General features: G+C 43.2%; 49 protein-coding genes and 1 tRNA gene (1 of these 50 cut by a window edge). 31 read left to right on the top strand and 19 right to left on the bottom strand.

Annotated features, from left to right (window positions below):
* The 10 genes from NH399_RS19640 to rnhB form a co-directional block, all read left to right on the top strand.
* Nucleotides 1-596, top strand: the 3' portion of a protein-coding gene (locus NH399_RS19640) for a phosphatidate cytidylyltransferase (protein ID WP_253042893.1). It extends 286 nt beyond the left edge of the window; only the last 596 of its 882 coding nucleotides appear in the window; its start codon lies off the left edge, out of view; it ends in the stop codon at nt 594-596.
* A 2-nt stretch (nt 597-598) separates the two neighbouring features.
* Nucleotides 599-1,780 carry a 1-deoxy-D-xylulose-5-phosphate reductoisomerase gene (gene ispC / locus NH399_RS19635; RefSeq protein WP_253042892.1) on the top strand — a complete coding sequence of 394 codons (1,182 nt, stop codon included), beginning with the start codon at nt 599-601 and terminating at the stop codon, nt 1,778-1,780.
* A gap of 10 nt (nt 1,781-1,790) precedes the next feature.
* Nucleotides 1,791-3,146 carry an RIP metalloprotease RseP gene (gene rseP / locus NH399_RS19630; protein ID WP_253042891.1) on the top strand — a complete coding sequence of 452 codons (1,356 nt, stop codon included), beginning with the start codon at nt 1,791-1,793 and terminating at the stop codon, nt 3,144-3,146.
* A 21-nt stretch (nt 3,147-3,167) separates the two neighbouring features.
* Nucleotides 3,168-5,657 (top strand): outer membrane protein assembly factor BamA, encoded by a 2,490-nt coding sequence (bamA, locus tag NH399_RS19625; protein WP_253042890.1) that lies wholly within the window; start codon nt 3,168-3,170, stop codon nt 5,655-5,657.
* Nucleotides 5,658-5,824: 167 nt separating this feature from the next.
* Nucleotides 5,825-6,337: an OmpH family outer membrane protein gene (locus NH399_RS19620; RefSeq protein ID WP_253042889.1), complete on the top strand. Its 513-nt coding sequence runs from the start codon at nt 5,825-5,827 to the stop codon at nt 6,335-6,337.
* Between the two features lie 17 nt (nt 6,338-6,354).
* Nucleotides 6,355-7,407 (top strand): UDP-3-O-(3-hydroxymyristoyl)glucosamine N-acyltransferase, encoded by a 1,053-nt coding sequence (gene lpxD / locus NH399_RS19615; protein ID WP_253042888.1) that lies wholly within the window; start codon nt 6,355-6,357, stop codon nt 7,405-7,407.
* Nucleotides 7,400-7,864 (top strand): 3-hydroxyacyl-ACP dehydratase FabZ, encoded by a 465-nt coding sequence (gene fabZ / locus NH399_RS19610; protein WP_253042887.1) that lies wholly within the window; start codon nt 7,400-7,402, stop codon nt 7,862-7,864. Before lpxD ends, fabZ begins: the two co-directional genes overlap by 8 nt.
* The gene (gene lpxA / locus NH399_RS19605) at nt 7,861-8,625 is read left to right on the top strand and encodes an acyl-ACP--UDP-N-acetylglucosamine O-acyltransferase (RefSeq protein WP_253042886.1); all 765 of its coding nucleotides are present in this window, start codon (nt 7,861-7,863) and stop codon (nt 8,623-8,625) included. Before fabZ ends, lpxA begins: the two co-directional genes overlap by 4 nt.
* A gap of 3 nt (nt 8,626-8,628) precedes the next feature.
* Entirely contained in the window at nt 8,629-9,777 is a 1,149-nt protein-coding gene (gene lpxB, locus NH399_RS19600; protein WP_253042885.1) for a lipid-A-disaccharide synthase, read from the top strand.
* A 24-nt stretch (nt 9,778-9,801) separates the two neighbouring features.
* Nucleotides 9,802-10,368, top strand: a complete 567-nt coding sequence (gene rnhB / locus NH399_RS19595; protein WP_253042884.1) for a ribonuclease HII — start codon at nt 9,802-9,804, stop codon at nt 10,366-10,368.
* Between the two features lie 6 nt (nt 10,369-10,374).
* Here rnhB and NH399_RS19590 read toward each other — a convergent pair whose 3' ends face one another.
* Nucleotides 10,375-10,581 carry a hypothetical protein gene (locus tag NH399_RS19590; protein WP_253042883.1) on the bottom strand — a complete coding sequence of 69 codons (207 nt, stop codon included), beginning with the start codon at nt 10,579-10,581 and terminating at the stop codon, nt 10,375-10,377.
* Between the two features lie 133 nt (nt 10,582-10,714).
* Between NH399_RS19590 and NH399_RS19585 the strand changes: the two genes are divergently transcribed.
* From NH399_RS19585 to dnaE, 3 genes are all read left to right on the top strand, one after another.
* Complete coding sequence (locus NH399_RS19585; RefSeq protein ID WP_256489704.1) at nt 10,715-10,930, top strand: DUF1653 domain-containing protein; 216 nt, start codon at nt 10,715-10,717, stop codon at nt 10,928-10,930.
* A gap of 69 nt (nt 10,931-10,999) precedes the next feature.
* Entirely contained in the window at nt 11,000-11,860 is an 861-nt protein-coding gene (locus NH399_RS19580) for a CPBP family intramembrane glutamic endopeptidase (RefSeq protein WP_253042882.1), read from the top strand.
* Between the two features lie 589 nt (nt 11,861-12,449).
* Nucleotides 12,450-15,926 (top strand): DNA polymerase III subunit alpha, encoded by a 3,477-nt coding sequence (dnaE, locus tag NH399_RS19575; RefSeq protein ID WP_253042881.1) that lies wholly within the window; start codon nt 12,450-12,452, stop codon nt 15,924-15,926.
* 379 nt (nt 15,927-16,305) lie between these two features.
* Here dnaE and NH399_RS19570 read toward each other — a convergent pair whose 3' ends face one another.
* From NH399_RS19570 to NH399_RS19555, 4 genes are all read right to left on the bottom strand, one after another.
* Entirely contained in the window at nt 16,306-17,370 is a 1,065-nt protein-coding gene (locus NH399_RS19570; RefSeq protein WP_253042880.1) for a trans-acting enoyl reductase family protein, read from the bottom strand.
* Between the two features lie 227 nt (nt 17,371-17,597).
* Nucleotides 17,598-18,434: an alpha/beta hydrolase gene (locus NH399_RS19565; protein WP_253042879.1), complete on the bottom strand. Its 837-nt coding sequence runs from the start codon at nt 18,432-18,434 to the stop codon at nt 17,598-17,600.
* A gap of 75 nt (nt 18,435-18,509) precedes the next feature.
* Entirely contained in the window at nt 18,510-19,085 is a 576-nt protein-coding gene (locus NH399_RS19560; RefSeq protein WP_253042878.1) for a TetR/AcrR family transcriptional regulator, read from the bottom strand.
* Nucleotides 19,086-19,229: 144 nt separating this feature from the next.
* Nucleotides 19,230-19,841: a GNAT family N-acetyltransferase gene (locus NH399_RS19555; protein ID WP_253042877.1), complete on the bottom strand. Its 612-nt coding sequence runs from the start codon at nt 19,839-19,841 to the stop codon at nt 19,230-19,232.
* 543 nt (nt 19,842-20,384) lie between these two features.
* Between NH399_RS19555 and NH399_RS19550 the strand changes: the two genes are divergently transcribed.
* From NH399_RS19550 to NH399_RS19530, 5 genes are all read left to right on the top strand, one after another.
* Nucleotides 20,385-20,750 (top strand): DUF6249 domain-containing protein, encoded by a 366-nt coding sequence (locus NH399_RS19550; protein WP_253042876.1) that lies wholly within the window; start codon nt 20,385-20,387, stop codon nt 20,748-20,750.
* 10 nt (nt 20,751-20,760) lie between these two features.
* Nucleotides 20,761-21,291: an RNA polymerase sigma factor gene (locus NH399_RS19545; RefSeq protein ID WP_253042875.1), complete on the top strand. Its 531-nt coding sequence runs from the start codon at nt 20,761-20,763 to the stop codon at nt 21,289-21,291.
* Nucleotides 21,288-21,611 carry a hypothetical protein gene (locus NH399_RS19540; protein WP_253042874.1) on the top strand — a complete coding sequence of 108 codons (324 nt, stop codon included), beginning with the start codon at nt 21,288-21,290 and terminating at the stop codon, nt 21,609-21,611. Before NH399_RS19545 ends, NH399_RS19540 begins: the two co-directional genes overlap by 4 nt.
* Nucleotides 21,612-21,957: 346 nt before the next feature.
* The gene (locus tag NH399_RS19535; protein WP_253042873.1) at nt 21,958-22,686 is read left to right on the top strand and encodes a glutathione peroxidase; all 729 of its coding nucleotides are present in this window, start codon (nt 21,958-21,960) and stop codon (nt 22,684-22,686) included.
* A gap of 185 nt (nt 22,687-22,871) precedes the next feature.
* Nucleotides 22,872-25,316 carry a P-loop NTPase fold protein gene (locus tag NH399_RS19530; RefSeq protein WP_253042872.1) on the top strand — a complete coding sequence of 815 codons (2,445 nt, stop codon included), beginning with the start codon at nt 22,872-22,874 and terminating at the stop codon, nt 25,314-25,316.
* Between the two features lie 137 nt (nt 25,317-25,453).
* Here the strand turns inward: NH399_RS19530 and NH399_RS19525 are convergent, their stop codons facing one another.
* The 3 genes from NH399_RS19525 to NH399_RS19515 all read right to left on the bottom strand — a co-directional run bounded on the left by NH399_RS19525 (nt 25,454) and on the right by NH399_RS19515 (nt 27,551).
* Nucleotides 25,454-26,362, bottom strand: a complete 909-nt coding sequence (locus NH399_RS19525; protein ID WP_253042871.1) for a methyltransferase domain-containing protein — start codon at nt 26,360-26,362, stop codon at nt 25,454-25,456.
* A 174-nt stretch (nt 26,363-26,536) separates the two neighbouring features.
* Nucleotides 26,537-26,905 (bottom strand): hypothetical protein, encoded by a 369-nt coding sequence (locus tag NH399_RS19520; RefSeq protein WP_253042870.1) that lies wholly within the window; start codon nt 26,903-26,905, stop codon nt 26,537-26,539.
* Nucleotides 26,906-27,029: 124 nt separating this feature from the next.
* Nucleotides 27,030-27,551 (bottom strand): GbsR/MarR family transcriptional regulator, encoded by a 522-nt coding sequence (locus NH399_RS19515; protein WP_253042869.1) that lies wholly within the window; start codon nt 27,549-27,551, stop codon nt 27,030-27,032.
* Nucleotides 27,552-27,888: 337 nt separating this feature from the next.
* Between NH399_RS19515 and NH399_RS19510 the strand changes: the two genes are divergently transcribed.
* Nucleotides 27,889-28,461: a hypothetical protein gene (locus NH399_RS19510; RefSeq protein WP_253042868.1), complete on the top strand. Its 573-nt coding sequence runs from the start codon at nt 27,889-27,891 to the stop codon at nt 28,459-28,461.
* A 17-nt stretch (nt 28,462-28,478) separates the two neighbouring features.
* On the opposite strand, the gene NH399_RS26010 is transcribed toward NH399_RS19510, so the two are convergent.
* Nucleotides 28,479-28,664: a zinc ribbon domain-containing protein gene (locus NH399_RS26010; RefSeq protein ID WP_371876103.1), complete on the bottom strand. Its 186-nt coding sequence runs from the start codon at nt 28,662-28,664 to the stop codon at nt 28,479-28,481.
* Nucleotides 28,665-28,900: 236 nt separating this feature from the next.
* Between NH399_RS26010 and NH399_RS19505 the strand changes: the two genes are divergently transcribed.
* The 3 genes from NH399_RS19505 to NH399_RS19495 all read left to right on the top strand — a co-directional run bounded on the left by NH399_RS19505 (nt 28,901) and on the right by NH399_RS19495 (nt 31,286).
* Nucleotides 28,901-29,749, top strand: a complete 849-nt coding sequence (locus NH399_RS19505; RefSeq protein WP_253042867.1) for a hypothetical protein — start codon at nt 28,901-28,903, stop codon at nt 29,747-29,749.
* A gap of 35 nt (nt 29,750-29,784) precedes the next feature.
* Nucleotides 29,785-30,882 carry a CARDB domain-containing protein gene (locus NH399_RS19500; protein ID WP_253042866.1) on the top strand — a complete coding sequence of 366 codons (1,098 nt, stop codon included), beginning with the start codon at nt 29,785-29,787 and terminating at the stop codon, nt 30,880-30,882.
* A 188-nt stretch (nt 30,883-31,070) separates the two neighbouring features.
* Nucleotides 31,071-31,286: a hypothetical protein gene (locus NH399_RS19495; RefSeq protein WP_253042865.1), complete on the top strand. Its 216-nt coding sequence runs from the start codon at nt 31,071-31,073 to the stop codon at nt 31,284-31,286.
* 40 nt (nt 31,287-31,326) lie between these two features.
* Here NH399_RS19495 and cysG read toward each other — a convergent pair whose 3' ends face one another.
* Both cysG and NH399_RS19485 read right to left on the bottom strand, forming a co-directional pair.
* The gene (gene cysG, locus NH399_RS19490; protein ID WP_253042864.1) at nt 31,327-32,739 is read right to left on the bottom strand and encodes a siroheme synthase CysG; all 1,413 of its coding nucleotides are present in this window, start codon (nt 32,737-32,739) and stop codon (nt 31,327-31,329) included.
* A gap of 238 nt (nt 32,740-32,977) precedes the next feature.
* A complete protein-coding gene (locus NH399_RS19485; RefSeq protein ID WP_253042863.1) occupies nt 32,978-36,175 on the bottom strand; it encodes a choice-of-anchor I family protein in 3,198 nt (1,065 codons plus the stop codon).
* Between the two features lie 273 nt (nt 36,176-36,448).
* Between NH399_RS19485 and NH399_RS19480 the strand changes: the two genes are divergently transcribed.
* The 3 genes from NH399_RS19480 to NH399_RS19470 are packed head-to-tail and all read left to right on the top strand — an operon-like array spanning nt 36,449 to nt 40,697.
* Complete coding sequence (locus NH399_RS19480; RefSeq protein ID WP_253042862.1) at nt 36,449-37,099, top strand: hypothetical protein; 651 nt, start codon at nt 36,449-36,451, stop codon at nt 37,097-37,099.
* 2 nt (nt 37,100-37,101) lie between these two features.
* Nucleotides 37,102-39,459: an EAL domain-containing protein gene (locus NH399_RS19475; protein ID WP_253042861.1), complete on the top strand. Its 2,358-nt coding sequence runs from the start codon at nt 37,102-37,104 to the stop codon at nt 39,457-39,459.
* The gene (locus tag NH399_RS19470; protein ID WP_253042860.1) at nt 39,459-40,697 is read left to right on the top strand and encodes a hypothetical protein; all 1,239 of its coding nucleotides are present in this window, start codon (nt 39,459-39,461) and stop codon (nt 40,695-40,697) included. The genes NH399_RS19475 and NH399_RS19470 overlap by 1 nt, the downstream gene beginning before the upstream one ends.
* On the opposite strand, the gene NH399_RS19465 is transcribed toward NH399_RS19470, so the two are convergent.
* Genes NH399_RS19465 through NH399_RS19450 form a run of 4 tightly spaced genes read right to left on the bottom strand, consistent with a single transcriptional unit; the run spans nt 40,694 to nt 42,948 of the window.
* Complete coding sequence (locus NH399_RS19465) at nt 40,694-41,035, bottom strand: hypothetical protein (RefSeq protein ID WP_253042859.1); 342 nt, start codon at nt 41,033-41,035, stop codon at nt 40,694-40,696. The two genes, NH399_RS19470 and NH399_RS19465, sit on opposite strands and share 4 nt — an antisense overlap.
* Before the next feature lie 7 nt (nt 41,036-41,042).
* Nucleotides 41,043-41,417: a hypothetical protein gene (locus NH399_RS19460; RefSeq protein ID WP_253042858.1), complete on the bottom strand. Its 375-nt coding sequence runs from the start codon at nt 41,415-41,417 to the stop codon at nt 41,043-41,045.
* The gene (locus NH399_RS19455; protein ID WP_253042857.1) at nt 41,414-42,364 is read right to left on the bottom strand and encodes a patatin-like phospholipase family protein; all 951 of its coding nucleotides are present in this window, start codon (nt 42,362-42,364) and stop codon (nt 41,414-41,416) included. Before NH399_RS19455 ends, NH399_RS19460 begins: the two co-directional genes overlap by 4 nt.
* Nucleotides 42,365-42,387: 23 nt before the next feature.
* On the bottom strand, nt 42,388-42,948 hold the full coding sequence (locus tag NH399_RS19450) for a YSC84-related protein (RefSeq protein WP_253042856.1): 561 nt from the start codon (nt 42,946-42,948) through the stop codon (nt 42,388-42,390).
* Between the two features lie 513 nt (nt 42,949-43,461).
* Between NH399_RS19450 and NH399_RS19445 the strand changes: the two genes are divergently transcribed.
* Entirely contained in the window at nt 43,462-44,769 is a 1,308-nt protein-coding gene (locus tag NH399_RS19445; protein ID WP_253042855.1) for a DUF2157 domain-containing protein, read from the top strand.
* A complete protein-coding gene (locus tag NH399_RS19440) occupies nt 44,766-45,290 on the top strand; it encodes a GDYXXLXY domain-containing protein (protein WP_253042854.1) in 525 nt (174 codons plus the stop codon). The genes NH399_RS19445 and NH399_RS19440 overlap by 4 nt, the downstream gene beginning before the upstream one ends.
* 97 nt (nt 45,291-45,387) lie before the next feature.
* Here the strand turns inward: NH399_RS19440 and NH399_RS19435 are convergent, their stop codons facing one another.
* The 3 genes from NH399_RS19435 to NH399_RS19425 all read right to left on the bottom strand — a co-directional run bounded on the left by NH399_RS19435 (nt 45,388) and on the right by NH399_RS19425 (nt 47,438).
* Nucleotides 45,388-46,263, bottom strand: coding sequence for a hypothetical protein (locus tag NH399_RS19435; RefSeq protein WP_253042853.1), 876 nt, complete (start codon nt 46,261-46,263; stop codon nt 45,388-45,390).
* 28 nt (nt 46,264-46,291) lie between these two features.
* Complete coding sequence (locus NH399_RS19430) at nt 46,292-46,999, bottom strand: hypothetical protein (RefSeq protein WP_253042852.1); 708 nt, start codon at nt 46,997-46,999, stop codon at nt 46,292-46,294.
* Between the two features lie 352 nt (nt 47,000-47,351).
* A tRNA-Leu gene (locus tag NH399_RS19425) sits at nt 47,352-47,438 on the bottom strand.
* A 112-nt stretch (nt 47,439-47,550) separates the two neighbouring features.
* Here NH399_RS19425 and rnr point away from each other — a divergent pair.
* The 4 genes from rnr to NH399_RS19405 all read left to right on the top strand — a co-directional run bounded on the left by rnr (nt 47,551) and on the right by NH399_RS19405 (nt 54,226).
* Entirely contained in the window at nt 47,551-49,983 is a 2,433-nt protein-coding gene (gene rnr, locus NH399_RS19420; RefSeq protein ID WP_253042851.1) for a ribonuclease R, read from the top strand.
* On the top strand, nt 49,983-50,729 hold the full coding sequence (gene rlmB, locus NH399_RS19415; RefSeq protein WP_253042850.1) for a 23S rRNA (guanosine(2251)-2'-O)-methyltransferase RlmB: 747 nt from the start codon (nt 49,983-49,985) through the stop codon (nt 50,727-50,729). Before rnr ends, rlmB begins: the two co-directional genes overlap by 1 nt.
* A gap of 437 nt (nt 50,730-51,166) precedes the next feature.
* Nucleotides 51,167-51,631 carry a CesT family type III secretion system chaperone gene (locus tag NH399_RS19410; protein WP_253042849.1) on the top strand — a complete coding sequence of 155 codons (465 nt, stop codon included), beginning with the start codon at nt 51,167-51,169 and terminating at the stop codon, nt 51,629-51,631.
* A gap of 30 nt (nt 51,632-51,661) precedes the next feature.
* Entirely contained in the window at nt 51,662-54,226 is a 2,565-nt protein-coding gene (locus NH399_RS19405; RefSeq protein WP_253042848.1) for a hypothetical protein, read from the top strand.
* Between the two features lie 165 nt (nt 54,227-54,391).
* On the opposite strand, the gene NH399_RS19400 is transcribed toward NH399_RS19405, so the two are convergent.
* A complete protein-coding gene (locus NH399_RS19400; RefSeq protein WP_253042847.1) occupies nt 54,392-57,445 on the bottom strand; it encodes a TonB-dependent receptor in 3,054 nt (1,017 codons plus the stop codon).
* Between the last annotated feature and the right edge of the window lie 226 nt (nt 57,446-57,671).

The raw sequence follows: 57,671 nt of genomic DNA, 5'->3' as shown, positions 1-57,671 counted from the left end.
CGATATGGTCTGGTGTCGTCATCTGGGCGCTGGCTATTTTAATGGTATTGACTTACCCAAAGACCAACGGTGTTTGGAACAAGGGCCCATGGGTTCGCTTGCTGTTAGGAACGGTCATATTAATCGCTTTCTGGGTATCGATGATCAGTATTCGTAACACCGACTATCTGCTTGATCCTATCCGTGGTAGTTGGTTCCTGTTACTTATGTTTGGCATTATCTGGGCTGCTGATGTTGGCGCTTATGCTGCGGGCAAAACGTTGGGCAAGCACAAGTTAGCCCCCTCAGTCAGTCCAGGCAAAACCTGGGAAGGGGCTTTAGGTGGAGCCGTTGCCAGTATTATCGTTGCTTTGGTGGGCGCTCAGCTATTAGAAGTATCTGTCGATGATTGGTTACTCTTTAGTCTGGCCATCGTGGGTATTGTGGCGATTTCTGTCTTTGGTGATTTGTTCGAAAGCGCGCTCAAGCGCGAGCAATCCATGAAAGACAGTAGCCAGCTCTTGCCTGGACATGGTGGGTTGCTTGACCGAATGGACAGTACTCTTGCCGTTGCTCCTTTCTTCCTTATTTTGACGAAATCACTGGGCTGGAACTGATCATGCAAAAAGTGACAGTACTGGGTGCTACGGGATCGATTGGTGTTAACACCTTGGATGTTATTAAACGCCATCCTGATGATTTCCAGGTGTACGCACTGACAGCCCACAGTAATATCAGTCTTTTGCTACAGCAAGCTGAAGAATTCAAGCCTGCTTATGTCGTGGTATCCGGTGATCATGATTCTTCAGAGGTTGAGGCCAAGCTTGCTCAAGTAAGCAGTGATACCCGTTTGCTAAGTGGACTAGAAGGTCTCGTAGAGGTGGCTAAGGCGTCAGAGGTTGACGTTGTTATGGCTGCCATTGTGGGCGCTGCAGGTTTGTTACCCACCTTAGCTGCGGCAGAAAGCGGCAAAAAAGTCTTGTTAGCCAACAAAGAATCTTTAGTCGTTGCTGGCAAACTGATGATGCAAGCGGTACGTGATTCGGGTGCTACGTTATTGCCCATCGATAGTGAGCATAACGCGATATTTCAGTGTTTGCCCGAATCCTATGCTGAGCAAGGGTTTTCGGCCTCAGGGATTCAAAAGATTCTTCTAACTGGTTCCGGTGGACCTTTCCGTACCACCCCGATAGAAGAACTCGATTCTATGACACCTGAGCAAGCCTGCGCACATCCCAATTGGTCGATGGGGCGTAAGATTTCAGTTGATTCTGCCACCATGATGAATAAGGGCCTGGAAGTCATTGAGGCTTGTCATCTGTTCGATATTGATACTGATCAAATAGAAGTCGTATTACACCCTCAAAGTATTATTCATTCCATGGTATCTTATGCGGATGGTTCTGTGCTTGCGCAAATGGGTCAGCCAGATATGCGGACACCCATTGCTCATGCTCTATCCTGGCCGCAAAGAATTGAATCCGGTGTGGAACCTTTGGATTTTTTAGCGGTCAGTCAATTAAGCTTTTCTGCGCCGGACTTCGCTCGATATCCCTGTTTAAAACTGGCTTTTGATGCCTATCGGCAGGGTGGAGCTATGCCTACCGTTCTGAATGCAGCGAATGAGGTTGCAGTGGCTGCTTTCTTAGATGAAGAGATTTCATTTATGCAAATTGCGGTCATTAATGAGCGAACAATGGTAGCGATGGAAGGGGCCGATGCAGATTCGATTAATGGCCTGATTGAGATTGATCAAAAGGCTCGCAGCCTGGCGCTCAAAGCGATACACGATAAGGTGTGAGTAAAGATTTATGTTGGATTCTTTGTTATTTATTGCAGCGTTTATTGCCACCATTGGAGTGTTAGTCACATTCCATGAGTGGGGGCATTTTTATGCTGCAAGAAAACTGGGAGTCAAAGTTCTACGGTTTTCGGTAGGTTTTGGTAAGCCAATCTGGAAGTACCAGGCGAAAGATGGTGTCGAGTATGTTGTTGCTGCGATTCCATTGGGCGGATACGTTAAAATGCTTGACCACAAAGAAGTCGAGGTGGATGAGCAGGAGTTAGAGTATTCTTTCTCGAATAAGGCATTGTGGAAGCGTTCTGTAATCCTTTTGGCCGGACCTCTGGCTAACTTCGTGCTGGCTATCTTCTTGTTTATGCTCATGTTTATGAATGGTGTGGTCGAAACTCGTGCCGTACTTGGGCCTGTTGCTCAGGATGGTATTGCAGGTCAGGCTGGCTTAACTAAAGGCATGCAGGTGATGGCGATTGATGGACAGTCAACGCTTAGCTGGCAAGATATTAACTTCGCGCTGATTCAAAGAATTGGTGACAGAGCACCGATAGTGTTTGATGTTAAGTTACCTGATTCTGATACAACTAAGACCATTAGCTTACCTACAACAGGATGGGTTATTGATGACAAACGACCCGATTTATTGGGGTCCCTTGGTCTGAGTGAACCAACCATTATTTCTAATGAGATTGGCGCTGTGAGCGAAAACAGTGCTGCACAATCGGCAGGTCTGCGCAAAGGCGATATCGTCTTAGAGTTGGATAAACGGCCTGTCGCAGAGTGGATTGACATCACCCATTTTATGAAGCGTTATCAGTCGGGCGTAGTCGCCGTTACTTTTGAGCGCCAAGGCTCAATACAAACGGTAGAATTACAGCCTATTAAGTCTGGCAAGCGCTTTTTAATTGGCATTGGACCTGCCACAAACCTCACCATCGAAGAGTACACCGAGCGTTATCGTATTGATCGTGATTACGGTTTTATCGATTCGATGGAACATGGCTGGAACAAAATGGTCTATATGACGGTATTCACGGCGGGAATGCTGAAAAAGATTGTCACTGGCGAAGTATCCTTCAAGTCAGTTGGCGGTGTTATTTCCATTTTCCAAGGGGCTGGTCAGTCAGCAAAAGCCGGATTAAGTACGTTTTTGTACTTTCTGGGCATGCTTAGTGTGAATTTAGGTTTTATTAACCTGTTACCGATCCCCGTCTTAGATGGTGGACATTTAATGATGAATGCGGCTGAAGCAATCAAAGGTCAGCCACTTTCAGAAGCCTTTCGAGCTTGGGCCAGTTGGTTTGGCGCTGCCCTTGTACTCGGTATCATGACATTGGCAATTTTTAACGATATTGCTCGTTTTTTGTAGTAGTGGAGCTTTACTTTCTCTATGCGATTACAACAATTAATAATAGCTACAACTTTGTTTGTGGGTTTAGGTAGTGCACAGGCTTCCTTTAAAGCCTTTAAAGTTGAAGACATTAAAGTCAACGGTTTACAAAGAACGGAACTCGGGACGTTTTTTACTTACTTGCCATTGCAGGTTGGAGAAACCATCGATGAGGCTCGTTTGCCTGATGTGATTCGTGCGTTATATCGCTCTGGTACATTTGATTATGTATCAGTATCGCGAGAAAACGACGTGTTGATCTTTGAGGTAGAAGAGCGCCCGATTATTGCCGATATTGTTATCGACGGAAACTCGCAGCTAAAAACTGAAGACCTATTATCCGGTATGCAAGGCGCAGGCTTTGCAAAAGGAGAGGTTTACGAAGCGGCTGCGTTAGAAGCGATTTCCAGCGAAATTGAGTCGCAGTATTTTTCTCACGGTAAATATGGCGTCAAGGTAAAGAGTCGTGCCGTTAATATGTCTCGTAATCGTGTTCAAGTTCGTTTAGATATTAACGAAGGTGATGCGGCGACCATTCAAGAAATTAACATTGTTGGTAACAAGATTTTTGAAGACGACGCATTGCTTGATCAGTTTGAATTATCGACAGGCGGATTCTTTAGTTTCTTTTCTAGTGACGATCAGTACGCAGCCGAAAAACTGTCTGGTGATTTAGAGAAGCTGCGCAACTACTATCTGGATCGTGGCTATCTTAAGTTTCAAATTGTATCGACTCAGGTCGCTATTTCTCCTGACCGTAAAGGTATGTTTATTACCATTAATGTGTCAGAAGGCGAAAAATACAAAGTCAGCAGTGTGAAGTTTTCTGGTGAGCTTATTGTTAAAGAGTCTAGCCTAAGAGCGATGTTGCCATTGGGCAAAGGTGATACTTATTCTGGTGCTGCTATCAGCTTTGCCGAAGAGCGAATTGCTGAATTATTAGGGTATCATGGGTACGCTTTTGCACAGGTTGCAAGTATTCCCGAAATTGATGAAGAAAACAAAGAAGTTGCTTTAACTATTTTTATTAATCCTAAGCAGCGAACCTATGTACGCCGAGTGAATTTTGCCGGTAACGAAAGCACTGACGATCATGTATTACGTCGTGAAGTTCGATTAATGGAAGGCGAAACTTTGTCTACCCGTTTGGTTGAACGTTCAAAAACGCGTATGGAACGTCTTCCTTACGTTGAGGAAGTAAAAGTCGAAACACCTAAGGTTTCTGATGCAGAAGATCAGGTGGACGTAGACTTTGAAGTGAAAGAACGCTCTGCTGGAACCATCAGTGGGGGGTTAGGCTACGGTAACTTCTATGGACTATCGCTTCAAGCGGCGGTGAGTCACGAGAACTTTTTAGGTTCCGGTAACCAGATTGGGTTCTCTATTAACACCTCTAAAGCGGTGAAAAATTATCGCTTTAATTACACCGACCCTTACTTCACTCCCGATGGTATCAGCTTAGGTTATAACCTGTCTTATAACGAGACCGATTATCGTGAGTTAAATATTAACCGTTCGGCTCAAGACTCTATCGGTATTGGCGCGACTATGGGCTTTCCATTAAACGAAGTATCTCGTTTTAATGTAGGAGTCAATTATCTGAGCAATCAGTTAACGTCGTTCCCATTCACCAATGCTGGCCGCGCAGGTACACGTTCGCAAAACATTCTTGATCTGTTTGATGCCTTTGGCCAGGATGTGACACTAAATGATACGCTCGAATTTGAGTTGTTCGAATTGCGTACGTCTTGGGTTCGTAATACTTTGAATCGTAGTATCTTCCCAGATCGCGGAAATATTAATCGCGTTTCTCTGGAGGCATCGGTTCCTGGTAGTGATTTGGAGTACTACAAAGTTGAGTACGACTTCCGTCAGTATTTTCCGATTGCAAAAGGATGGAGTTTCTTAACTCGATTTAATGCAGCCTTTGGTGATGGATATGGTGATGGTGCAAGTGAAAACCTACCGTACTTTAAGAATTTCCGTGGTGGCTCTTCTAGCTCACTTCGTGGGTTCGAAAACAACTCAGTAGGCCCTCGAGATATCTTGCGTTCACCAACAACGATTGATCAATCCGGTTCACCTATTGTGTTACCGCCAGAGAATGACTTTATTCAGCTTCACCGCTTCTCATCAGGTGGTAATGCGATGGCGACCGCCAGTTTGGAGTTAATCTTCCCAACGCCTTTCGCCGAAGAAAGCCGTTCGGTACGTACCAGCTTCTTTATCGACGCGGGTAACGTTTGGGATACCAAGTTTGATGTAAGTCGTTACGACAGCTTTGGCAGTACTATTCGAGCGCCTAACGGAATTTCATCGCTGAGCATGCCGGACTATAGCGACCCAAGCAACTATCGTGTCTCTGCTGGTTTTGCTATACAATGGCTGTCACCAATGGGGCCTATCTCGATCAGTATTGGCCGACCTATTGAAGATGAAGCGTTTGACGAGTTTGAACAGTTGCAGTTCAACATTGGTCACAATTTTTAAACTGGACAGGCAGAGCTGAATTTAGCATTATGCCTGTCATCGCTCAAAAGCGGCTGTCTAAAACTTAATCATGTGCTATGACAGTCTGCTTTTAATTAACAGACAAATTTTGCGAACTGTTCGTATTTAGCAGTTTTCACAGTTTTCGAATTTTGAGGGGAAAGACATTGAAAAAGATTGTTGCATTAGCCATTTTGGTAGTTTCGTCATTTATTGGTCAAGCGGTAGCGGCAGAGCTTAAAGTAGGCCACGTTGATTTTCGTGTATTGGTGTATAAGTCTCCTCAGTACACTTCTGTTCAAGAAAAACTACGTAAAGAATTTAAAGAGCGTGGCGAAAGTCTGGAAGCGATGCTGAAAGATCGTGAAGCATTGGTTCAGAAAGCTCAAAAAGAAGCGGCTACTTTGTCGCAAGAGCAAAAGATCGACATGAGCCGTCAAGTGACAGAAAAAGAAGCGGCTATCAAATTGAAAAAGAAAGCCTTCGATGAAGATTTTCAGCGTCGTCAGGCAGAAGAAACTAAAATTTTACAAGCTCAGGTATTGGCCGCTGTTGACGCTTATGCGAAAGAGCACAAATACAGCATGATTGCTAATCGTCAGTCTTTGGTTTGGGCTGATCCAGCACTTGATATTACTCAGCAGGTTCTTGCTAAACTGAATGCATCTGCTGGTAAGTAACTCAGGAGAGAAAACCTGTGATAGACAATCAGGGGTATACGCTTGAGCAAATAGCTGCTCTGATTGGTGCAGAAGTAAAAGGGGACGCGGCTTGCCGCGTCTTTTCTGTTAATACCATTCAAGATTCTGTTAGCGGCCATATCACCTTTCTAAGCAATCCTAAATACCGCACTTATTTGACCGATACCAAGGCATCTGCTGTGATTATGTCTGCTGAGCTGGCAGAAGATTACGACGGTAATGCTCTGGTAATGAGCAACCCTTACCTTGGTTTTGCCCGTGTCGCGCAACTTCTGGACACAACACCTTCATTGGCGCAGGGGATTCATCCTACTGCCGTGATTCATGAGTCTGCGACGGTATCGGAGAGCGCTCATATTGGCCCCAATGCGGTAGTTGCGGCTCAAGCCGTGATTGGCGATAACGTTGAGCTAGGTGCTGGCAGCTATGTTGGGCATGGCAGCGTATTAGGCGAAGCGGCAAAAATTTATCCTAATGTCACCATTACTCATGGTGTGCAAATCGGCAAAAGAGCCATTGTACATAGCGGCACCACCATTGGTTCTGATGGCTTCGGTTTTGCCAGCGATAATGGCCTATGGGTTAAGATCCCCCAGCTCGGTGGTGTGGTTATTGGCGATGACTTTGAATGTGGCGCCAATTGCACGATTGATCGTGGAGCACTCAACGATACGATCATCGGAAATGGTGTAAAACTGGATAACTTGTGTCATCTTGCCCACAATGTAGAGATTGGTGAGCACAGTGCGATGGCTGCTTATGCGGGTGTTGCAGGCAGTTCGCGCGTTGGAGATTACTGCACTGCGGGTGGTCGTGCGACCATTCTCGGGCATATCGAAATAGCCGACAGAGTTCATATTACGGCAGGGTCTCAGGTTAGCAAGTCCCTCAACAAAGCAGGCGCTTATTCATCTGGTGCTCCTTTAATGGAGAATCGTGAGTGGCGCAAGAATATGGTCAGAGTTCGTCAATTAGACGAGATGGCGAAAAAAATTAAACTCTTAGAAAAAGAGCTAAAGCAGTTAAAAGGTGAAAACGAGAATGACTGAAGAGCAGGATATTTCGACATTGGATATTCATGAGGTGATGAAGCACCTTCCTCACCGTTATCCTTTTTTATTGGTTGATCGAGTCATTGATTACAAAGTCGGCGAATATTTAACCGCTATTAAGAATGTTACTGTTAACGAGCCCTGCTTTACCGGACATTTTCCACACCGTCCTGTAATGCCCGGTGTGTTGATCCTGGAAGCATTGGCGCAGGCGACAGGCATTTTGGCATTTAAAACCATGGGTGAATTGCCAGATGAGGACTCTTTGTACTATTTTGTAGGAATTGATAACGCGCGTTTCAAGCGTCCTGTTGAGCCAGGTGATCAAGTTGAATTGCGTGTTAAGGTAGCCCGCCGTAAGCGCGACATGTGGAAGTTTGACGCAGAAGCCGTCGTCGACGGCCAGGTTGTATGTTCCGCTGATCTGATGTGTGCAAAAAAGAGTATTGTATGATTCATCCTAGTGCGATTATTGATCCAAAAGCAGAGTTAGCTGACGATGTAGAAGTCGGCCCTTATTCCATTATTGGCGCTCATGTTCAAATCGATAGCGGCACAGTTGTTGGCCCTCATGTTGTTATAAACGGCCATACAACAATAGGCAAAAACAATCGTTTTTTTCAATTCTCCAGTATTGGAGAAGAAAATCAGGATAAAAAATATCAAGGCGAACCAACCAAGACCATTATTGGTGACAATAATGTGTTCCGTGAGTCTTGTACGGTCCATCGCGGCACTGTACAAGATATTGGTTATACCCAGATAGGTAGTGATGGCCTGTTTATGGCTTACACTCATGTTGCCCACGATTGTATTGTGGGTGATCACGTTATCATGGCTAATAATGCAACCATTGCTGGCCATGTTCATGTGGGTGACTGGGTCATTCTGGGAGGCTTTACGGGTGTTCATCAGTTCTGCAAAATTGGCGCTCATGCGTTTGCTGGAATGAACAGCAGTATTACTCAGGATATTCCTCCTTACGTTATGTTGCAGCGAGGTGTGCCTCGTGCGATTAACACAGAGGGCCTTAAACGCCGAGGTTTTTCTAATCAAGATATTCGCGCAGTACGTAATGCATTCCGCGAGCTTTACCGTAAAGAACAAAAACTGGATGTTGCACTAGAAGCTATCAAAGAATTGGCTGCTGATAATTCAGCTGTACAATTGTTTGCAGATTTTATCGCCGCATCTGAGCGTGGTATCGTCCGATAATTCATGTCTAATTCTTCTAAGATTTTTCTGGTTGCCGGAGAAGCATCAGGTGATTTGCTTGGTGCTGGCCTCATTCGAGAACTCAAAAAACGTTATGGTGATGCCTATGAATTTGAAGGTATCGCTGGCGAGAGTATGATGGCCGAAGGTTGTCAAAGTGTTTACCCGATGGAGCGTTTAGCGGTCATGGGGATTGTCGCTGTTCTCAAGCGCTATCGTGAATTAAGTAAAGTTCGTAAACAACTGATTGAACAGTTGATTCAAGATCCTCCTGCGGTTTTTATTGGCATTGACGCGCCAGAATTTAATTTAGATTTTGAATTAGCACTGCGCGAAGCCGGCATTAAAACAGTACACTATGTAAGTCCTTCGGTTTGGGCATGGCGTCCAAAACGTATTTTCAAAATAAAACGCGCTGTTGATCTCATGTTGTGTTTGTTTACTTTTGAAGAGAAGTATTATCACGAACACAATGTCGATGTTGCCTGCGTTGGCCATTCCATGGCCGACAAAATTGATGTAGAAGTCCCTGTAGGTCGATATCGCAACGAATTAGGGCTGGCTGAACAAGATAAAGTGCTTGCCGTATTACCTGGCAGCCGCGGTAGCGAAATTAAATATATCACTCAGCCTTTTATCGAAGCGGCCTATCGTTGTTGGCAAGATAATCCAGAGCTTAAAATTGTCGTACCTGTGATTAATGAACAGCGCAAAGCTCAGTTTGAACAGGTTCTAAGTCAGCTAGAAAACAAACCTCCAATGACGATCACTGTGGGTAATGCACGACAAGTCATGGGGGCTAGCGATGTAGTCTTATTAGCATCAGGAACAGCAACTCTAGAGGCGACTTTGTTAAAGAAGCCGATGGTCGTTGGCTACAAGATGTCGGGCTTCAGTTATGCCATTTTTAGTCGTATGCTAAAAATTAAAAATGTTTCGTTACCTAATTTGTTAGCGGGCGAAAGTTTGGTCCCTGAGTACATTCAAAAAGAGTGTCAGCCAGAGCTTTTGGCAGAAGCTTTGATGGACAGGTTGAACCATCCCGAAAAATACGCCTCTTTGATTCAATCCTTCCGTGACATTCATTTGTCCTTAAAGAAAGACGCTGATGTTATTGCTGCTGATGCCATAAGTAAATTGTTGCCTCAATAAAATTACAAAAAGTGGAGAACTTGTATGTTAGTCGCCGGTGTTGACGAAGTCGGACGTGGACCCTTAGCAGGAGCTGTTGTTGCAGCGGCTGTCATTCTCGATCCCAACAATCCTATTGAAGGGTTAACGGATTCAAAAAAGTTAACCGAGAAAAAACGAGATCTCTTGTTTGACGAAATAAAGCAGAAAGCATTGTCGTGGGCCATTGGGCGAGCCGAAGTAGAAGAGATTGATGAGATTAATATTTTGCAGGCGTCTTTTGTCGCCATGCAAAGAGCGGTTGCTGAATTACCCATTAAAGCAGAACATGTTTTAGTGGATGGAAATAAGTCGCCCGATTTTGGCGTACCATCAGAAGCCATCGTGAAAGGGGATTTAACCGAGCCTGCCATCAGTGCGGCTTCGATCATTGCTAAGGTTACACGTGATCGCGAGATGGTAGCCTTCGAAAAAATATATCCTGGTTATGGCTTTGCCAAACATAAAGGGTATCCAACCAAACAGCACCGCGAAGCTTTGCTTGAACTGGGATTAACGCCTATTCACCGTAAATCTTATGCTCCTGTACAAAAGCTGTTGGCGTTAGCGTAAAGATACTTACTGATGCAGGCAGGAACCTTTTTTACGATTCCATAGCATGGACTCAGGAAGTGGCCTGCTATCGGACTGTTTTAGTTTGACTCCTAATCCTGGTAAGCAATAGTACTGGCTGCCACTGCGGCTTGAGCTCGTGCTAGAACACGCCGTGGTTAATACCAACAGGCCGAACAAAAAGATAAATTGAGCCATGGTTTTGACTGTCATAAGATAGATCCCCGAATTCACTTCCTAAGTATTCATACCCTGTCGACTTTCAAGGTTCAGCATTGTTGGCTGCACTTTGAAATACTCTGGGTATATTGTAGCACTCACTGATTAACCACGGAGAAACATCAGTATGATTGAGCCCGGTATTTACCGCCACTTTAAAGGCAACTTATATAAAGTCATGGGCGTAGCAACACATTCAGAAACGATGGAGCAAGTTGTTGTCTATCAACCTCAATATGGAGAGAGAGGGTTGTGGGTAAGACCATTAAGCATGTTTACCGAAAGGGTAGAACACGAAGGCCAAAAGGTTGCTCGGTTTGAGTATTGTCCTGACGTGTCCTAGTGTGAGCTATCAACTGATTGAGTTGATAGCTTAGCCCAGCAGATAATGATTTATTAGTGGAGCGATGCAATGGATAACTGGCTAGTGTATGGATTGCTTACCTTGTCCTTTCTTCTACTATGGCATCCGCAAAAAGAAACGCATCGCCACTGGTTATGGGTTTTGTGTGGTGCAACGCTTGTTGCTTTGGTAATGGGAAAATTGTCATGGCTTGCGTTGATTTGCCTGGGCGGATTTTATGGAGTACTGATCGCTACTAAGCGCGCATCTGGCTGGTATGCCGTGTTGGGCAAGCTTGTTGTTGCGGTTATGTTTGTCATGTTCGGTGCTCACTTACTGCCGGGATTTGAACGTTGGGACATTGTCGAATCTCAGTATTTAAAACCAGACTCGGGAGTGTTTTCTTTTAGTTTTTCGTTGGACAAAACCATTGCTGCCATCTTACTGATTGGCACATACCTGAATACACAAGTGCAATCCTGGAAGCGAGTACTTACCGTTGTTAGTAGCGTTACTTTGATATTACTCTGCACCTTATTTCCGTTGATGTATGGATTGGGCTTTATCCGCTGGCAACCAGAATTTTTAGTGCCTTGGTTATCATTAACCTTATTGTTTATGTGGAAGCAACTGTTAGTCACCTGTGTGGCCGAAGAAGCCTTTTTTCGAGGTTTTATGCAGCCCTGGTTGAGTTCTCTGGGGCCTGAAAAATGGGGGAAAGTCATTGGATTATTGGCAACTTCCGGTTTGTTTGCACTTGCTCATGCCGGTGGTGGCTCAAAACTGATTCTGGCCTCATTTATTGCCGGGATGGGGTATGGGATTGCTTATTGGTGGTCGCAGCGCTGGGAAGCCGCCGTTCTGGTACATTGGTTAGTTAATGTGCTGCATTTTATGTTATTTAGTTATCCTTTTTATCAAGCCCAATAAACTAATCCCCTTCGTCTTTCAAGCTACACGGGTGTTGGCTGCGCGCGCTCACCCCAGTCACTTAGTGCATCTAAGCTCAGGGGATTCGCTTGCTTGCCGCCTACGTGTAGCGTGAAATACTTTGGGGATTTCTCTTTGTTTTTAAGCTACACGGGTGTTGGCTGCGCGCGCTCACCCCAGTCACTTAGTGCATCTAAGCTCAGGGGATTCGCTTGCTTGCCGCCTACGTGTAGCGTGAAATACTTTGGGGATTTCCCTTTGTTTTTTAAGCTACATGGGTGTTGGCTGCGCGTACTCACCCCTGTCACTTAGCGTATCTAAGCTCAGGGGATTCGCTTGCTTGCCGCCTACGTGTAGCGTGAAGTACTTTGGGGATTTTCCTTTGTTTTTTAAGCTACATGGGTGTTGGCTGTGCACGCTCACCCTGGTCGCTTAGTGTGTCTAAGCTCGGGGGATATTTGATGGCTTCTTCCTTGTCACCTTTTTGTAAAATGAAGCCGAAAACTGCTGTATTTTACGCAGTTAATTCCTTAACATTATCACTTAAGATCACCCCGCTTTAAACGATTAAAAGATAAACAAAACGCCTATGCCGCAATCATTTGTTCACCTTCGAGTTCATACCGAATATTCCATGATCAATGGAATTTGCCGAGTTAAACCTCTGGTATCCAAAACCGCAGAACTGGGCATGCCAGCTTTGGCGATGACTGACCAGAATAATATTTGTGGTTTGGTGCGGTTTTATAACACGGCGCTGAGTAACGGGATCAAACCCATTACCGGTGTTGATATGTGGCTGCGTTCAGAAGCGATGGGCGATGAGCTGTTTCGTGTGGTTTTTTTGTGCTTGAGCCAAGAAGGTTATACCAACCTGAAGCGGATTATTTCTCGTGCTTATATGACCAATCAGGTGCGTGGAATTCCTGTGGTAGAGCAGGAGTGGCTGCACGAATGGAATGAAGGCCTTATTGTTCTTTCTGGCGGACGTGAAGGTGACGTAGGTAAAGCGTTGCTCAATAACAATATGGATTTGGCGGCTCAATGCCTGGGTTTTTGGAGTCATCACTTCCCCGATCGTTACTATATCGAGTTGCAACGAACAGGCCGTGAAAACGAAGACGATTATATTCACGCGGCAGTTGGCTTAGCACAAGGCGCGGGCACGCCAGTGGTCGCAACCAATGATGTTCACTTTATTTCGCCTGATGATTTTGGCGCCCATGAAGCCCGTATTTGTATCAGTCAGGGACGTGTATTGGAAGATCCACGGCGTCCAAAAGAATATTCTGCTGAGCAATACTTACGTAGCCCAGAAGAAATGATTGAACTGTTTCAGGATATTCCTGAAGCCATTGAGAATACCGTCGAAATTGCTCGTCGTTGTTCTGTTGAGTTGAAGTTAGGTACTTATTATCTTCCGCGTTTCCCTACGGGAGATCTGGACGAAGCAGCGTATTTATGCAAAGTCAGTGAAGAGGGCCTCGAAGAGCGACTGGATCAATTAATGGATCGTTCTGCGCCCGAATTTGCAGAGCAGCGCAAGGCTTATGATGAGCGTCTGAAAATAGAACTGGACGTTATCAATCAGATGGGATTCCCCGGTTACTTCTTGATCGTTGCAGACTTTATTCAGTGGGCAAAAAACAACGCGGTGCCTGTAGGACCTGGCAGGGGATCGGGGGCGGGTTCGTTAGTGGCTTACGCGCTCAAAATCACCGATCTGGATCCATTGGAATACGACCTACTTTTCGAACGTTTCTTGAATCCTGAACGGGTATCCATGCCCGACTTTGACGTCGACTTTTGTATGGATGGTCGTGACCGTGTTATTGATTACGTGGCCGAAACTTATGGTCGCGAAAGTGTGTCGCAGATCATTACTTTCGGTACCATGGCGGCAAAGGCGGTAGTGCGGGATGTTGCCCGCGTACTCGGAAAACCTTATGGTTTGGCCGATCGATTATCTAAAGCTATCCCACCAACACCAGGTATGACTCTAGCCAAAGCCTGGGAAGAAGAACCGGCTTTGCAAGACATAGTAAACGGCGACGAAGAAGCTCAGGAAATCTGGGATATGGCCAAGTCGCTTGAAGGAATTATCCGACAGGCTGGTAAACATGCCGGTGGTGTTGTTATTTCCCCATCACTATTAACTGATTTTACAGCGATCTACTGCGACGAAAACGCTTCGGGATTAGTGTCGCAGTTTGATAAAGATGATGTAGAAAAAGCGGGTCTGGTAAAGTTTGACTTCTTGGGACTCAAGACACTAACGATCATCGATTGGGCGATGGAAACGGTCAATCGACAGCGTGCGGAGGAAGGACTTGAGCCGCTGAATATCGAAACCATTTCTACCGAAGATGAAGAGACCTTCACTTTGCTGAAAGCCGCAGACACAACGGCGGTATTCCAGCTGGAATCCCACGGTATGAAAAACCTGATTGAGCGACTTCAGCCCAGTAATTTTGAAGACATTATCGCACTGGTGGCATTGTTCCGACCCGGTCCACTTCAATCGGGAATGGTTGATGACTTTATTAACCGTAAGCATGGTAAAGCCGAGTTGGCTTTCCCGCACCCTGATTACCAACATGATTCTTTGCAGCCGATTCTTGAACCGACTTACGGTGTTATTGTTTATCAAGAACAGGTAATGCAGATAGCTCAGGTTTTGGCTGGCTATAGTCTTGGTGGTGCTGATCTGTTGCGTCGAGCGATGGGTAAAAAGAAACCCGAAGAAATGGCCAAACAGCGCAGTATTTTTGAAAGCGGGGCTGTGAAGCAGGGGATCGATAGCGATCTGGCGATGAATATCTTTGACCTGGTAGAGAAATTTGCAGGTTACGGATTTAATAAATCTCACTCGGCTGCCTATGCGTTAGTTGCCTATCAAACTGCGTTCTTAAAAGCGCATTATCCCGCGGCTTTTATGGCTGCGGTTATGTCTGCCGATATGGATAACACCGATAAGGTGGTCGCTTTTGTTGATGATTGTATGTCACATGGCATCAAGATACTGCCACCGGACGTTAATAAAGGTGAATACAAATTTACTGTGGATGGTGAAGCGATCATTTATGGTATTGGTGCCATAAAAGGTGTGGGTGAGGGAGCGATAGAAAGCTTCGTTAATGAACGAAAAGAAAACGGCCCTTACAAAGATCTTTTTGATTTTTGTAACCGTGTTGAGCTGAAAAAAGTTAACCGTCGTGTATTAGAGTCTTTGATTCGAGCCGGGGCGTTGGATTCATTAGGGCCTGATCGTGCGGTGATGACCGCGTCTTTAGACGAAGCCATTAAAGCTGCTGAACAACGTGGGCGCGCTGAGGCCATTGGCCAGAATGATTTATTTGGTAATGTATTTACCTCCGATCAAGAAACGGGTGAGTTGAATTGGGCGAAGGTACGTCCATGGCCAGAAGATCAGGTTTTACAAGGCGAAAAAGAAACCTTGGGACTGTATCTAACTGGGCATCCTATTGATCGGTATCTAGATGAAGTCAAAGCCATTACCAGTCATCGAATTGCTGAGTTACAACCCACCCGTCGTGGTGAAAATGTTACGGTTGCCGGACTTATTGTTGGTATTCGTGTCATGAAGACCAAAAAAGGTGATCGCTTTGCTATCGTTTCACTTGATGATCGCAGTGGCCGAATTGATGTGATGGTATATGCTGATACCTATGAGGCACACAAAAATATTTTAACCAATGACAATGTTATCTTGGTTGAAGGTGATGTGAGTGTGGATGACTTCAATGGCGGTTTGCGTATGAGTGTACGTTCCATTACTGATTTTGTTGCGGCGAGAGAACAGCATGCTCGCTATCTGTTATTAGAGCTCAATGAGCCTGCCTTAGAAGACAATATTGCAGAGCAGTTACATCGTAATATCAAACCTTGCTTGAATGGAAAGATTCCGGTGAAGGTTAAGTTTATAACCGATAAAGCCGATGCTGAGTTATCGTTTTCTGACGAATGGAAAGTTCAACCTACGGACGAGCTCCTCTATCATTTAGAAGGCTTAAAAGGGTGTGACAAAGCCAGATTAGTGTATTGATTATTACCAACCTCATGTCTTAGCGATTGGATTTGAGGTTACGCTTAATTGTAGAAGGAGTAGGCGGTGTTAGATGACTTGGTCGGAGAAATAATAAAGCCGCTTTTTCGTTTTTTAAAAGAAATACTCATTGATCTAGTGCTCGAGCCTATCTTTAAACTGCCCGGACACTTGATATGCCGATTGCTTGGTGTGGATGAAAGCAAGAACCGCTATGATTTATTAGTGTTGTTGTTTTCTTTGTTCGTCTGGGCGGGGGTAATTTTTTGCTACTTTCTTTTTATCAATAATTCCCCTTCTGAATAAGTAATCTAAAGTCTTTTTTATTGATGCAGTTTATAGAGCTAGCTGAAGCTTTAGGCTCCAGCTAGTTTTAACTCTATTGAGTTTCTAGTTTTGTTTCTGAAGTTGCTGGCAAACGTTGGATAAGATCGTTGCCAAATAATTTTGACGGTGTATAGGCGCCGCCTGAAAAATTATTGCTCAAAAGCGCGCGTGTTATTTCTAATGTTCCTTCATAAGTCAGCTCATAACCATTACTGGTTTCGATTCTACCGGTTAAGGTTTTCCCCGCTGCATTTTTCACTTCACCCCAGATATAGGTTCTGGATTTTTCTCTTTGTGATTGAGTTGGACCTTGTGTGGTTTTATCGATCTTCGACTTCATCTTATTCTGTACCCAATTAAACTTGAATAACCAACGCAATAAGTTCAGTCGGCGCAAACTCTTTGCTCGTTTGGGAGAAATCGGAATGTAAACTTCTATATTGGGGATTTGCGTTGAATGATAAGCCGTAGAGACATCGCCCCAGGGAATCGTAACCGCATTCTTTGAACCATTGCCAAAATCAATTTGTCGAGATTTAAACGCGAGAGGCACAGGAGTTATCTTTCCATCGACGCGTATCTTACCGCCGTGGGCTAAGCCTTCAACTGATGTTTTGGCGGTGCCTGGGCTTAGTCCGCTGCTTGAATCAAAACCTAAGGTTAAGTGTGTGGCATCAGGCATTTTTTCTTTTAGCTGGCTCGCTAAACAATCGGTTGGGATCACATCAAAGCCTGCGCCTGGGCATAATACGATGCCAGCCTGCTTTGCCTGGCTATCCAGTTGCTGTGCGAGTTCAAACACATTGATTTCGCCAGTGATATCAATGTAATGAGTTTTCGTTTTAATGCAGGCATTCATCATCGGCTCTGCTGTTGCAGAAAACGGACCCGCACAATGAATCACAAGATAGATATCGTCGAGTTGCTTCGATAGCTCTTGCTCACTATCGAGGGAAAAAATACGGGTAGAAAGCGCAAGCTGTTGCCCAAGCGTTTCGATTGCTTGTTTATTACGACCTGCAATAATTGGATGCATTCCTGCATTGACTGCATGTTCGGCGATTAGGGTTCCGGTATAACCATTAGCACCGTAGATTAATACTTTTTGTTCGGACATATTTTTTGAACTCAACTGTATTATTTATAAAAAGTTTTGTATGTATACCCGTCGCCTTTCAAGGTGCAGCGCTGATGTTCGAGCTGCAGCGCTGCGCGCACTCACCCCAATCACTGAGTGTGTCTAAGCTCAGGGGATTCGCCTGCTGGCCGCCTACCTGCATTTTGAAATACTTTGGGTATAGAGCTCACTGCGTGGCGAAGGTGTTTATCGCTTGTTATGACAACTTATAAAAATGCGCTCACTCTGTCGATAACTTCTTCTGACTTTAATATCTGTCGATGACCTAGCCCCTGAGTAATAAACAACTCTGCATTTTTAAATTTATCCATTAGTCGTTGAGATTCACTCATGGGGACTTCGACATCATTTTGATCATGGATGACCAGCGTATTCACCAGAATATCGTCAGTGACATTGATTGCATCGAGATCGGAAGGTTGTTTGCCAACTAGATTACCTGCATGAGTTAAAAAGTGTTGTGTCGCTTTGTTATTAAGGCCCACGTATTGTGAAAATCGTGTGAGTACATTGGCGATGTTTGACGGACCAGATATCAACACCAACTTTTGAGTGTTTAACCCTCTCGATAACGCAATACTTGAAGCCGCTGCTCCTAGTGAGTGACCGACGATGGCGTCAAATTCTCCAAAGTGCTGCTGGGTCAACAGAATTGTTTGAATAAAAGCCTCAGCATGAGAGATATTCCCATGAGAGTGACCGTGAGCGGGCATGTCGATGGCGATGACTTCGTAGCCCTTGTTCAATAGTGCTGGTACCAGGCCATACATTTGTGTCGCCCGGCTTTCCCAGCCATGAACGAGCAATAATTTTTTATTAGGGATTTTTGAGTCTTCAGAGCTCGATGAACGCCAGCGTATGGCACTGATCTTCGAGCTGATAGCAATACGAGTGCCCGAGGCCTCAGCCTTATGCTCCCAAGCCTTGGGCGTAAAGCGTCGGGGTCTGATAAAGCGATTGAGTGCGCTCTTTGCTGCAGAGCTAGGGGCAAACATGCTCTTTATTTGATTGCTAATACGATAAGCTGTAAACGCAATATTCATAATGAACTCCTGTTACTAATCGGTGCCTCTTACAAAGCCAACCTGACGTAAGGTAGGTTTTGCAGGCAAAATTTTTTAAGTCATTCCAAGGTAGCTTTCTATCGTTGCTACGGCTGCATCAAAAGGGGCCTGATTCTCTTCAACTCGGCACAGAACCAATGAACCTTGTAGGCAAGACATGATCCAGAGCGCCAGCTCTTTGGCTGGGCGGTCATGGCTATTGAATTCTTTAGCTTCAATACCTGCCGTCAATATGTCTTCAACACCCTTAAATTGAGTGTTAAGCACTTTATTCACGCTTTTCTTTACAGGTTCAGAGACTTTTTCCCACTCGCTTGCGAAGGCCCCACCAGGACACATGCGTTTACCGGGAATGATAATATCTCGATAGATGGCTAAAAAATACTTTAATCGTTTGGTTGCTGATTTCGACTCTCCACGCTCAAAGCTTGCTTTCAGGTCTGCTGCGTTACGCTCAAGAAGGGCGATAGAAAGTTCATCTTTGCTTTCGAAGTGATAATACATGCTGCCTTTTTTGATACCAATCTGATTGGCCAGCTCCTGAAAGCTGACACCACTGATTGATTGACGCTGCACCATATCTTGGGCGACATCGAGGATTCGGCTGCGTGTATCACTGGTATTTTTCATACAACCTACCTTACGTCAGGTTGAGAGGGCTGTCAACTTAGACGAACGGCAACAAAGTCTCCGCGAGTGAGTTCTGTTGCTGAATTCGAATGGTTTCTTTTTGTGTATCAATCAGTTATTGGGCAGGTAAAAATGTGTAGGGACCTACAATGTTTTTTCTAATACGTAATCATCCATCACGTAGCCTGAGCCAATGTCGGCAACCACTTCGTCGATTTGCTCAAATCCCATTTTTTTATAGGCGGCAATCGAGCCAGAATTGTATTTATTTACAGTTAGAGAGATATGACTGCATCCTGTGGCTTTGGCCTGCTCATCAATAAAAATAAGCGCCTGACGAGAAAAGCCTCGGCCACGGCATTGTTTGTCGACATAGAGCTTGCTTAAGAAGCAACGTGACCCTCGAGACTGAATAGCAAAGTATCCAACAAGCTTTGAATCTTCAAACATCGAGTAATATTGATATCCATCCTGCTCGATCTGCTGCTTCATAGCATTAAAACTTTGAAACTTATCAAGCATATAAAGTACCTGCTCCGTCCCAATGATTGGCGTGTAGTGCTCGTGCCATATAATTTCGGCCAAAGCTTCTATTTGTTGAAGCTCGCTGTCGTTGGTGCTGAGCTGAATGGAGAGTTGAGTCATGAATGCACAAGATATCAAAGGGTTAGAATTGGGTGCATTGTAATGCAAGTTGTTTGGTGATGCGACTATCTGTAGGGGCTTTAATTGATAAGAAAGTGCATTGGTTGGCATTTGCTACTAACTATAAAAATACTACTTGCATGTGTAGTTGTTGTTTGGGTACTATAACTCTTGTCGGAGCTAGCAAGCAATTAAAGGCAGGGGTGTCTTAAGGTTAGCTCCGGCACTTTCCCTTGGTTAAGAACCGATGGTTAATCCAGCACAGAGTGATTATTGTGTTATGGCTTTGTTAGCCCGGATTAAGCATCTTTTGTTTGGATTTTTCCTTTCATGGCGCTCAGGGCTTTATGCCCTGTATTTAAAAAAGAGGGGCAATAAACCTCTTTGTTTCGGGATGACTCCCACCCAGAACGAGCTCTTACAGCTGATTTATGGGATGCAATCATTGATATGGCGTGATGGTTGTGTTTTGCACTAAGCTATTTTGAGTGGGCTGGGGTCATCCTTACTTTTTACTCCAATCTGGATGGAGCGCCGTGTTAAAAAAATTCTAATCTCTTGCATCTAATATTCCTTTATCCTGTATCTATATCATTAAGTCGATAGTCATAGGCTTTCAGCAGCCTAATCATTACTTAATTAAAGAGGATAACTATGGAATCACATGTACTCTGGATCCCCATCGTTGCGATCACTGGTTTTACGGTGGTGCTGGTGACGTTTTTTTACCTTAGTCACAAGAACAAATCAGCTATTCAGGAAACCATCAAAAAGTCATTGGATATGGGGCAGGAGTTGTCGCCTGAAATATTAGAGCGATTAGGCACACACCATTCACCCAGAGTCAGAGATTTGCGTCGTGGTGTTGTGCTTATGTCGTTAGGAATTGCAGGTCTGGTGGCTGGTTCAATGTTTGTCGATCCCGATGACTCGATGGGGTTTGTTGCTATTTCGATGTTTCCACTGTTTTTAGGGCTGGGCTTCCTGATTGTCTGGAAACTTAATCGTTATAACGATTGAGCTCTAAGGTATGACTGATAATGAGCTGATTGCTCAAGTTACTACCCAAAATGATCATCAGGCGTTTGCTGAGTTGGTGCGCAGGTACCAAACTGGCATTCGCCTGTTTTTGCGTCGTTTAACCGCGGGTGATTATCATTTGGCCGACGACATTGCTCAAGAAACTTTTATACAGGTCTTTCAAAAGCTGCATACTTTTCAGGGTAAAGGCAGCTTTCGAGCCTGGGCTCAAAAAATAGCTTATCACCGTTTTTTACGGTATCTGGAAAGCGGAGCCGTTAAAAACGAAGTTCAGCAAGAACTGGCTATCGACATGGTAGAAATTAAAGACAATGTTGAAGCGGATATTATGGCTGAAAAAGTGATGAGCCATTTGGATGTTAAAGAGCGTTTAGTGGTTACTTTAAATTACAGTGAAGGCTTAAGTCACAGCGAAATTGCTGAGTTAACCGAGCTGCCTTTGGGCAGTGTTAAATCATTAATACAGAGAGCGCGGGTAAAACTGCAAAAACTGTTCGTAGCACAGGAGCATGTAGCATGAACGATAACTTGATGGCGAATGATGACTCGTTGTTAAAGAAAATGCTGTCTTATCATCAACACTTTATTGATGATGCTTTTGTTCAGAAGGTGCTGGATAAAGTAGAAAGGGCGTTCCGTCTGCGCCAATGGATTTTATTCTTCGCAGTGCTTATTGGTTTCGCTTCTGCGCTCTATGGAGTCATGCTCGTTGCTCCTTCCTCGTGGGCGATGTTAGAGCAACAATGGCAGTCAGCAAGTACCATGGTGGCCACGGTGAGCTTTATGCTGCTGACTGTTTTTTTGTTTTGGTTGTTCAATGATGAGTTTGAGCGGCCTTAAATGTGCCTTTTATGCCCAAAGTATTTGAAGGTGCAGGTAGGCGGCCAGCAAACGAGTCCCTTGAGCTTAGATAGACTAAGTGATTGGGGAGAGTGCGCGCAGCGCTGCAACTTGAACATCAGCGCTGCATCTTGAAAGGCGACGGGTATTTTTGCCAACGGACGGCAAAGTGCAGTGTAAGGGATTCAAACTTACAGATACGCCATTTTATGATAAAAACTATTTATTTTTGAGTTTCGATAGGCACTGGCTATCAAGCCGATAGAAACAATGAATTGGAACAATTACCTCTAACCATCCATACTTACTTCAACTTTTAAGCCCAAGCGAAGAATTGGAGTAACCCATGTTTGAGAATAAAGAAGGCCAGCGCGTTCCATCAGTGACTTTTCCTGTACGTGAAAACGATGATTGGAAACAAGTGAAATCAGATGAATTATTTGCCGGTAAAACGGTTGCTGTTTTTTCTTTACCTGGTGCTTTTACTCCCACTTGCTCATCGACGCATTTGCCTCGCTACAACGAGCTAGCCCCGGTATTTAAAGCCAATGGTGTTGATGAGATTGTTTGTATCTCGGTTAATGATACCTTTGTTATGAATGCCTGGTTACGAGATCAAGAAGCTGGCAACGTGACAGTGATTCCTGATGGTAATGGTGAGTTTACTGATGGTATGGGTATGTTAGTTGATAAGAAAGACCTTGGGTTTGGCAAGCGTAGCTGGCGTTATTCCATGTTGGTAAAGGACGGTGTGATTGACAAAATGTTTATCGAACCTGATTTACCAGGCGACCCCTTCCAAGTGTCTGATGCAGATACCATGCTGTCTTATATCAATGCCGATGCCAAAAAGCCGGATGCGATTTCTATCTTTACCAAGCCGGGTTGCCCGCACTGTGCGCGTGCTAAGCAGTTATTGTTAGAAAACGATATGCCTTATGAAGAAGTGGTCATGGGACAAGACGCGACGCTGGTTTCACTACGAGCAGTCAGTGGACGCAATACAGTTCCTCAGATTTTTATTGCAGGTAAACATATCGGTGGTGCCGACGATTTGGAAAAAATGTTTACCTAGTTATTATTTTTCGCTCTCTACATCCCCCAATGTGACGCTCTATCTCCAGTCACGCTTCGCCTCTTCTTAATCGAAGGGGCTTTTTTATTTTTAAATGAGATTATTGGGCGTTCTTTTTTCTGCTGCTTGCTTTTGGATCTTCCTTGGTTCTAATATGAAATAGAGATGGGATAAGGGAGTGAGCCATGATGCAAAAGAATATGCTGGATGACGAGATGCTGTCTCAGGTACACTCGAGTTCGCTGGCAGGGGATTGGAGCTGGCTTTTTCAGGAAGAATTGTCGAGTGCTCAAGATAGCCTTATTAATAGAACTTTATTTCGCATACTACCGTTTTTCGCTTTATGCCCTTATCAATCTAAAGAAGAAGATGACCGCTACCGAATTTTAATTAAAGCTGAAGCGTTAAGTTTGATTCACTGGCATGGAACGCGAATAGGATACGATGTTCATTTATCGATCTCAGATTTTTACTTTCCACTGGAAGATAAAGATACTGCATCTTATTACTTTGACGTTGAATCAGAATCAAGTCCTTTCTATGAGTCTTTAGTAGAAGTATTTACTATGTGTGCTCTGATTGACGATAGCTTAGGATTGAAGCCTAAGCTTATTGTTAAAGCATTAAAATCACTCTCCTTTGCTTTTAGTCGACTAGATAATGGCTTTAATATTTGGCAGTTGTTTGTAACAGCAATAAAAAACGATATTCGCCTTTATCAAAATAAAGAAGATCTTATGGTTCATCCTTTGTGGCACGGGGATGTGCCTGAGCTATTGCAGCCTGTTTTAAATAGTGCATTAAGGAGTGTTTATAATGATCTTCCTATTGACTTCGCCTCGCGCTATGAGTCTCTATTAAGAGGAGAGCATATCGAGTCTGTGTATTCAGAGTTTTGGCCTGCTGTTTTGGAAAGTGCTGCAAGAGAAAAAGAAGGAACAATTAATACCGGAAGGTTGGGCAGTATTATACCCGAGTCTACTAATGTAAAAGATCGATTAGGGCGCTCTCGTTTAGTCAGTGCGATTGCTGACTTTCTTGATACGCCAGAGCATAAAGGTGAACTGACCATCGGATTACTCGGTGACTGGGGAGCTGGCAAGTCGACCGTCTTAAGGTTGTTAAAAGAAAAGCTAAAGAGTAATGCACAAAATGAATGGAAGGTCGCTGAGTTTAATGCCTGGACGTATGAGCATTGTGAAAATATTCAAGCAGGTATTGCGCAAGAGTGTGTTCAAGGTCTAACAAAAGGTTACAGCTTTTGGCAAAAAGACTATCTCTATTATCTGTTTGCTCGCCGCTATAATTTTTCATCCTACCTTTTTTATTGTGGATTAGCGGTAGTGACTGTTGTAGGTATCGTATTAGGTCTTATCTACTCAAAGACTGGCGTGACCATGGCGGGTATCTTTGCTTCATTAGTGGCTTTCTTTCAAGCTAACAGAAATTTAACGGCACACCCGTTAGCTGACAAACTAAATACTTACCTTACGCTCTCTTTCTTCGGCAAACATCTAGGCACAATTCCGATTATGAAACGTCAGGTCGATATTTTATGTGATATCTGCCTTAATGGTGTTAGTAATATCAAAGCCAGCTTTGCCGGTATTAATCGCGCACATAAGACATTTGAAGCCACAAAGAAGCGTCGCTTATTGTTTATTATTGATGACCTGGATCGCTGTAGCAAAGAAGGGATAGTAAAAGTACTAGAAGCGGTTCGGCTGGTCATGACGCAAAAAAATGTGACTGTGGTGATTGCTGTTGATCATCGTATTGCTTTATCGGCATTGGCTTGTCATTATGCGGATCTGGCTGAGCATCGTCAGGATTCAGGTGCTCAAGATATTGCTCGACAGTATTTAGGAAAAATTATTCAATTGCCAGTGGTTCTGACACCTGCACCAGAGACTGAGTTGAGTAACTACATTCATAATACGTTGTTTCAAGGGAATCTGTTGGATGAGTCTAATTCATCAGTGAAGGATAACAATGATGCGGCTATCTCTAGTGAGCTTGATGAGCCAAAGCAAAATCAGGCAATCATTCAAGAAGAGAGAAAAGAGTCGGAGGCATCTAATGTTGATAAAGACAAACAAAGCTCACCAACAGAAGAGCAAGTAACTCGCCAAGAAGCTGCTGCTGATCACAAGCCAACGACTGAATCAAAGAGTCAAAGTAAAGCTCCTTCTGTATTACGCCATTCCTCGAGTGAGCTTTCTCATTTTCATCGATTGGTTAAGGTGTATGAGTTCTCTAACCCCAGACAGATAAAACGACTATTTAACTCATATCGTTTGTATCGAGCTTACCTCGACGACGGTGGTGAACTAAGTCTTCATAATTATCAGGAGAAAGAGACGTCGCTTTATCTTCCCGCAATGAGTATGATTTTCTGGTTAGAATATTGTAATCAGATGAATTGCGGTAAAGCAGAAGGTATTCTTGATAAGAAGATGAAGGCCGTTTGTGATTTTCAACCAGAAAATACTCAAGAAGCTTTTAAACAAATGCTGTTCGAGTCAAAACAATGGAAATGCCTTAATGATGGTATGATCACCGAAGAAAATTATGAAGCCTTAAGACTGAGTGTTCATCCTTTTATTTTGCCTGGCACTTTATCGGTTTAAGAGCTCTCTTCAACAGTTAAGAACTTTGGCCGATATTTCATGGTGTATTCTTAGTGAAAGTATTTTCTCGCCATCCTTGGCTTAATTTGTTCCTTTTTTCAATTTATTCCTTTATAAAATAATCTAAAGTCCTTTATCTATTCTGGCTTTCTTCCGCTGATAATATAGTATCCAAATCGATGTAAACAAAATGCCAGTGGTAGAAGAAAAACTGGGGCTAATAAATGACTCCATTTTTGTGAAGTATTATTCCCTTTGATTAGCCGCTTGAGCAAATAAACCGTGGCTACTAATGGAATAGATGCTACTGACGGTGCTACTCTCATAGAAGCATCTTCAACTTTTATATCCTTATATCCAAGAGCTTCCATTGTCTCTTTAACTTGGTTGATTGAACCAAACTCACCCAAAGCCCAATGCTGACATACTTTTCGATAACAATAGTCCATTACGGGATTTAATCTTTCATCCTTCTTTAAAAATCCGTCGGCCATAACAAAACTGCCATTGGGCTTGAGTAAGCGGTAAGCTTCTTTTAGTAGCGTTGCTTTATCTTGTTCTGGTGAATGACAGCCGCTTTCAATGGCAACAATGCCATCAAATGTTGCGTCATCAAATTGAGTATGATGATAATCATCAATGATATAAGTTAGTGTGCAGTCATAGTGTTTCTCCTTGGCAAGCTGTTGAGCTTCAAATACCTGGTTGGGGGCGATGGTAATCCCTGTTACTGACTCAACCTCTCTCTGATTGGCAAATGAGCGAGTCGTTGCGCCATAACCACACCCCATATCCAGAATGTGTTTGAATGTTTTATTAGGGATATGGCTTCCTAATACTTCGAAAACTCGTTGATTCATTTTTTCCAACATGGTTTCGCGATCAAAAGGATTCATTCCCCACTCGTAGTAACCAAAGTGCATGTTGAAGTCTGAACTCCAGCCTTCGTATTCATTACTGGCTTCTGAATAGTAATGAACGATACTTTGCAAAGCTTTTTGGCTCGTTAACCTTGGTGCTTTTGTTGTGAGTGGGGGCGTTGCCATAATGTGTCCTCCTAATGATCTCAATACAGGGTATCTATACCCGTCGCCTTTCAAGTTGCAGCACTGATGTTCAAGTTGCAGCGCTGCGCGCACTCACCCCAATCACTTAGTGTATCTAAGCTCAGGGGATTCGCTTGCTGGCCGCCTACCTGCCCCTTGAAATACTTTGGGTATCTAACAAGCGCTTTCTAATTGCTTTCTTAAAGCGGCTTTTTCTCGGTAACGGTTCAACATAATGACGTTAAAAAAGTGCATGACACCGAGTACCAATAAAACCAATCCTATTTTGGTACTGAAGAATTCGATTGCCTGCTGTAGGTTGGTTGGCTTATCGCCGTACTTCAGAATTAAAGTGACATAGCCCATATTGACCAGATAGAAGCCCACCACCAGCAAGTGATTCACTGATTTTGCTAGTGCTTCGTTTCCGCTGAAGCTGTCTATCAAAAAAACGGCACCGTTTTGACTCAAGGTTTTGGCAACCCAGACCGTCATGCTGATGCTGACAAGTAAGTAGGTGAGGTAGGTGGCTTCAATAATCATGGTAATTCCTTACACTAATTTCTAACTGTTTTGATTGTTTGGTAATTTCTGTAATTACAGAAATTACCAGTCTTAAAAAAAGCTATTTGTTGGTGCTTCAAATAGCTGATTTAAATGGCTTGAGTTACTTGGCGAACTTAGCGATTTTCTCGCCCATATTCATAAGGCTCTGTAAAACCCCTTTTTTTAGCTTAATCATGCGCTCATACCAGCTACTCATATTAAAAATAAAGTCATGCATGGTTTTGATTCGTTCTTTAGAAACAGGGTCCAGTTCTTTATCTTCTTCTGCCTCTAGCATGCACTGTCTAAGGGTTGCTAACGTGGGCTCTATTTCACGTCTTTTACGTGTTTCAATGATATTGATAAACATTTCCCAAATGTCATGTTCGGTTTCGAAGTGATCACGACGGTCGCCCAAGACATGTACTACCTTAATAATGTTAAAGCTCTGCAGCTCCCTGATACTCGTGCTCACGTTAGAGCGAGCGATATTGAGACAGTTGGCGATTTCTTCTGCGCACAATGGCTTGGGAGAAAGATAAAGCAAGGCATGTATCTGCGACACCGTACGGTTGACTCCCCAGCGGGTACCCATTTCACCCCAGTGCAAGATGAACTTCTCGGATGTTGGTGTCAGTTTCATTGCCTGATTTTTCTCTTTTCGGTAATTTCTGTCTGTACAGAAATGATAGAATTAAAGCGGTTTCAGATCAAGCTTTATTTTTCGACTAGATTATCTGGATGCATAAACAGGTATTAACCCCACGGCAAATAAGATGACGCATTTCAGGAACAAATAGAAAAAGGGATTTTTGATAGTTATCGCATTTTTGGACTATCCAATCGGCTTTTCGACGATTATAGTGAAATTTCTGATCGAAGAGTGAGCCACCTATGGGGCTGCAAAGCTGAAAGATTTATTCTTGGCTAATTAAAAATGAAGACTGTTTGATAATCTACCATTGAGGAATTTATCAACCATGAATATCGGGGCCGTTGAATATAAGTTGGTGACTTACCAGGAGCGTGACAGTCTGGTGCAGTTTTTACAGCGACCAGAAATCGACGCTTTATTTAATTTGCCTTTGTCCCAACGACAAGAATCCATTTTTGCTCATGTGGATAAACGCATTAATACAAATAACTCGTTTTGGGTTATTGCGGTGTTGAATGAGCAAATCGTTGGATGTATTGATACGGATTATTTAGGTATCGATGAGCAAGGGCAAAAGTCGGTGATGGCTTCTACCCTAGCCGTTGATCCTGCTATGGAATACGAAAGGATTGCCATTGGATTGGGCTATACATCAATGATGCGAGCCATTCGTATGTTTGGCGCTGAATCTTATTGTACGGATTCGTGGGAGGGGAATATTCCTTTTCGTAAAGCCATGCTTTCTATAGGTTTTAAAGAGTATAAGTGTTTTGTTGATAATGAAAAGCGCCCTCAAGGTATTCGCAGTGTTGTTTATCAACTGGATTTAAAATCCTTTGTGCCAACCATTGGTACTAAGTGGGATGTTTTAAGTCGGCGTTATCTTGAAACAGCTTGAGAGCTTTAATACTTTTTTTAACCGGTAAAAAAGTCTAAAACATTGCCTAATGTAGATGATGAGCCTTTGTAAAACTCGGTATAACAACAGTTAGAACAAGAGACTGCTGTGTATTTTTTGTTTTGAACATCAAAAATTCGAGACCAGAAACCTCCTGATACCCTAATTTCTCCAACATCAAAATTTCTATTGTTGCATTTCATGCAAGACCAGTTTCTATGCTGCATTCAGCGCTCCTCAGTTAATTATTTTATTAAGGGATGACACCTTTTCTCTCTATTATCTTAGTCTTGAGATAGCCAATTTCTTACAAAAAGAATCACCTTTTTGCTCTTTTTTTGAGATACCAAATAGCGTTTAATGAGCCCACCTGATTGAGCGAAAGGATATTGATTCAATCACATCAGGGATGTCTAACACCAAACAAGGATATGGAAAGATGAAAAAGACTACTGCGTTAGCTGCTGCTGTCATTATGAGTATTACTGGAACAAGCGTAATGGCATCACAAGGAAAAGTGAATACACAAGAGCTGTTAACAAAATCGGATCTTGTTTTTCAAGGTAAGGTTATTAATGTCGATTACAAGGATTCTACAGATGGCATTCCTCACACTTTTGTTACTTACAGTGTTGAGGACATGATTGCTGGTGAAGCTACTGAAAAACAAGTGACTTTACGCTTTATGGGTGGACAACAAAAGCGTGGTGCTGTGATTCGTTATCTACACGTTTCTGATATGCCTGACTTTGAGGAAGGTGACAGCGATATTTTGTTTGTTCGCAAAAACAACAGCAATATTTGCCCTTTAGTTAAATGTAGCCAGGGACGTTATCGTGATGCTAATGGCATTATCACTAACGACCATGGACAGCCTTTGTTGCTAGGTGAAAAAAATGAATACAGCTTAAGCCGAGAGTTAATGGCGGACCAACTAGGTTTAGAAAAGCGCAGCACTGGATTAGGTCGTGCTGTATCTACTGAGTCTGGTGAAGCGCGTTCGGCTTTATCTGAAAAAGGAAGCATTATGGATACCGCTGGCTTTGTTGCCGACTTAAAGCAACAGGCGAGAGCTATGAAAGCCAAAGGTATGATGAAAGCAACTATGTTCAAAAGTGCCGATATTAAAGCAAGTTTCTCTGCTCCTGTGTTTCGCGCTGTAGCCCCAAAAGATGCTGCTCCGATTGGTAAATCTATGCCAACTGCATTGAAATCATCTGGAAGTGATTTCGATCGCAGAGAAGAGCAAATGGTAAAAGAAAACGGCGGCGACCCAGTTATTCAATAAGTTAATGGACAATTATTTTTTAAGAGGACGAAACAATGAAACGCGTTATTTTATTATCAGCATTATTACTTTCTGGTGTCGTGAGTCAGGTAGCAGAAGCCGCAGCATGGCGCACCTGTGATGGCAAAAAAATTAAGTGGAGTGGTAACTCTGCTACTGTGCGAGCAAGTAATGTGAGTTTTGCTAGCGGTTCATCTTACACTAGCGCATTACAAACAGTCATCAGTCGAGTTAATGATAACCCTAGTAAATTTAACTTTAGTCTGGTAACTGGTGATACTTCCATTGGCAAAAATAATGGACAGAACGAAACCTGGTTTACTAATGACTCTGGTTCGTTAGATGGTGCTCCTGCAGTTGCATTTTCGTGGACCCATTGTTACTGGTTATTCGGATGGCACTATGGTATCGATGAAGTAGATGTTGTGTTTAACAACAACGTGAGCTACACCAGCACTAACAATAAAACATCATTGTGGCCTTACGGTGGCGGCAGCCGTCCATTCAGAACCACTGCTGTTCATGAGTTTGGTCATGCAATGGGACTACTCCATGAAAATCGTTACTACAACATCATGGGACAAGACTGGGATCATATCCATGCGAATGGTTCAACCGCTCGCGCTTATCTTGGTGAAGATGCAGCGAACGGTGCGGTTATCCTTTATGGTACAACGAGTGGCAACATGGAAGATGTGGCTCTAACACACCATAAATATCTGGGCACCAGTGGTGAATACAGCACGCACACGCCTACTCGCCTTTATAATAGTTCTGGTGGTAACTTAAGTAGCTTCTTCTCTGGCGGTGAACGAGTACATCGAGTTAATAAAGGTCAAACGGTTCAATTGGAATTAACCGCTGAAAACAACGGTAAGAGCTTCCAGAGCCCTAAGATCCGTTACTATATTTCTACTAATAACATTATTTCGACTGCTGACCAAAACATCGGAACTGGGTCGCTTAATTTAACTCGCAACGTACCTTATACATTCAAACGTACGTTAACCATTCCTTCCAGTTTAAACTCTGGTCAGAACTACTGGATTGGTGCGGTGATTGATTACGATAATGCCATTAGTGAATCGACGGGTAGCAACAACGCAACATATATCCCTATTCGAGTTAACTAAGTTATCATCGAAACCCGCAAGGCCACTCATTTTGTGAGTGGCCTTTTTTTATTTTGCAAAATTATTCTAATTCGTTAATAAAAACTCTTTAGAGGTATTTGCTATAGATTCCGTTGACTGTCAGTTTGGATTATTGAAGTATTAGGGTTGGTATTCAATAAGTAGTACAGTAAAAAAGGAATATAAAAATGAAGAAAATAAAAATGTTGTTAACAGCTGTCACTGTATTTGGTATCTCTGCATTTAATGGTGCTGTTGCGATGGAAACTCATAGTGCAAAAAAAATTGAGGTACTTCAAAATCAGTTGTTGAAGTCAAACTGGGAGCAGAGGTGGTGCCGAGAAAGACCTCAAGATTGCTATTGTGTTTACATCAATAACGTTCGCTACTGCTTTCTTTTGTAAGTGTTAAAAGCTCGGAGGAATATTGCTCCGAGCTTTCTTTTTAAGCATTAACGACTTTAGGTTGAGTTACTGTTGCTTCTGGGTGTAATTGATTGTGTAATGCAACGACTTCGCCCACAACAATGAGCGAGGGTGACTCAATTTTTTCATCACTAGCAATTTGGGATATCGTACTCAAAGTACCCGTCACTATTTTTTGTTGTGGTTGAGTTGCACGGTGAACGATGGCAACCGGAGTGCTCGAAGACAGTCCATGATGTATCAACTCTTTAGCTATGATGTTGAGCCCAGATAACCCCATGTAGATCACCAGCGTTTGATTTTTTTTAGCTAAGCTTTCCCAGTCAAGGTTCACCTGGTTATTTTTTAGATGTCCTGTAGCAAAAGTGACTGACTGAGCATAGTCTCTATGAGTTAATGGAATGCCACAATAAGTCGATGCTCCTGCCGCTGAAGTAATCCCTGGGACTACATGAAAATCGATACCCTGATCCGCTAACTCTTGTGCTTCTTCTCCACCACGACCAAAGATATAAGGATCGCCGCCTTTTAAACGACAGACTCGTTTGCCTGATTTGGCGAGTTTAATCAGTAATGAGTTAATCTGGTCTTGTGGGACGCAGTGATGCGCTTTTTCTTTACCAACATAAATACGTTCTGCATCACGTCTTACCAAATTGAGAATATCATCAGATACCAGACGATCATAAACTACCACATCGGCTTTTTGCATGAGTCGCAAAGCTTTAAAGGTCAATAGGTCGGGATCACCGGGGCCTGCTCCTACAATGTAGACTTCACCTTGTAGTTGTTTATTTTGTTGATGAGCGAGTAGTGTTTGTTTTAAATCCGCTTCGGCAAGCTCATCTTGTTGGTTAAATATTTTTTCTGCGGTATTGCCTTCAAAAATATCCTCCCAAAAGTTTTTTCGAGCGGTGCCTGTTGGTAAAGACTTTTTAACGATTCCACGATACTTTTCTGCCAGTGATGCCAGTCGACCGTAGGCTGCAGGAATCATGGATTCTATTTTTCCTCTCAACAGGCGAGCCAGTACTGGGGCTTTACCTCCTGTTCCAATCGCGATGGTGATGGCACCGCGATCAACAATGGCGGGCATGATAAAGCTGCATAACTCTGGGTTATCGACCACGTTCACCAAAAGCTTGCGCCGTGTGGATTCAAAATAGATGGATTCATTAAGCAATGAGTTGTTCGTCGCGGCTATGACAAGATCGGCTTCATCCAGTAGGGCTGGATGAAATTCTTGCTGCAACAGAGTCACTTTGTGAATGAGCGCTTTTTGTCGGATCTCATCATTTATCTGCGGAGAAACAACGGTCACATTGGCATGAGCTTGAGTCAATAGCTCCAGTTTTCTGGCCGCGACTTCACCGCCGCCTACCAGCAAGCAATGCTTATTAGATACTTTGGTAAAAAGAGGTAGATAGTCCATACAATTACATCTGCTTAGCGAATAACACACTATGCTATTAAGCGATAAATTGACCACCAGAGCTAATAACAAAACCTGATGGAGTGGCTACTTTCTGCTATATGCGAATGAAGGAGAGGGGGGGCGATGGGCTGAATTGGGGTTTAAGCACAAAATTGATGTGTATATTTTGAGAGAGGTTGTACTCAGTTATTTGGGATCGACAAAAAACGGAGCCTTGAGGCCCCGTTTTTAACGCTTAAAGAACATTGATAGTATAAAGAGTGGTGGTTCCGCTCACTTCATTGCCAATCACAAGCAATGGCTGATTGGATGGACTTTTGTCGGCGGGTATAAACAGCATGCCTTCTGGACCTAAGTCTCCTGCATCAGAACCTTCGCCGGGTTTGACACTAAAGTCACGGTTACTGATGTATTCAACAAACTGTGGGCCGTAAGGGTTGGTTACGTCATAAACCATGATACCACCCTGGCGTTCCAGTCCAATGAAAGCATACACTCTATCGCCAACCTGACCTGTGGCTACACCTTCTGGCTCAGCCCCTTTGTCATCAGAACGATTTTCGTGGCTGTTCTTATCGTTGCTGGCGTTGAAGTTTTCGGGATAACGCTCTGATAATAGTTTCTCGAACTCGCTGTTTGAATCAAATATCTGTTGTCCATTCTGATCCCACAATGAGAAAGATCGTGCGCCATAAGAATAGATGCTTTCAACCATACCATCGTTATTGCTGTCGCCATTAGCAGTGGTTGTTTTGATTCGCCCTAAGTTATTCGAGTCGGCTGCATCACTGGCAAAATGTATGGGTGATAATGTCAGATCATCGCCACGAACTTCTTCTGAATAACCGTCGTAATCTCGGGCATCACCTTCGTTGGCGCTGATGACAACCGATTGGTTGTTCCAGCTATAAGTTGCAATAGCATCGGGTTGATACATGCCCACCAGATTATCCCAGGTTTTCAGATTTATCTGGTCATCTTTGTCTGATACATCGATTTCGTTGCCTGCCACACTATAGTCTTTGACGCCAAGACCCACAATCGAGTCAATGGTTTGGTTGTTCACGTCAATGATAGCCAGCGCGTTGTTTTCTTGCAGCGACACATAGGCTTTGCTGCTATCGGCGGAAAGTGCGATGTATTCTGGCTCCAGGTCTTGAGCAACCGAAGCATTCGCGCCAAAAATACGAACATTGGCAGGAAGCTCATCTGCACGGCTGTTGCCTTCATTAAAGTCAGTAAAGCGCAGATGGTTTACCGTGGCATTAGCAACACCGTTGCTCACATCGATGATCGAAATTGAACCTTCGGGATCATTGTCATAGTCATCGTTGGGCTCACCTTCGTTAGCGACCAGCACTTTGCTGCCGTCGTGAGTAAAGGTCACCATATCAGGCAGGGCTCCAACTGCTACGGTAGCCAAAAGGCTATAGTCAGTGGTGGAGTAAAAAGCGATTAACCCCGGATCTTGTTTGGTATCAGCCTCAATAGCAACAGCTAAAGTACCGTTATAAACGCTCACTGAGTTTGCGCTACCGAGGTCTGGGCCTGCACTAGATGCGGTAATGCTTGTTAGCTTGGTGGGTGATGCTGGATTAGAAATATCAAGTACATCAACACTGGCGTCATTCGCGTTGACGACAAAGAGTTTCTTTTGTTGGCTATCAAAGGCAACGATTTCTGCCGCACCTTCATCAAAAATGCCAGAGTCATAACGACCCACTTGCGTTAGAGCGATTTTTTGGGGGGCGTTACCGGAACTAATGGCGTCAACAATGGGTAAGATGACGATCTCTGTTTTATCGCCTTCGATGCCAAAGTCATTGTCGTTGATTAATAGCAGATGCTCGTTGTTAAGCATGGCTAAACCTTCGACCTTTTTGGGTAAGCCTGTTCCCGCTGCTGTTAAGCTGTTGTAAACCAGTTCCTTAGTGACTGGAGTAGCGGTGATCTCAGAAAGATCGGCGGTAGACTCTAAAGGACGCAAAGAAGTACTCTGCGAATCAAACTGGCTGGATAAAATATTATCGGCATGCTGCAAATTCACCCGATAGAGTTTGGTCACTTTGCTAATGCGTTCCAGAATGATTAAGTCGTCTTCGCCAATGGCCACCATCTCGCTGATCTTGACGTCTTTCTGTTTACGGTAGTCGCCATTTTTAAGATCGCCGGATTCTGCTGCTTTATTGGCAAAGGTCTGGGGAACGTCCATGCGATAAACGTACTCACCAATAACAGAATCCAAACTGCCATCATTTGCCAGACTTAACTTAACTAATCGCACATTGCGAGAGTTAGCGTAGGCGTCAGTGTCTGGGTTCGCCAGTGGGCTTTGCATAATGAAATACAAAAACTGGTTATCTGGTGTAATAGCAATCGACTCTGCACCTCGATTCAGTTTGCGTTTGGCGAGAATTGCTGGCAGAGAACCTGTAACAGGGTAGTTAGCATCGGCGAGATCTTGTTCCATACCCGCTGGAACAACGCGTTGCAGGATGATGCCGTTAGCGGCCACATGCAATAAGCTAGGACCGTATTCTTCAGCAATCCAGAAGCTGCCATCATTCAGTTTGACCAGAGCTTCTGGATCGACACCTTGGGCATCAAATGCCAGTTGTTCACCGGTGTGAGAAAAAGAAAGCTCAGTATCAGTCACCGTGAGAGGATTGGTGATGCCCGAAATAGGTTGACCATCTTTATCTCTTAGTGTGATGACCTCGGCAATCTGGGCTTCCGGACCATTGGCTCCCTGAATCAATTCCATGCGAGCAATCACGGGTGCAAACGCTGGAACTGGGAAGATCTTGTTATCTTCATTATCGGCACCACAGAAGTCTGCCACGCCAATGATATCTTCTGAGTCTTCACACTTAATGTTCGGGCCACGATCCGAAATGGTGTAGAACACATGCTCTGGATCATTGGGGTAGTGGTAAGCACCGCTACCAAAGCCTACATCGAAACTAATACTACCGGCTGAATTGCCGTTGTGCTGAAAGCTTACCGTTGATAAGGCTTGGCTTATTTCAAAGCGAGTTTCAGTCAAGTTAAATGGGGTTGCGTCTGCTTTGTAGTCTGGAACTGCAAAAGGCGCTGTCAGATTTACGTCGACATTAACCTGATCTTTCAGCTGACGGCCATTGGCAGCTGTTACCGTCACTTCAAAGGTCAAGGTGGCACCACTGGCTTGAGTGATAAGCGGTGTTTCGATGGTATACGAAGCCCCGTCTTGAGCAACAACCGTTGCTGCTGGGCCTGCTACCTGTTGCCATTGGAGATCGGTGCTTTGAGTATCACCGGTGGCAGTCAGCGTCACTTGAGTTTTCATGTCAGCGTTGATGTCTGCGCCAGCATTGATTTCAAACGGGTTATCGATACAGGCGGTGAGGGTCAATGCACTGCCTATTAACAAGGAAGAATATAAAGGTTTCATGGTGTCCCTAACTCTTATTGGAATTTTTCCTGCTCTACAATAGAGATGGTTAGTGACAATTTGTGGCTAGATTGGTGACATTAATATTTCAACGCTACCTCTAGTTGAGTAACCCGATTAATTCTTTATGAGATAGAAGCTGAAAACCTTGAGGAGATACGAAAAGTTGATATTCGCTGTAACTCAAGGGCCCTTAACGACTCTTTGTCATGTTTTTGAGGTCTTTGTCTATACTAGAAAAGGCAAATATAAGAATTCTAAGGATAAACTCCGTTGACTGAGCGAATTTGGTTAGGCTGCCTGTGTTTACTCATTGTTATTCCCTTACATGCTGAAAACGCCATTCAGTTGTTGAGTCATGAGGGGAAGGCTGTCAGTGGCGTTGTGCTTTATTTACAACATAAAGCTCCAGAAGGGGAATCCGCACAAGCTTCGATACGTCCTACTATCTCACAGAGAAACAAACAGTTTCAGCCTTATGTCAGCGTTGTGCAGGTTGGAGTGCCTGTTTCCTTCGAAAACAACGATGATATTGCTCACCACATTTATTCTCTTACCGGAAAAGAACGGTTTTCATTCAAAATTCGTAAAGATGAAGCGGCAAGAACCCTGCAGTTTCAGCAGGCGGGCATCATTCCTATGGGATGTAATATTCATGACTGGATGAGTGGATATCTCTTGGTTGTAGATACTCCTTATTACGGTATCACCGACGATAATGGCCGAGTTCTTTTTTCGCACATAGAGTCTGGGAGCTACACTTTGCGTGTCTGGCATCCGCAGATGAAAGAGGCGGACCGAGACCAACAGCATATTGTTGCCTGGCCATTAACCGATCCCTTTTCTATTTCACTAACACAGCCTCTCGATAGCATTCCAGAACAGAAGCCTCTGGATGACTTTGACTTTCTTGACGGGTATTAGACATGATTGTCATGAAGAGTCTGCAAACTAAAATTTTTGCTCTATTTGTGCTGATTTTGATCGTTGTTCAAGCCGTGTCCTTCTGGATTGCTTATCAGACTAACCAGCAACTGCAAGATCTTAAGTTAAGTAACCAGTTAACAACGGCTGATGCTGTATTCGATGCCTATTACAATAACCGCAGTTACTATCTTGCTGCCTTCTCAGAAACAGCCGCAAAAGACTTTGGGTTAAAAGAGGTTTTTGAAGAAGATACCCGGAGCTTTCTTGCTGCGCTAAACAATCATCGCAAGCGTATTGATGCTGATATCTCTGTTGCCGTTGCACCTAGTGGAAAAGTCGTTGGGCAGTTGCTGGTTACCAAGCAAGATGATGGCAGTGCCAAAGTGAAAGTGGGAAAAGAGCAGGGACAAAACTTTCGTTATATGGAGTGGCTTTATTTGCCGGACCAAACGCAACTCTACGAATTAGAAGGGCTGCTCTACCAAATTAGTTTTGCACCATTAAAGAATGGTGAGTTGTTAATGGGGTGGATAGGCTTTGGTTATGTCATCGATGAAGCGGTAGCAAAGGAGTTTGCCGCGCAAACGGGGTTGAAAACCGGCTTTTTTATTGATGATCCAACACAAAAGAAATGGAGTGTACTTTCGTTCTCGGAGGCCAAACAAGATGTGTCTCAGGTAAATGCGTTACTTGAGTCTATTCGAATGCAACAGGAAAGCACCGATATCTTATACAGTTTGCATACTATTGGCGAGGTGAATGATAAGAAAGTTCAATTGATCATGTATAACCTGCATGATGATATTTTAGCGACTTTGGAAGATCGTTGGTTGCAGTTATTGATCATGATCCTTATAACCGTCGTATTATCACTGATCAGTGCTTATGTCATATCAGAAGGAATTACCAACCCTATTAAACAGCTCGTTAGTCAGGCTCAATATATAGCAGGAGGTAATTACGACATAAAAGTATCGATTGATAACAGTGCAGAGCTTGAGCAGCTGTCAAAAGAATTCACGGCGATGCAAGAAGCCGTTCTTATGCGAGAAAATAAGATTTCTCATCGCCTATATCATGAGCCTTTGACCGACTTGCCTAATAACAACCTGTTGATTCAACAGTTGGATGAAATGAACGCCTCCGAAGAGAGCCTGGAGTATGCGGTTGTACTGCTGAACATTCGTCGAATTCGTGATGTGAATGATACTTTAGGAAGAGCTGTTGGTGATGATGTTATTAAAGAAGTGGGGCGACGCCTAAGTGCTTTGGGCAGTGGCTTCTCGTTATTCCATATTGGTGGGGATGAATTTGTTGTTGTTTGTCACCAAACAAGCGAAGCCAACCTCGAGCCAGTGATTCAACAAATTAGTGAACGTTTTGAAGCCATCTTTCACTATCAAAGTATTTCGTTTCATCTGCAAGTTCAATTAGGAATTGCTATTAGCCCACTTCATGGACGCAATGCAATCAGCTTGATGCAAAAAGCTGATACTGCACTACGGCTGGCTAAACAAAAGAATGCATTTTCTCAGCTTTATAATGTGCAGTTGGACTTTAACACGGTCGAGCGATTGCACTTGGTTAATAGTTTAAAGACAGCCATTGAAAATGAACAAATGGTGCTTTTTTATCAGCCCAAGCTCAGTTTGAAAACAGGTAGAGTTAAAGAGGTTGAAGCTTTAGTTCGGTGGTTACATCCTGTTAATGGTTTGATCGCGCCAGATACCTTTATTCATATTGCTGAGCAGACGGGACAAATGGATGCTCTGACTCAATGGGTTATGAACGAAGCCTGTGAGCAATATCACCGTTGGCGCAAGCGAGGTTTTGCTATTTCTATCGCAGTTAATGTATCTGCCGAAAATTTAAATCAAAAAGGGTTCAAAGATAAGTACTTTGATTTATTACAGAGTAAGAACATTCCTGTCGAAGCTATTATTTTAGAAATCACCGAAGATGCTGTGGTGAATGATTCTAATAAAGCATTAGAAGTATTAAATGATTTACGTGAGCAAAGTGTACGTATATCCATTGATGATTATGGGACCGGTTACTCATCTTTAGCGCAGCTTAAACATCTGCCCGTTAATGAGTTGAAGATTGATAAGTCATTTGTTCAACGGCTCTTATTGGATGACGATGATCAGATCATTGTGGACTCAACGATTGCCTTAGCTCATAACATGGGACTATCAGTTGTAGCTGAGGGCGTCGAAGATCTCAGTACGCTCGAATGGCTGCGCGATAAAGGCTGCGAAAAAATACAGGGCTATTTTATTAACAAACCGCAACCTGCTGATGAGTTTATGGCTTGGTTGACCAGCAGTGATTATTGTCCTGAAAAGGAAGTGTGATGAGACGATTCTTAATTCTTGGTTCTATCCTATTATTTTCTATTCCTCAGGTGTGCGTGGCGATTGAGCACCACTTTCGAGGCTTGGTAGACATTCGGGCCACTCACACAGACTCATTGCAGCGATACCTCGACGGAGGTTATGGGAAGTTTCAGTATGATGATGGTTCTGAGTTTTCCTTAGCTCATGGTGCTATTGATTATCGACTGGACTGGGATGAGCATTGGAGTTTTCATGGTGTTAGCAATCTATATGCCGATGAAAGCCGAACGGATGTGGGTGTCAGTGAAACCTATTTTCGTTATCGTGGTGTGCCGACAGAAAATGGTCGTCGTTGGCAACTAAAGGCAGGCATGCTCTATCCTGTTATTTCATTAGAAAATATTGCGACAGCATGGTCATCTCCATACACCTTGAATTATTCAACACTCAACAGCTGGATTGGAGAAGAGTTTCGATATCTAGGTGTAGAGAGCCAATGGACATGGTTAGGTAAAGCCAGAAACCAAAAGCATGATTGGCGATTATCTTTAGCGCTTATGAGTCACAATGATACCGCTGGTGCCATGTTGGCATGGCATGGGTGGACATCTTCGAGTCGTCAGAGTTTATGGCATGAACGATTGCCTCTCCCTGACTTTCCTGCGCGCTCACAATATCCGTTAAATCAACAAGCCGCCGAGTCTGATCCTTTTCTCGAGCTGGATGATCGTGTGGGATACCATGTTTCTGGAGAATGGAATAAGCACGGTAAGGGATTCATACGGCTTGGCTACTACAATAACAATGCCGATATGCGTAATGTCGTTAATGGACAATATGCCTGGGGCACAGAGTTCTTTCATGGTGGTATAAAATGGCGATTGTGGGGAAAAACACAACTCATTGCTCAATGGATGCAAGGGCAAACAGCAATGACACGATTAAACGGAGATATCATCGTTGACAATGACTATCGTAACGTATTTGCTGCGTTGACTCGAAAATTTGACAGGCATCGAGTTACCTTTCGCTTAGAGGATTTTTCTGTAACAGATAAAGATACCTTGCCGATGGATGGTAATGGCGAAAATGGTAATGGTTTAACATTGTCTTATGCTTATCAATGGCATAAGCGTTGGTTTGCTCATGTCGAATTTAACCGTTTGCGCAGTGACAAAGAAGGACGAATGTATGCTGGCTATCCTGAAGAGTTAACCGAGAAGCAATGGCAACTCGGCATTCGTTATTATTTTTAGTCGTCGTCGCTATCTGTCTCTTGTTCGACTTCTGGTAGCTCTACTCTAAAAAAATCAGAGAAAAGAGTGGTTTCTTCTTCTCTGGCTTCCTCAACCAGATCTTTCGCTTGAACGTTGTCGGGATGCGACATATCAAGCTCACTGTCTTTTATCAGCCATTCTTCTTGAATTAAATCAAAGTTGAGTTCTTCGAGAACATCAAAAAGAATTTCTGCCGCATGTTTTTCGTCTCGAGCCGGAATAAAACATTGTGTTTGAAGCGCATCAAACTGTTTGTAGTCAAACTCACAACCTTTTAGTGGTTTAACGATAATAGAGGCTATATAAATAACAGACATGATGTTCCTATTGATTAGTGTGTTCGAGAGATTGTTTTTTCAGTAAGGCAACGCGAGATTGATGATCAAATAGACCAAATGCAAACGCTGTATTGGGGGCATGAAGATCGATGATAAGATATTTGCCTTCCATATTTAAGGTGTTCGCATTGATTTGCTCGACTTTCAGGTGCTTCTTTTTCATTGGGCGCTTTAAGTATTCTTCCCAACGATAAAAAGATTGATAGCCATCGTCGTTTGTTGTGATATCAAAACAAACTTTGTAAGTTGCATCCCATTGCCCACACCAAGTGCCTGTAAAATCCAGCTCTTTGGCATTGACTGTATTTGCCCCTGTAAGCATCATGCAAAGAATGATAAGGAGTGAGATTTTGTAGTTCATCCTATTTTAAAGTCCTGTAGTTGATCGATGTTTCTGATTACGCTGTTTTCACCTTCTTCAATAATTTCTGCCGTGCGATCTGTTTCTAAAAAGCCAATATGAGAAAGTCGTGGGTTGATGAGTGCATCGGGTGGATCGCCTGCCAATCGGCTGCGGGTAATTCTGTCTTGCATTACGTCAATGGTTGTTGAAATAACTTCCATAATGCCAGGTTCATACTCTTTGATTTTCAAACTTCTGCGCTTTACCAGATTGCGTTTTGCCGCCAGTGGTATTCTATCATTGATAGACTGACGCAGTTTGCCTGTTGCTTTGCCCAATATGGAGTTTTCGTTGTTAAATCGAAACAGCTGCTTATCTTTGCTTTTCTTTCGAGGTTTCATTAGTAAGTCATTATTCAGGTTGACCGCAATAACCTGTGTGGCTCCCAGCGCTCGACATACACTAATCGGAACCGGGTTGACTACACCACCATCGATTAACCATTGGCCTTCTTGATTGACTGGGGACAGGAGACCTGGATAGGCTCCTGATGCTCGAACCGCATCCCATATAGAGCCCTGAGTTAACCAGACTTCTTTTCCGCTGTGCATATCACAGGCAATGGCTGCAAATGGAATCGGCAGTTCTTCAATTTGATAATCACCAAACTGACTTTTTAAGAAACTGATAAACTGATTGCCATCAGCAATACCGCCGCTGGCAAAAAAGTTAATATCTAAGTGTCGCAAAATCTTCGTTGTGTTTTGTTCAAGAAACCAGTTCTCTAACTCGCCTAGATGGCCAGTTACATAGGCGGCACCAACCAGTGCTCCCATTGAGCATCCAACCACAACATCAGGACGCACACCTTCGCGATACAATGACTTGATGACGCCAAAGTGAGCGAGCGCCCTTGCAGCACCGCTACCTAATGCCAATCCTGTCTTTTTCTTATTAAACTTCAATCAATGGTCCTTTGTTAATTTGATTAATTCAGTTCGTCATCTTTCCAGTAACGAGTGCCCTTTAGCGTTGCTTGTAATGCCAAACCGCTTTCGGTTATTTGAAACACTGTAATATTGTCAACAAGCATTTCACCTGCAACGGCTGCACCTTGCTCACTGGCTTTAGCTGCTGCATCGGCGTGGGCTCCGAATTGCCAACCGTGCTTAATAAACTGGTCAAGCGTGTTGTTATCATGAAAGACAAAAACAGCTCGAAAGTCTTTTACACCTAAACCCAGTCCTATACCTGCTTCTGCCATTTTCATATAAACATTGCTGGCATTTTTGCGAGTGACAACACCGTAACCGCCGCTCACACTCAGAAAAATAATATTCACATTGCCATTGCTAAACACAGCATAACCTGGCGCACTGGCAATCATCGATTTGGCCGATGGCTTGTGTTGATAAAGCTCCTGCAGTACCTGATTACGCATTTTAATGATGTTTTGTCGTTTCTGGGCTGCAGTCTGGCCTCCGGTGCTTGCACAGGCCGATAAAATGATAAGCAAACTCACAGCTAAAATTATTTGGATAAAGCGCATTTTATACCCCTATACTATGGGAGTTTGAATAAATCATCGCATTGGTTTGGTTCAGTAAAGATAAACCAAATAAGATATATCCTACTATTTTAAGCAGTTGGTGGTTGGAATGCGATATTTATTTAACTCAAAGTTTGATATATGAAAAAGCATCTCGAGCCTGCTGTTCTGCTGGCTGAACGAGGTTATTTCATCGCCAAATCATGTATTTTAGCGCTTCGATGAATATCATCTTTGTGAGCCGTTACTCAAAATAGTTAAATCCATATCGGCCTATTGGTGCTGCTGTAATAGGCCAGAGAGCTGCCCGGTAGCAGTATATGTTACTGTTAGATGCGTATGAAGATACTTGTCTGGTTTTCATTGATTGGCACTCAGATAACGTTAGCCTCTGCACTTTAGTGATTCGAAAAATAGACTCAGATTGTTTTAAGAGAGTGATCCCTGGACCTTGTAACTCTAACGAAAAGAGCAAAAAGGTGATTGGTAGGGGCATATTTGAAAGGCATCAAAATGCGATTAATTCGATTATTGAAAAATGATATTGCGCGTGAAGCTGCAGAGTGGGTGGATGAGTCCATCATTACCGAAGCTCAGGCCGAACGCATCTGCCAGCGTTATGACGCAGACTATCATCAAGCCAAAAACAAATCCTTTGGTTATAACCTATTGGTCGGCCTGGCTTATCTATTTATTGGTTTAGCCGTTATTACGATTCTCGGTGCCAACTGGGATGATATCCCTCGTGCCGTTCGTATGGGAGGTCTCGTTGCTCTGACACTAGCAACACAGGCCTTCGGGGTGAAAAAATACCTTCAAGGCGAACAAACAGGGGCTGCCGGTGTCTTTATGCTGGGCAACTTATTTTATGGGGCTTCGATTATTCTTATCGCTCAGATTTATCATCTGGGAGAGCACATGCCTGATGGGATATTCTGGTGGGCGTTGGGATGTTTACCTTTTGGAGTCTTGATAAAAAGTCCATGGGTTACGCTGCAATCACTGGTGTTGGCCTGTATTTGGTTTTTTGTTGAGTCTGATATGGGTTTTTATCCTGCACTGTTCCCTATCTTTATTGCTGGTGCTTTATATGTACTGACAACAGGCAAGCGAAGCATTTTATTACTATTAACAACGGCGGCGAGTATTGGACTCTGGTTCGAGTACTCTCTTAGCGAGTTATGGCGGGATAGTCGCTACTTTCGATTTGAAGCCGAGCATGTTGTCGTGAGTGTTGGCTTGTTTATTCTACTGTATGCATTCAGCCATTGGTTAGGCAAAAAAGAATCCGTTAAAGCAAAAGATTATGGCGCTATCTTAGCGGTGTGGAGTCTGCGCTTTGGTGCTGTTTTCATGCTGGTGATGAGCTATGAACAAACTTGGAAGGAACTGATAAGAGCTGATTGGGAGCATCAAACGACCATGGTTCTAATCTCGCTTATCTTTTCTGGAGCCGCACTTTATTTATCCTATGCAGCGAAAAAGTTAATGCCCATCGTCATTATCGTACCTTTCTATTGGATTACGCTACTGATGCTTTTGGCATCTGTTGATAAATCCGCTGCAGTGTACTTTCAAGTTGTGTATAACCTGACATTGATTGCTTCAAGTGTATGGTTAATCTTTAAAGGCCTTCATGAGGGAATCTCACACTATTTCTTTTTAGGCGTAGCCACTATTTTAATGACAGCCCTTATGCGTTATTTCGATCTGATTGGTGACTATGTTGGTGGCGCTGTGTTGTTTTCTGTTTTTGCCGTACTATTGTTTGTTGCGGCAAAGTTCTGGAAGAAATTCCAAACTAAGGAGTTAGCCAGATGAAGAATAAAGTCTTATTGGGTTTAGTTGGTGTTGTCGCTTTTCAGTTTTTTGTTCTAACTGGAATGTACGTAAAAGCAGCAATGCCTTTGTGGACGGGCACAGAAGTAAAAGTAAAAACCATTCCTGTTGATCCCCGCTCGTTGTTTCGAGGAAATTACGCACGTTTGCGCTATGATTTTGATCGCATTGATGCCAAGTACTTTGAAAATGAAGAAAAGCTAAGAAATGGAGAAGTGGTTTACGTCACCTTGAAGCAAGGAAACGATAACTTATACCACTTCGACGGTGCAACTCTTGAGTTACCCAAAGATGGTGTGTTTTTGCGAGGCCGTGTTGTTCGGCATGGCTACTATGAAAATCGCTACAAAGTAAACTACGGCATTGATGCTTTTTTTGCACCCAAAGAAGAGGCTCTAGCGCTTGAGAAAGATCTGCGCGATGGCGGCATTGCGGTTTTGATGGTTGATAAAGGAGGGAGAGCCCGTATTAAAGAAGTGATTGGTCAAGGAGCCGTGCGTTAGTTTATATTCTGGACTGGTATTAGGAATCATTTGGAGAGTAATGGTGTTGAAATACGGTCTTAAATATTTTGATTTAAGACCGTTCAAGTGGTCTTATTTACCCCGGTTGAGAGTCACATATAGTGACGTCTTGATTGTTTTCTTCGACAGGAAAAGAAATTAACCAACCTCGCAAGTTTCTTACTGTTGTTCGTTTGCAGTTGCTTTGAACTAGAGCTCCTCGTTCTATTTTTAGTGCTTCACCTGTATAATAACGATAAGTTTTAGTTTGGCTTGATTTCGAGCTTAGCTCATTCTTTATGTCTTTTATCGCCAACTGCAAAGATGCCTGATAAAGCTCTTTGCTAGTCGTCTTTAAGTTTTGAGAAGAGTTTTTACTCCAGTAATCTACCTTGTTTTTGTCGGTTACATCTTTCGATACGTATTCGACCAGATTTTGATATATCGGTTTCTTTTGTTTCTCTGATGTTACTGAGACTAGCAGCTTTAGCACAATATTCTTCATATCTTGTGAAAGGTAAAACATAGGGGTTGTTTCTACGTTAATACCACTTTCTTTTGTTTGACTAAATTGATAGTTCGGATTTTTATGCACTAGCTCAGATTGTCTAAAAGAGTTCAACTCTTCCTTAAATGGGGCTAATACTTTGTTCGCCTTTTTTTGATTTTCATTTAACTTGCTTTGCTGGCTACTTGAAGTAACTGCTGCATGAGTTAATATCTGAGCTAGAAAGCCTGCACCACCCGCACTACCTGAATACATCATGCCTGCTTGGCTAACACTTCTGTCTGAGCTATACACGCCATTGAAGTCTACTAGCTGCTCTGCTTTTAGTATGATTGTTAAATGTGCGTTTTCTAGTGGTAGACTATCAGTATTTCGTTGAAACTTAGTGTAGTCTTTTGTTTTGGGAGTAGAAGTACAAGCTAGTAGTAGTGTTGATGCAAGAATAATTGCTATGAGTTTCATCATGTGAGTCCTATGAAAGGCCAGGGAAGCGTTAGCTACCCTGGTTTGCTTTAAAGATATGCATGATGTTGCTTTTGGATAGTTCTAATGCTTCAAAAAAAGCTGTTGTTACGCCTGGAAAGTTAGGTGCTTCATCCCAGCTTCCCTTTACTGCAACTTTAATATTAATAGGTTCGTACAAGTCGTAGCGATTTGTTACCAAATCTACAGAATATAGTTCTCCAGATACAAAGCCCATGGGATCGCTTGTTGGTACGTATGCGCTATAGCTTCGAAAAACACCAACATTTTTGAAGTTTATTACAATTAATTTATCTACATTGAGCTTTTCTTTGAGCGAACGATAGTCCTTACGCGCATGAAAGCCATCTTTATTACTGAACTTTTTTAACTCATCAATATTTAATTTATCTTTGATTACTTTAACGTTGATACCTTCATTTTTTAATGATTGAGTCAGCTCCTTTTCTAGGATTGCTAAGTCATCAGTGCTAACAGTTTTAATATGTTTTGTTAAACTTGAGTTAGCGGTGGAAGCAACTGCATAACATAGCAAGCAAGAAGCTCCATATAGATGGGTGTCTGGGTTTTTAGGTAAGTTTGATACATAAAGGCCAACGACTTTATCCGTTTGTTGGAAGAAAGTGTTATTTAAGGTCACTTTTGCTTGAGGTACTGTTGCGCACCCTGTTGTTAAAAGAATAAATAAACAGGCAATGGTAGCTGATAAAAACTTCATGATCAGTTTTCTCCAAAAATATAATTTAATGAGTCGTTGTTTAGTGTATGGAAGTCCGTGCTTTTTAAAATTGAAGAACAGAAAAGAGGTTCTTCACCTTTAACAAGTAACCAATCCGTCGGTTAGCCCAAAAATCGAGGCGCATAATAATAGAATATTTTAAGCTTGTCTACTTTTTGAGCTTTATGAGAGTTCGTTTTTGCTCTTAGTTATAAAAGTGCAACCATTAAAAAGAATACTGTTCTTATTTAGGCTGAAGTGACTATGTTTGCTAGTACTGATTAAGTTTATTCGCTTTTTGCAGAGATTTTCTGTAACTTATTGAAAATAAAGGATGTATACAAGGAATGGATGGTGCCCAGGGGCGGACTCGAACCGCCACGACCAGAAGGTCACCAGCACCTGAAGCTGGCGTGTCTACCAATTTCACCACCTGGGCATACGCGCAATTTAACGCGCGGCGAACTATACTGCGAGGAATAGTAATTGTCAATTCTGTTTTGGACGTATATTAGGTAAAATTGTTTTATTGATGAAAACTGGAAGCTTTGATGCCAAAAAATAAAATTCGCGACCCTTTTAGGGAAAGAGAAGCGAAAAAATATGAAAACCCTATTCCCAGCCGCGAGTTTATTCTTGAATTTCTCGAATCTCATGATGGTCCCGCTCGTTTTAATGAGATTTTCTCTGGATTGGGGCTGGATACCGAAAACTCAGATGATCACGTCGCTTTAAGCCGACGCTTAAAAGCGATGGAACGTGATGGTCAAATAATACGCAACCGCAAAGACGGTTATGGTCCCGTCAGTAAACTGGATTTATGTACCGGACGAGTAGAAGGCCATCGTGATGGTTTCGGCTTTTTTGTGTCTGATGATGGCGGTGATGATTGGTACTTAAGCCCTCGTGAAATGCGCAAAGTATTTCATGGAGAGCGTGTGGTGGTACGTTGCAAAGGCATCGACCACAAAGGTCGCACCGAAGCCAAAATCGTTGAAGTATTAGAAGATGAAGACAATGCTGTGCAGATGGTCGGACGCTACTACTTTGAGAGCGGTATTGGGTTTGTTACACCCAACGATAATCGATTTACCCATGACATTTTGATACCAGAAGGCCAGCAGGCCGGTGCTGAACCTGGGCAGGTCGTTGTCGCGCGAGTGGTTCATCGACCACAGGAAAAGTCTCAACCAGTTGGTGCAGTTGTTCAAGTGTTGGGCGATTATCTGGCGCCAGGCATGGAAATCGATGTAGCCATTCACAACTACGGCATTCGTAGAGAATGGCCTGATGCTGTGATGAATGAGTTGCAATCATTAGCGCCCGAAGTGACAGAAGCAGATAAGGCAGGCCGTAGGGATTTACGCGATTTACCTTTTGTAACCATCGATGGAGAAGATGCTCGAGACTTTGATGACGCTGTTTATTGTGAATGGAAAGACAGCGGTGGTTGGCGGCTGTGGGTAGCTATCGCTGATGTTTCTCATTACGTCACACCAGAAAGTGCATTAGATAAAGAGGCGGTACAGCGAGGAACATCGGTATACTTTCCCGAATACGTAGTGCCTATGTTGCCTGAGCAGATCTCAAACGGCTTATGTTCTCTGAACCCTCATGTTGATCGCTTGTGCATGGTCTCTGAGATAACGGTGAGTGCCAAAGGTAAAATCAGCGGTTATAAATTTTATCCTGCGGTGATGCACTCAAAGGCTCGTTTAACTTACACCAAAGTTTGGGACATGCTGCAAGGTGATGAAGCGCTTAGAGAAGAATATGCTGAGCTGCTACCGCATATCCAGGAGTTGTATGCGCTCTATCAATCTCGATTAAAAGTAAGAAAACAACGCGGCGCTATTGAGTTTGAAACCACCGAAACTCAGATTGTATTTAATGAAGGCCGTAAGATTGATAAAGTGGTACCCGTAGAACGCAATGATGCCCATCGTATTATTGAAGAGTGTATGATTTGTGCCAACGTTGCCGCCGCTCGCTTCTTTATCAAGAAGAAAATTCCCGGAATGTACCGCATTCATGAAGGCCCCACAGAAAAGAAGCTGGAGGACTTACGTTCTTATCTGGGTGAGCTGGGACTGTTTATGTTTGGCGGCCACAAGCCGACACCTAAAGATTATTCTGAACTGTTAAAAGGTGTCGTAGGACGACCTGACTTTGAACAGGTGCAAACCATGTTGCTGCGTTCTATGAGTCAGGCGGTTTACAGCCCAGACAATGAGGGGCACTTTGGTTTGGCATTTAATGCCTATACCCACTTCACTTCGCCTATTCGTCGTTATCCTGATCTCATTATTCATCGAGTGATCAAAAGTGAGTTACTAAAAGACGAAAGAGCAACCAAACAAACCAAGCAAGTCTACCGCGGCGCCTTACCTTATAGTCATGAACAACTAACTCAGTTAGGTGAGTCTTGCTCTGCAATGGAACGCAATGCGGACATGGCGACTCGTGATGTCCTTGATTGGCTGAAGTGCGAGTTTATGACCAGCCGAGTTGGTCAGGAGTACGAAGGAGAGGTGGTTGCTGTAACCAACTTTGGCCTTTTTGTGCGCTTGCAAGAGTTTTATATCGAAGGCTTGATTCATATTACTTCTCTTGGGCGAGACTACTTCCATTTTGATGCTGGCAGGCAGCGTTTGGTTGGTGAGCGTTCTGGCTCGAGTTTCCGTTTAGGTGATAAGTTGTTAGTGCAAGTAGCCAGCGTTGATCTGGAAGACCGAAAAATAGACTTTGAACTGGTTCGACGATTGACTGAACGCAAAGAGAAGTCGAGTGGTCGTAGTGAGAGAGATAAGCTTTATGGCTTGGGGGCTGCTGGTAAAAAAGGCAAGAAAGATCCAAAGAAGAAAAGCTCTGTAAAAGGTCGAAAATCTTCGACAAAAAAATCGACTGGGAAGAAATCTAAAGGTGCGGTTAAGTCAAAACCGAAAGCGGCACCTAAAAAGACGAGAAAGAATAGGCGTAAATAATGAGTGAGAAACAAGTCTGCGGCATACACGCTGTTGAATTATTGTTAAAGAAAAGCAGCGATCAAGTTGTAAAGATTTATATGCAGGCAAATCGTCAGGATCAGCGTAGCCAAAATGTTATGCAGTTGGCTAAAAAGCATCAGATACCTGTGGTACGCTGGGCTAAAGAGAAGCTAGATAAGATGCTGCCTGAGGATGTTCACCAGGGTGTTATTGCTGATGTGGCTGGTGGTGCAACGGTTCAGTCAGAAAACAGTTTGTATGAACTGGTAGAAAAGCTCCAAGAAAAAACCTTCTTGTTGATTCTGGATGGTGTTACTGATCCACATAATCTGGGGGCTTGTTTACGAACCGCTGATGCAGCAGGCATTCATGGTGTTGTGGTTCCAAAAGATAAGTCGGTGGGACTAAATGCAACGGTAAGAAAGGTCGCCTGTGGTGCCGCCGAAACCGTTCCATTTTTTGCTGTCACTAATTTGGTTCGTTGTTTAAAGCAGTTACAGGATTTAGGTGTCTGGATTATTGGTACCGCTGGTGAAGCCGAACAAAATACCTTTGAGGCAAAGTTTACGGGACCAATGGCATTAATCATGGGGGCCGAAGACAAAGGGATGCGACGCTTAACGCGAGAGAATTGTGATGAGTTGATCAAGATCCCCATGAAAGGCAGTGTCAGTAGCTTGAATGTTTCTGTAGCGACAGGTGTGTGCTTGTTTGAAATTGTTCGACAAAAAGATTCTGCATAGTTGAGCTTTCTTTGTTATTAAAAAATTATTCCTGCAATATCTACTTTTTAATAGATACCCACAAAAAAACCGGCTTATTGCCGGTTTTTTTATCCGCTTTGAATCATAAAGATTGATTTGTCCATTACATTTTATTACATCGAAAAATAAGGTAAGCTGTCCGAGAGGTTTTAGGGTGTGTAATGGAATGTAATAGAGTTAATTTACAGCTAAAATTTAACTTTTTACCTTGAAATAAAGCTAGTTTTAAGATCTTGAAAGCCCTTTTAAATCAGTTGCTTGTGGATTTGGCTGGGTGTCTCTTCTGTGTTTTTCTTTCTAGTTCCTCTGGCATCTTTTTATCTTTCATGATGAAGGTTGAAACTTTTCCTGAAAACTTAATTTAAATCGTCGTTACGAAAACAACAAGAAAGTTGAGTTAATACGAGGAAAGTGAAATGACAAATTTAGCGAGCTATCAAAAGGTAATGGATGAAGTGATGAAATCTTTAGGGTTTGAAGAATACTCTCTAGATGACAATCATGGTGTTGGTTTTGTATTTGATGAGAAAGTGGAAGTCAATCAAATCTATTTTGAGGACTCTGATACCGTCTTGTTTGTATGTTATGGGATGGAGTTATCTAAGGAAAACAATGAGTCGGTATACGCTCGCTTACTAGTGGCTAACACAGGCTTTAACTCAACAGGCGGAATCACTCTTGGTATATGTGAGCATTCAAATCGGTTAACCGCAAGCTTCCAGAGAGGTGTTGACGGTATTTCAGCGAGTGATGTGTTTTCTATCTATCAAGCGCTGGCAGATATTTGCGTTATTTGGTCGAACGAACTTGATGATGATGCTAAAAACTCTTCTTGTGACAAGGTGCATGAGAATACAAACGAGTTAACTTTTAGCGTGTAACTATAACGACGATTTTTAAGGACTAACATTATGCAAACACCAATCTTAAATAACTCGCTTGGCACAGCAGCCAGCCAGAATACCTTAAATACTTCACTGAAAGTTATTAATCATAATCCAACGCAGAAAGTAATTACTCCTGTTGCTAACAACTTAAACAATAGCATTCGACAGGTCGATGTCAGTCAGGCCAACGTTAGAATGAATCGACCTGTTGATGCTATAAACTCTGGAAAAACGTCGGCAACGTTAAAAGAGTCGATACCTAGATTAACTCGAAGTCATTCATTTTCATCCACTTTAAATGAGGGTAATAATGGTGCTGCTCTCTCGAAAATCCGTATCGCTATTATTCGAAATGGCCAAGAAGTTCACACTTTTTATGCTACCGACTCTAGTGGTCAGCCCTTTGTCAGTCAAACTCATGATGATTATGATGAATATAGAAATGTTTACTCTGGTGTAGGTCACCCCAACTCAACAAAGAGAGATGCTGAGGTAGCTTCATTAAATGAAGCCTATCGCAACGTTCAAAACTGGGTTAACAATGGCGATGTACAAGATGGCGATCAAGTGTCTATTGAGTTCGCTTCAAATTATGGACCCTGTGAGCATTGTCAAGCCAGGATAACAAACTTCTGTGATCGTTTAGAAAATCAGTTATTTTGGAGTAGCTCACAAGATATTTCTCTGGGACCGTGTTATTCCATTTATTCTTCCTACCGAGACAGGCCCGATTTTACGCCAAGCAACAATAAAAATGCTTATGGTTACACTGGAGATCAAATCATTCGATACGATAATACCGATGTTTGTCTTCATAATGTACGCAATGGTGGCATTGTTGGAATAAGCGGTAATGATGTGATTTCGAATGTGCCTGCTAACGTCGCTCATGCTAAAGTTCATGTAGAACTATCACCGCAAAAAGCAACATTAGCTGCATTGAGAGTGTGTGGCAGTCAAAAAAATGTATTACTTGAGCTGAAAGCTCATATTCAACGAGTTGGAAAAGGCGATGATTTGATTCAGAAGATTGATGAAAAAATAATGCATATTGTATCAAACGGAGACTTCTCTGACTTTCATCAGGTTTTAGATGAAATTGGAGTATTTGATACAACTAGGAATGCTAATCTTTTGGCAGATTCATTAGCTGATCGTTATCAAACTTATGGGTTTACAAAGGCTGCGCTGTCTCAATCGTTAAAACAACCCGATTATCAAGAGCACCAGTTAGCTGGCAATGTAGCTCGTGGGCTTAATGAAGCTAACGGTGATAATGAAGCTACCTGGTTTATTGCAAAGCAGATTCCTCGTATCGTTCAAGAGCCTGGTATTGTTTCTTCTATGACCATGACTATGGCCGAACAAAGTAACACTGTGCCAACCAACTTTGCTCAAACTAAAATTGAAAATGCGTCTATGCTATCGCATAAGCCAACATTTAATGAGCAGAAAGCGCTATTCGAGCAAGAGGTTTCGAAGTTTTCTGAATCTATGTCTCAAAAATTTGAACAAAGCACGACAGAGTACTTTGCTGTGTCCCACAAAATGGGGTACCCATCGGCGGCTGAAATCCAGAGGAAAAATGCTAAGATTGATAACCATCTGAATCAGATGGGGCAACTTAGTCAGTCGATGCAGTCTGAAATCGATGCCGTGTTGAATAAGCGCACAGCTTCTATAGAGGCGACTCAGAATAAGATCGATGCAATTGAAAAAAAAATCTATACCCAACATGAGCGTCCACTAGAAAAAGCTAAAACTGATGAAACCTTTTATAAAAAGCGTCTGGATATGCTCTCAAAAAAGGTAGGTCAAAAAATACCCTTGTCCGTGTCAAGTAAGTTAACATCTAAAAACTTCTATAGACATTTGGATGCAAGTCAGGCCGAACTTTATCAAAACTATCTGGATGCTAAAAACAAGTATGAAGATGCTTCTATTCGTCACAAAGAATTAAAGGATAGTGAGCCTCAAAAAGAGGCTTTGGTAAATAAAAAAGAACATTTAGAAGATAGGCTTGATTATCTTAAAAACAGAACAACACAGTTCAGTGCTGAAATTGCTAATATTGAGGGGCGTTACGATAAGAAAATAGACCCACATAAAAAAGAAGCGGAAGTGCTCATTCGTCAAGGCTGGAAAAAGCTAGAGCAGCTTCAGGGCGATATTAGAAATCAGGCATCTCAAATTGATTCCTGGGCGAGTGCTGCAAATCATTATAACGTTAACAGTGACGAGATGAATAGCTTGGTTTTACAAAAGAATGATGCGAGCTCTTTGCCTGCATACTTTGATAACCAACCACAAAGCCAGCTTGCTCATAGTACAAACTACTATTGCAACAAAATAAAATCTGGCTGTCATTACGGAGCTTACACGCCGGTACAATTGTTAAAGATAGGGGTAAATGTTAATAATATTTCTGAAGTGAGAACTGAGTTGGAACGACAACTCGCGGCGGCCAATGATGAAAATAATTATAACAAGTTAAATGATTATGGATTCCATCAATCTAACCTGGCTAATGTGATTGCTACTATGTCGTCACTGGATGCATTGGAAGCATGCTTTGAAGATACTTATTAACGGATGTATCCGTTTTGATTATGGATAGATTCTGTTTTTAGTATCGATCGAAGCTTAAAAAACTGGAGCCATCGGCTCCAGAAAAATAAAACCAAACGGCAATACAACTCAATTGCCCAAGACAGATAGCCGAGGGGCGGCGTACCCCTCGCGCTGTAGGGAATGTTAAAACTCGTAACGGACTGATAACTCAACGTAGCGAGGAGCTTGCCAACCTGTTGGTGTGCCCCACAAATAGTTACGTTCTGCTGGCGTCTCGTAGACACCGTCGTTATCCAGATCTTGTCGAGCAGAGAGTTCTCCGACTTCCTCTACCTGAGTCACTTTGCTCCAGTTGAACGGATTAAATACGGTGATTGTTATGTTGAGGTCGCCTTCAAATAACTGCGCAAGATAATTCAGGTTCACACTTAAGTTTTGTTGGAAAGGTGTGCGCCCTGCAGTGCCTCTTGGTACTGGAACTTCGTCGCGATAGTTGTACTCTGCTCCCCAGCTTCTTAGCTCTGGATGGTAGCCAAAGTGATTAATAGGACGACCGGAGAATGCCTGATAGTTAAAACTGGTACTCCACTGATCATCGAGTTGATACAAGCCCCATAGCTTAAAGGAGTGAGGGCGATCATTCGGTAGGCGGCCAAAACCAAAGTCAGTGATTTGTGGTTCATCAAAGGCACGCGTCCATCCCGGATCTCGTTGATCGTTATCAGAACGTACCAGACCTTCGATATTGCCTTCACTTTTGCTATAGGTATAAGAGCCTGAGAGATTAAAGTTTTCGCTGACTTGCCCGTCAAAAGTAAACTCTAATGCTTGATACGTTCGTTCTGCTTTTGGATAACCAAGATAAGAGGATGGAATGGTTTCGAGTTCAAGTGTGCCATCGCCATCAAAATCTTCCCAGATCGAAAGGTCGCTCCCGGGATTCCAGACGCGAGCTTGTCCTCCATTCCATACTTGTCCAGCAACGGCTTCAAACCCTGTGCAGTCTCGGCCTGTATCTGCGCACCAGGCAAGTACGCCTGTGTCGATGGCTGAATCTTCGATGGAGCGTTTGAGATCTCGATGGGTATAACGCACTCCCAACAGCCAGTTATTCTCTGTTGTAAATTCATAACCGAGCGAGAATGAATCAAGGTACATAGGTTTTAGGTTATCGGCCGCATAAATCTGGCCTGGACGTACTTCACCATTGCCGACAGTTTGCGTACCAAGAATTGGACCGACATTGGGCGTACCATCAGCGTTGTAACTATCCACCAATGCATAGGTACGTACATCGATTTCTGGGGCGGTAAATCGTTCGCTAACTCTTTGTGCAACGGGTTGATAATAGCGTCCCCAGTTAAAGTAAACCTTTTGACTACCATCACCAGCTAGATCATAGTTGAGTTGTAATCGAGGAGCTATTTGATCTTTTAAGTCGATCCACTTGTCACCATCGTTGGTTTTGTTCCAGAAGTGTTCGTTGCGAATACCAAAAGTGACCACCAATGCGTCGGTCGCCTGCCAGCTGTCTTCGATATAAAATGCAGAACTGCCGGAATCTACATTGACGTCTTTAGTAAACTCTCGAGTCCAGCGATAGTCACTGTTGGGAGGCAATACAATATCAACGCCTGAGTCACTCCAACGTGTTCCGCCTGCGGTGGTGTGCCAGATCTGTTCCAGTCGACGATTAGGACCGTGGTAGGCGCCTAATGTTTTAGAGTTAGATTCTTCTTCGGTGTAACCAAAGCTAATGGTGTGATCATCAAGTTCTAATTCAAAATCAATACGAAACTCTTCGCGCTCATCGCTGTTTACTGAGTCATAACTACCAACCCAGTTACCAATGGGAATACAGGTTCCTGTTGTGCAATTCGATAAAGGTGCGAGGTCGGGTGTTCCTGTGCGCAGGTCACTATCGAAACTCAGTTTTCCGTAGGTGCTGGATACAGAGAGTCTATCGGTGAGGTAGCCACTGTAATTAATGGTCGAAATACGCGTGTCGTAGGTAAATGTATTATCAATATTAGGATCGCTATTAACGGGGTCACCTAGCCCATTGGCAACATGCCAGAAAAATTGATTGTCAGTAACATCTTGAGCTGAATCCATCATCATAAAAGTGATGGAGTGTCCGTCGGTCACTTCCCAATCAAGATTGACAAAAGCACGGTCAGTTTTTCGTTCTCGAAAAGTTTTTCTTACTTCTGGTTCACCTGCTGCCGCCCACTCTGAATCCACTTTATCGGGAGAGTAGAGCACATAGAAAAACATTTTATCTTCGATGAGAGGGCCACTGGCATAAAGGCTGTATTCTTTTCTATCACTGCTGTTTTCACTATTGCGAATATGATTGGTCCAGCCCGTTCCATCACCTTTCAGAAAGTTAAAATCTGGGGCTTGAGCGCTGAGTCCTTCAGGTTGCCAGTCGACTTTTATGCCATAACGAAACTCATTGTCTCCTGATTTTGCAACCAGATTGGTAACGCTGCCTACGGTTCGGCCATATTGTGCTGGAATACCTCCTGTGATCACCTGAACTTCAGAAACCAGTTCCCACGGAAAGTCAGATATTAAAGCGTTGTAGCGAACATCAGTGATGTTGGTGCCATTTAGGAAGTAGGCGTTTTCTGCAACAGAGCCACCTTGAGAAGCGACCAGTCGACCACTGGAACCACTGATCCCACTGAAGATTCCACTATCGCCGAGTGCATTGCCGGGTGCCATCAATGCGACCGATGTGAGATCCTCACCAATCGGCAGAAGCTCCAGCTCTTCGGCGCTAAGATTGATGCCCCGTTGCGAACTGGAGGTATCGATCTTTGAGACCGCTGCACCGGATATCACCAGTGTGTTGGTGCCAAGGGTTTTGAGAGTGGCGTTAAGTGGTGTTCGGTTTCCGAGTGATACTTTTATATTTTCCTGGCTGACACTCTCGTAACCATCTTTACTGATGGTGATGGTATAAGAGCCTAATGGCAGGGATTTAAGGACAAACTCGCCATCGCTGTTGGTGGTAACTTGTCGAGTAAAGCCCTTGGTTTGGTGGCGAATGATAATGGTTGCCTGGGTTAACTCATCACCGAGATGCTCGATGACGGTTCCTCCTATTTCACCGTAAGAATCGCTCGCAGCATAAGTTGAAATACTAACTCCCCCGAGTAGGGCACTAATGGCTGCAGCCGCGAGACTACGCTTAAATCGAGAAGGCCCCAAAGTATTATTGAATGGCATTGGAATGCTCCTTTTTATTTTGAATTATCGACTCGCACTGATACCGCACGACGAGAGCTTCTATTGTGAGCAAATGAATCATCATGTTTGCGATTTTTAGACTATTTTATATTGGATATTGTATACAATAAGTATTTTAAAGAAATTTAACTGAATAGGGCTTCTTAAGACATCTTTGGTTAGATACGCAACATAGAGCTCTTTAGATATAAAGCTCTTGCGAAGT

It is taken from the genome of Pleionea sp. CnH1-48 (assembly GCF_024124665.1).
In the GTDB taxonomy this organism is placed as follows: Bacteria; Pseudomonadota; Gammaproteobacteria; order Enterobacterales; family Kangiellaceae; genus JAMXSB01.
The sequence above is the reverse complement of the archived record's forward strand: the minus strand, read 5'-3'. Positions and strand labels throughout refer to the sequence as shown.

Coding starts and splice junctions, on each gene's coding strand:
- ispC (WP_253042892.1), top strand. CDS start 599: ATGCAAAAAGTGACAGTACTGGGTGCTACGGGATCGATTGGTGTTAAC.
- rseP (WP_253042891.1), top strand. CDS start 1,791: ATGTTGGATTCTTTGTTATTTATTGCAGCGTTTATTGCCACCATTGGA.
- bamA (WP_253042890.1), top strand. CDS start 3,168: ATGCGATTACAACAATTAATAATAGCTACAACTTTGTTTGTGGGTTTA.
- fabZ (WP_253042887.1), top strand. CDS start 7,400: ATGACTGAAGAGCAGGATATTTCGACATTGGATATTCATGAGGTGATG.
- lpxA (WP_253042886.1), top strand. CDS start 7,861: ATGATTCATCCTAGTGCGATTATTGATCCAAAAGCAGAGTTAGCTGAC.
- lpxB (WP_253042885.1), top strand. CDS start 8,629: ATGTCTAATTCTTCTAAGATTTTTCTGGTTGCCGGAGAAGCATCAGGT.
- rnhB (WP_253042884.1), top strand. CDS start 9,802: ATGTTAGTCGCCGGTGTTGACGAAGTCGGACGTGGACCCTTAGCAGGA.
- NH399_RS19590 (WP_253042883.1), bottom strand. CDS start 10,581: ATGACAGTCAAAACCATGGCTCAATTTATCTTTTTGTTCGGCCTGTTG.
- NH399_RS19585 (WP_256489704.1), top strand. CDS start 10,715: ATGATTGAGCCCGGTATTTACCGCCACTTTAAAGGCAACTTATATAAA.
- NH399_RS19580 (WP_253042882.1), top strand. CDS start 11,000: ATGGATAACTGGCTAGTGTATGGATTGCTTACCTTGTCCTTTCTTCTA.
- dnaE (WP_253042881.1), top strand. CDS start 12,450: ATGCCGCAATCATTTGTTCACCTTCGAGTTCATACCGAATATTCCATG.
- NH399_RS19570 (WP_253042880.1), bottom strand. CDS start 17,370: ATGTCCGAACAAAAAGTATTAATCTACGGTGCTAATGGTTATACCGGA.
- NH399_RS19565 (WP_253042879.1), bottom strand. CDS start 18,434: ATGAATATTGCGTTTACAGCTTATCGTATTAGCAATCAAATAAAGAGC.
- NH399_RS19560 (WP_253042878.1), bottom strand. CDS start 19,085: ATGAAAAATACCAGTGATACACGCAGCCGAATCCTCGATGTCGCCCAA.
- NH399_RS19555 (WP_253042877.1), bottom strand. CDS start 19,841: ATGCCAACCAATGCACTTTCTTATCAATTAAAGCCCCTACAGATAGTC.
- NH399_RS19550 (WP_253042876.1), top strand. CDS start 20,385: ATGGAATCACATGTACTCTGGATCCCCATCGTTGCGATCACTGGTTTT.
- NH399_RS19545 (WP_253042875.1), top strand. CDS start 20,761: ATGACTGATAATGAGCTGATTGCTCAAGTTACTACCCAAAATGATCAT.
- NH399_RS19540 (WP_253042874.1), top strand. CDS start 21,288: ATGAACGATAACTTGATGGCGAATGATGACTCGTTGTTAAAGAAAATG.
- NH399_RS19535 (WP_253042873.1), top strand. CDS start 21,958: ATGTTTGAGAATAAAGAAGGCCAGCGCGTTCCATCAGTGACTTTTCCT.
- NH399_RS19530 (WP_253042872.1), top strand. CDS start 22,872: ATGATGCAAAAGAATATGCTGGATGACGAGATGCTGTCTCAGGTACAC.
- NH399_RS19525 (WP_253042871.1), bottom strand. CDS start 26,362: ATGGCAACGCCCCCACTCACAACAAAAGCACCAAGGTTAACGAGCCAA.
- NH399_RS19520 (WP_253042870.1), bottom strand. CDS start 26,905: ATGATTATTGAAGCCACCTACCTCACCTACTTACTTGTCAGCATCAGC.
- NH399_RS19515 (WP_253042869.1), bottom strand. CDS start 27,551: ATGAAACTGACACCAACATCCGAGAAGTTCATCTTGCACTGGGGTGAA.
- NH399_RS19510 (WP_253042868.1), top strand. CDS start 27,889: ATGAATATCGGGGCCGTTGAATATAAGTTGGTGACTTACCAGGAGCGT.
- NH399_RS26010 (WP_371876103.1), bottom strand. CDS start 28,664: ATGAAATGCAACAATAGAAATTTTGATGTTGGAGAAATTAGGGTATCA.
- NH399_RS19505 (WP_253042867.1), top strand. CDS start 28,901: ATGAAAAAGACTACTGCGTTAGCTGCTGCTGTCATTATGAGTATTACT.
- NH399_RS19500 (WP_253042866.1), top strand. CDS start 29,785: ATGAAACGCGTTATTTTATTATCAGCATTATTACTTTCTGGTGTCGTG.
- NH399_RS19495 (WP_253042865.1), top strand. CDS start 31,071: ATGAAGAAAATAAAAATGTTGTTAACAGCTGTCACTGTATTTGGTATC.
- cysG (WP_253042864.1), bottom strand. CDS start 32,739: ATGGACTATCTACCTCTTTTTACCAAAGTATCTAATAAGCATTGCTTG.
- NH399_RS19485 (WP_253042863.1), bottom strand. CDS start 36,175: ATGAAACCTTTATATTCTTCCTTGTTAATAGGCAGTGCATTGACCCTC.
- NH399_RS19475 (WP_253042861.1), top strand. CDS start 37,102: ATGATTGTCATGAAGAGTCTGCAAACTAAAATTTTTGCTCTATTTGTG.
- NH399_RS19470 (WP_253042860.1), top strand. CDS start 39,459: ATGAGACGATTCTTAATTCTTGGTTCTATCCTATTATTTTCTATTCCT.
- NH399_RS19465 (WP_253042859.1), bottom strand. CDS start 41,035: ATGTCTGTTATTTATATAGCCTCTATTATCGTTAAACCACTAAAAGGT.
- NH399_RS19460 (WP_253042858.1), bottom strand. CDS start 41,417: ATGAACTACAAAATCTCACTCCTTATCATTCTTTGCATGATGCTTACA.
- NH399_RS19450 (WP_253042856.1), bottom strand. CDS start 42,948: ATGCGCTTTATCCAAATAATTTTAGCTGTGAGTTTGCTTATCATTTTA.
- NH399_RS19445 (WP_253042855.1), top strand. CDS start 43,462: ATGCGATTAATTCGATTATTGAAAAATGATATTGCGCGTGAAGCTGCA.
- NH399_RS19440 (WP_253042854.1), top strand. CDS start 44,766: ATGAAGAATAAAGTCTTATTGGGTTTAGTTGGTGTTGTCGCTTTTCAG.
- NH399_RS19435 (WP_253042853.1), bottom strand. CDS start 46,263: ATGATGAAACTCATAGCAATTATTCTTGCATCAACACTACTACTAGCT.
- NH399_RS19430 (WP_253042852.1), bottom strand. CDS start 46,999: ATGAAGTTTTTATCAGCTACCATTGCCTGTTTATTTATTCTTTTAACA.
- rnr (WP_253042851.1), top strand. CDS start 47,551: ATGCCAAAAAATAAAATTCGCGACCCTTTTAGGGAAAGAGAAGCGAAA.
- rlmB (WP_253042850.1), top strand. CDS start 49,983: ATGAGTGAGAAACAAGTCTGCGGCATACACGCTGTTGAATTATTGTTA.
- NH399_RS19410 (WP_253042849.1), top strand. CDS start 51,167: ATGACAAATTTAGCGAGCTATCAAAAGGTAATGGATGAAGTGATGAAA.
- NH399_RS19405 (WP_253042848.1), top strand. CDS start 51,662: ATGCAAACACCAATCTTAAATAACTCGCTTGGCACAGCAGCCAGCCAG.
- NH399_RS19400 (WP_253042847.1), bottom strand. CDS start 57,445: ATGCCATTCAATAATACTTTGGGGCCTTCTCGATTTAAGCGTAGTCTC.